A 55,297-nucleotide genomic window follows, 5' to 3' on the forward strand; every position below is an offset into this window, starting at 1 on the left:
GCCTGCACTTCGGCGCGGTGCGCCTGCCACAGTGCGAGCGCGAGCGCGGCGAGGATCGCGACGAGGAACAGCGCGCTGCTCGCGACGCCGCCGCGGTGGCGCGCGACGAACTTGCGCGCGCGATACCAGCGCGACGGCGGATGCGCCTGCACCGGCTGGCCCGCGAGATGGCGTTCGACGTCGTCGGCGAACGCGCCCGCCGACGCGTAGCGGCGCTCGGCCTCGGCCGCGGTCGCCTTCAGCACGATGTTGTCGAGATCGCCGCGCAGCTGGCGCCGCACCACGCGCGCGGGCGCCGGCAGGAGCGACTCGTCGGTGTCCTCGCCGATGCGCGACGACGGCGTGTGCGCGTCGCCGGGCGCGCGGCGCTGGCCGGTCACGAGTTCGCCGAGCAGCACGCCGAGCGCATAGACGTCGGTCGCGGTGGTGATCTGGCCGAGCGCGAACTGTTCCGGCGCCGCGTACGCGGGCGTCATCGCCTGGCGCTGCGTGCGGGTCGCGTCGTCGCCCGCATCGAGCAGCTTGGCGATGCCGAAATCGAGCAGCTTCACCTCGCCATCGCGCGTGACGAGCACGTTCGACGGCTTGAGGTCGCGGTGCACGATCAGTGCCCGATGCGCCGCTTCGACCGCGCGGCAGACCGCGACGAACAGGCGCAGGCGCGCGCGCAGGTCGAGCCGGTGCGTGCGGGCGTAGTCGGTGATCGGTTCGCCGTCGACGAGTTCGAGCGCGATGTACGGCACGCCCGCGTCGGTCACGCCGCCTTCGATGAGGCGGGCGATGCCGGGATGGCGCAGCTGCGCGAGTGCGCGCCGCTCGTCGCGGAAGCGGCGTTGCTCCTCGGGCGTGTGCAGGCCGCGATGCAGCAGTTTCAGGGCGACGGCCTGGCACACGCCGGCCTGTTCGCGTTCGGCGCGGTAGACGACGGAATAGCCGCCTTCGCCGAGGCGCTCGATCAGCGTGTAGTCGCCGACCAGCGTGCCGTGCGGCAGCGGTTGCGGTGGTGCCTCGACCTCGCCGACGCGGCCGAGCAACTGGTCGAACGGCTCGTCGAGCAGGCGTTCGCCGGTGTCGGCGTCGGCGGCGAGCAGGCGCAGCACTTCGGCGCGCTGCGCGTCGTCGCGGCAGTGCTCGGCGAGCCAGGCGCCACGCTCGGCCGGCGCGAGCGCGAGCGCGGCCTCGAACAGGTCGCGTGGATTGTCGGGTGTGGCGTTCATCGCGGTTCCCCCGGAGGCCGCTCCATCGGCCAGCGATAACGCCGTTGCGCCCGCGGCGCGGACATCATTCGAGCGCGGACAGCAGGAATGCGCGCGCGTAGCGCCAGTCGCGGTCGATCGTGCGCCGCGTCAGGCCGAGCAGCTCGGCGACCTGCTCCGGCGAGAGGCCGGCGAACCAGCGCAGTTCGACCACGCGCGCGGCGCGCGCGTCGACCTGCTCGAGCTTGGTCAACGCTTCCTCCAGCGCGAGCGCCTGCTCGGCGCTTTCGACCTGCGGATGCAGCGCCTCGCTGCCGGTGAGGCTCATGCGGATCCAGTCGCCGCCGGCCTTCTGGCGCATGCGGTCGCGCGCGCGGTCGGCGAGCAGATGGCGCATCGCGCGCGCGGCGTAGGAGAAGAACTGCGCCGGATGCTCGAACGCGAGCTCGCGCCCGGTGTTCACGCGCAGCCAGAGTTCATGCACGAGCGCGGTCGTGTCGAGCGTGCCGCGCGAGCCGCGCGCGAGCTGCCGACTCGCCATCGCCTTGAGCCGGTCGTAGACGGCGTCGAACAGCGCCCCGACGGGCTGGGCTTGCGCGGCGGTCTCGGCCGGGTTCGGTTCGCTTGCGGACATGACCACCTCGCGCGGACACCGTGCAGTGTAGCGCGCGCGTTCCGCGCAGGCGAAAGGCGCGCGCGTGGGGCCGTAGCGGGCCGCCGCGCGCGCAAGCGAAGCCTCAGTGGCCGCTGTCGGTCGCGTCCTTGACCGCGGCGGCGGCCTTGTCCTTCGCCATGTCGACGGCCTCGTCCTTCACCGCGCCGGTGGCCGCACCGCCGAGTGCCGAACCGCCGACCGCCGCGCCCGCGACGGCCGCGCCGCTGCCAGTATCGCCACCGACCAGGGTGGCGGCCTTGTCATTGGCGAGATCGACCGCCTTGTCCTTGGCCGCGTCGGTGGTGGCGTCCTGCGCGGACGCGACGACGGCGGCGCCGAGGGCCAGGCAACACACGAGCACGCGCTTCATCGCAACTCCCTGTCTCCGTTGGGGGGAGACCACGCTACGCCGCGCGCACCGCGCGATCGCCAAGTTTCGTGCGGTGATCGAGCGCGTTGCAGAAGTTCGCCATCGTCACGCGACGGGGCGGCCGCGCAGCACCCGCGCCGGCAGCAGGATGATGCCGCGCAGCAGCTCGAATACGCCCTCGACCGCGAGGCCGAGCAGACGGAACGGCAACAGCAGCAGCCACACGAGCGGGTACAGCACCAGCGCGAGCAGCGCGAGCGGCCAGCAGAACACCAGCAGCAGCAACCACAGCACGAAGGTCAACATCGACGTCTCCACGATGCCGGAACCGCTCCGGCGCAGCCATCCTCGCAGAATGGGGGCGCCGCACCAGTGTCGAAAGGGAGCCTTGAAAACCCGCGCGCCGGACCCGCGGCCCAGCGTGCGCGATCACTCGCGTTGCGGCGCAGGCTGGACGACGAGCTCGTCGGCGTCGGACACGACCGCGGGTTCGATCGTCGCGACGGCGGGCGCCGGGTACGTGACCGGCGGGAGGTGCCCGATCGTGCGCCACGCGATGATCCAGCCGAGGCCGACCATCGCCGCCGAGATCGCGAACGTGACGCCGGCCCAGGCGTCGTGCAGGTGCGCGCCGGTGACTGCGGCGAACGCGCGCGTGAAGATCGTCGGCGCGATGATGCCGGCGATGCTCGACAGGCTCGCGACCGCGCCCTGCAGCCGTCCCTGCTCGGTCGGGTCGACGTGGTGGGTCATCATCGCCTGCGCCGCGGGCGTCGCCACGCCCCACAGCGCGGCGACCGGCATGGCGGCCCAGAACCAGTAGCCGGTCGGCGCCAGTGCATACAGCATGAACCCGAGCGTGCCGCAGCCGAGGCCGAGCATGAGCGCGCGCCGTTCGCCGAGCGAGCCGACGATCTTCTTGATCAGCACGCCCTGCACGATCGCCGCGAGCACGCCGACCGCGGCGAGGGTGTAGCCGACCATCTGCGGTCCCCAGCCGAAGCGGTAGTCGGCGTACAGCACGAACGTGCTCGGATACACCATGTGCGCGAGCGCCATCAGGAACAGCACGCCGACGAGGCCGAGCACCTGCGGGTAGCGCGACAACAGGCGCAGCGAGCCGACCGGATTGGCGTGGCGCCAGTCGAAGCGCGGCGAGCGCTTTTCCGGGGGCAGCGATTCGGGCAGCACGAACAGGCCGTAGACGAAGTTCGCGAGGCAGAGCACGACCGCGACCCAGAATGGCGCGCGCTGGTTGATCTCGCCGAGGAAACCACCGATCGCCGGGGCGATCACGAAGCCGATGCCGAACGCCATGCCGATCATGCCGAACGCCTGCGCGCGCTTGTTCGGCGGCGTGACGTCGGCGACGTAGGCGTTGGCGGTGCTGAAGCTCGCCGCGGTGATGCCGGAGATGATGCGGCCGATGAACAGCAGCGGCAGCGAATGGACCATCGCCATCATGAGGAAGTCGAGGCCGAGCCCGAGATTCGAGGCGAGGATCACCTTGCGTCGGCCGAAGCGGTCCGACAGCGCGCCCTGCACGGGCGTGAACAGGAACTGCATCGCCATGAACACCGTGGCGAACCAGCCGTACCAGACCGCGGCGCGCGAGACATCGCCGCCGAGGAAGCTCTGGATCAGGTGCGGCAGCACGGGAATGATGAGGCCGAACGACAGGATGTCGATCAGCACCGTCACGAAGATGAAGATCAGCGCGGCACGACGTGGCGCGGCAGGGGCGATCGGATCCATTGCAGGGGCGGCCGGCGGGCGAAAGCACGCACGATAGCCGATCCGCGTCGCGCCCGCGCGTCGCGCATTGCTCGTTCGCGCGCGTCGCCTCGTATGGCATGTCGCCGTGGCGCCGGCCGGCGCAGGTCCGGCGCGCTCGGCAGATCGGCGCGCGTGCGGCTTGGCAGGCGACATCGCGATCGATTGATCGAGGCCGCTGCGGATTGCGCGAGCCAGACGCCGTGCGTTCGCGCGAGCGCTTCCCGCGGCCGCGATCAGGGGCGATCGCCGTCAGCCGTGCCCGTCGATGTCGATGAAGCGCAGGAATTCCGCGCGCGTGCGCGCGTCCTCGCGGAACGTGCCGAGCATCTGGCTCGTGATCATCGACACGCCGGTCTTGTGCACGCCGCGGGTGGTCATGCACTGGTGCGTCGCGTCGATGACGACGCCGACGCCGCGCGGCTTGAGCACCATGCCGATGCAGTGCGCGATCTGCGCGGTGAGCTTCTCCTGCACCTGGAACCGGCGCGCGTACGCGTCGACCACGCGCGCGAGCTTGGAGATGCCGACGACCTTGTCGGTCGGCAGGTAGCCGACGTGCGCGCGGCCGATGATCGGCGCCATGTGGTGTTCGCAGAACGACTCGAAATGGATGTCGCGCAGCACGATCATCTCGTCGTAGCCGGCGACCTCCTCGAACGTGCGGCCGAGGTACTCGGCCGGATCGATCGCGTAGCCGGAGAACCAGTCGCGATACGCTTCGGCGACGCGCTTGGGCGTGTCGATCAGTCCTTCGCGGCGCGGATCCTCGCCGGCCCAGCGCAGCAGCACGCGCACCGCGTCTTCGGCCTGCGCCTGCGTCACGGCTGGCGGCGGTGGGGTCTTCTTCGTGCGCACGGTCTTCTTCATCGGCGTCGGTCGATACAGGCGGACGCGCAGTCTAGCAGCGGTGCGCCGCGCCGGCCGCGCCGCGCCGCCGTTCAGCGTGCGCGCGGCTTGCGCGGCGCGGCCGCGCGCCGCGCGGGCTTCGCCTCGACCGGCGCGAGCACCCACGACAGCGCGACGAGCCGGCCGCGCGGGCGTTCGGTCGCGGGCTTCTGCACGAGTTCCATCAGGCGCGCGAGCAGGCGGTTGATCTCGGCGAGCTCCGCCGCGTCGACCCAGCCCTTGCCGCGCGCGGCCCACAATTCGCGCCGCGGTCCCTCGACGACGGTGTCGGGATCGGCGAGCGCGCGCGCGAAGTCGCGGCCCGCCACGCGCAGCACGCTCGCCGCGACGCGGCCGACCGCGTCGGCATTGGCGGTCGCGCCGGGCCGGTAGCGCAGGCGCAGGCGATCGCCCTTGCGCGTGCGCGAGCGGTAGCGGCGCCCGTCGGGCGCAGCCACCTCCTCGATCAGGCCGCCTTCGGCGAGCTGGCGCAGGTGGTAGTAGAGGCCGTCGGCGGGGCGGCCGACCGCGGCCGCGAGTTCGGCCACGCTGGCCGCGTCGCCGAGCGCCTCGAGCGTGTCGACGATCTCGATGCGCGTCGGCGAGGCGAGCAGGGCGATCTCGTCCGCGTCCTCGATCAGCGCCGTGCGGATCCGTGCCATCGGTTGGGTTGCCTCGTTTGAAATTCGATGCAATTATTCAAACAATGACGGCGCCGCGCAAGGGCGTGCGCCGCGATCGAGGAGAAGACGATGGGCAGGCATGCGATCGCGCTGGCGTTGCTGGCGCTCGGTTTCACCCAGGTGGTGCGCGCGGACGAGGCGGCCGACCTGCTCGCGCGCTGGAAGGCGGCGAGCGGCGGCGCGCGCTGGGACGTGGTGAAGAGCGTGCGCACCGACGGCACGCTCGGCGCGGGCGGGCTCAGCGGCGCGTTCGACGCGTTGCAGGACGTCGCCGGCGGTCGCTCGAACGACCACTACAAGCTCGGCCCGATCGAAGGCGCCGACGGTTACGACGGCACGGTCGCCTGGTCGCGCGATCCGGGTGGTGAAGTCGCCGCGCTCGACGCACCGGAAGCGAAGCGCCGCGCGCGCAGCCAGGCCTGGCTCGACGCGCGCGGCTACTGGTATCCCGCGCGCTTCGGCGCGAGCTACGCCAAGCCGGAGACGCGCGAACTCGACGGCCGCCGCTACGACGTGCTCGTCGCGACGCCCGACGGCGGCGACCCGGTCACGCTGTGGTTCGACGGCGAGACGCACCTGCTCGCGCGCACGGTGCAGAAGCAGGGCGCGGACACCGCGACCACCACCTTCGACGACTGGCGCGACGTCGACGGCGTCAAGCTGCCGTTCCATTCGACGACCTTCCTCACCGATACCGCCGGCCGTGTCGACGAGCGCAACCGCAGCGAGATCCGCGCGTCGAAGATGGCGCTGAACGTCGCCGTGGCCGATGCCGATTTCGCGATGCCGGCGATGACCGCGACCGCGCGCATCGACGCACCCGGCGGCGTCGCGCGGGTGCCGTTCGAACTCGTCAACAACCACATCTACGCGCGCGGCTCGATCGACGGCAAGCCGGCGCGCTTCCTCGTCGACACCGGCGGCGCGAACCTGCTCACGCCGGATTCGGCGAAGAAGTTCGGCCTCGCCGGCGAAGGCAAGCTCGCCGGGCGCGGCGTCGGCGACGAACTCGTCGACCTCGCCTTCGCGCACGCGAAGGAAGTGCGCCTCGGCGACGCGGTGCTGTCGCACCCGGTGTTCTACGTGATGGACCTCGGCAAGCTGCCTGCGGTCGAGGGCTACGACAGCGACGGCTTGGTCGGCTACGAGATGTTCCGCCGCTTCGGCGTGACGATCGACTACGGCAAGCGCGAACTCGTGCTGACCGAACCGGCGAAGTTCGCGCCGCCGCCCGGCGCGCACGCGGTGCCGTTCGAACTCGCCGACCGCATCCCGATCGTGCAGGGCACGCTCGACGGCCTGGCGGCGCGGATCAGCATCGACACCGGTTCGCGCGTGTCGCTGACCCTGCATGCGCCGTTCGTGCGCGAGCACGATCTCGTCGCCAAGTACCACGCGGCGCCGGACAGCGTCGTCGGCTGGGGCGTCGGCGGCCCGTCGCGCGGCCGCCCGGCTCGCTTGGGCACGTTGCAGCTCGGCGACCTCGCGGTCGCCGGCGTGGCCGGCGACCTCTACACCGGCGACAAGGGTGCGTTCGCGAGCCCGGACCTGTCGGCCAACCTCGGCGGCGGATTGCTCAAGCGCTACACGGTCGCGTTCGACTACGCCGCGAAGAAGATGTACCTCGCGCCAATCGCCGGCGCCGGCGGTACCGACGCGTTCGACCGCAGTGGCCTGTGGCTGCTCGGCGCCGACGACGCACTCGAAGTCGTCGACGTGGCGAAGGACAGCGCCGCCGCGCGCGCGGGCTTGCGCGACGGCGATCGCGTCACCGCGATCGGCGGCGAGAAGGTCGGTGCGCGTCCGCTGTCCGAGTGGCGCCAGCGCCTGCGCGAGCTGCCGGTCGGAACGAAGCTCGCGCTCGCCTACCAACGCGCCGGCAAGGCGGCGCGGGTCGACCTCGTGCTCGCCGATCGCATCGCGCCGGAGTGGAAGCCGTAGGTGGGCCCTGGCTCACCGGCATTCTTCCCGAGGGCGTATGCGTCGAGGCGGCGGGCCAGTGCCCGCCCTCCGCGCGTTCGCCTCACTCGACGCGGCAGATCGCGGCCTTGAGATAGCGCGACTCGGGCACGTGCGCCTGCCACGGATGGTCTTCGCCGGCGCCGGTCACCTTCAACACCTGCACGGTGCGACCGGCGTAGAACGCTGCGCGACGCAGCATGTCGAGGAACTGCTCCTCGCTGACGAGGCCCGTGCACGAGCAGGTCAGGAAGATGCCGCCCGGCTTGACCGCGCCGAGCGCGAGCTTGTTCATGTCGAGGTATTTCTTCAGCGCCGGGATCACCTGTTCGCGATCGCGCGTCATCTTCGCCGGGTCGAGGATGACGACGTCGTACGGATCCTTCTTGCCGTCGCGCAGCCAGTGGAAGATGTCGGCCTGCACGAAGCGCACCTTCGCCTTGTTGAGGCGCGCGTTCTTCTCGGCGATCGCGAGGATCTCCTCGTCGAGGTCGACGCCGGTCACCTCGGTCGCGCCGCCGATCGTCTTCGCGTAGATGCCGAAGCCGCCCGAATTGCAGCACAGGTCGAGCACGCGCTTGCCGTCGCAGAACGTCGACAGCAGCTTGCGGTTGTCGCGCTGGTCGGCGAAGAAGCCGGTCTTGTGCTTGGTGCCCGGCGCGGCGTGGAACTGCACGCCGTGCTCGTGGATCACGGTCGGCGTCGGCGGCGACGGGATGCCGCAGTCGAAGCTCTCCTGCTTCTGCACGTGCTCCTCGGCGAACCAGTACAGGTCGGCGTCGGGGAAGTGTTCGAGCAGGCAGCGCCGGATCAGGTCGCGCAGGCGGAACATGCCGGCCGAGAAATATTCGATCACGAGCGTGTTGGCGAAGCGGTCGACGACGAGGCCGGACAGGCCGTCGCCTTCGGAATGGATGAGGCGACAGGCGTTCGTGACCGCGTCGAGCTTCAGCACGTCGCGACGCAGCGACACCGCCTGGGCGATCTTGCGCGCGAAGAACGCCTCGTCGACCGCCTCGTCGGGATCGGCGGTGAGCACGCGCAACGCGATGCGCGAGTGGCCGTTGTAGAAGCCGCGTCCGGCGAAGCTGCCTTCGCGGTCGACGATGTCGACGACGGTGCCGGGCTTGGGCTTGTTCGCCGGCTTCTCGACCATCTTCTGGAAGATCCAGGGATGGTTCGAGCGGCGTTCGGTCTTGAGCTGGATGACGGGCAGCGCGCCCGTGTCGTGAGGGTTCATCGGCGGATTATAGGGCTGAGGGCTGAGGGCTGAGGGCTGGCAAGGCGCGCGAGCCGCGCCGGTCGGCGCGCGCACCGACGGGCTCGCCCCTGCATGAATCGCGGGTGGCCTCGCGCTTCACTCCAGCCTTCGGCCTCTCTCTCACCATTGTTGACACGCCGCGCTGCGCCCGACCTTGCAAGCGCGCCGGGCCGGCGCTAAGTTCGGCCCAGCAGAAGGGGAGTAGCTCTCCCGTCGCCGCGATCGTCATCACGGGCCGCAAGGCCCCGGTCCGGCGGGCGGTTCGCCACGGCGAGCCGCGAGCAAGACCTTCGCCGTCGACGGCGAAGGTGTGTCCCGAGCATTCGTGACCCGGCGCCATCGGTCCACCGAACCACTCTGGGGCACGACATGCACAGCATCGCGACACCGGGCATCTGGGCGGCTTTCGTCGCCATCCTCATCGCCGCACTGGCGGTCGACTTCGCGCTGCTGCGCGCCGCCGGGCCGCGCCGCGTCACGTTCCGCGCGGCGGCGCTCTGGAGCCTCGCCTGGGTCGGCCTCGCGTTCGCGTTCAACCTCGGCCTGTGGGCCTGGCTCGACGCGCACGCGGGTCGCGCGGTCGCCAACGAGATCGGCCTCGAGTTCCTCACCGGCTACCTCATCGAGAAGGCGCTCGCGGTCGACAACATCTTCGTGTTCCTGCTCGTGTTCAACACGTTCGCGGTGCCGCCGGAACTGCGCCAGCGCGCGCTCATGCTCGGCGTGCTCGGCGCGATCGTGCTGCGCGCGCTGCTCATCTTCGTCGGCGCCGCGCTGGTCGCCGAGTTCCACTGGATCCTCTACCTGTTCGGCCTGTTCCTGCTGCTCACCGGCCTGAAGATGCTGCTCGCGACGAACACCACGCCCGACCTCGAGCAGAACGCGATCCTGCGCTGGATGCGCCGCCACCTGCGCATCACGCGCGACTTCCGCGGCGAGGCGCTCGCCGTGCGCGAGGACGGCCGGCGCTGGTTCACGCCGATGTTCGTCGTGCTCGTGCTGATCGCGGTCACCGACGTGATCTTCGCGGTCGACTCGATCCCTGCGATCTTCGCGGTCACGCTCGATCCGTTCGTCGTGCTCACCTCGAACGTGTTCGCGGTGCTCGGCCTGCGCGCGCTGTTCTTCCTGCTCGCGGGCATGGCCGACCGTTTCCACCTGCTCGGCCACGGCCTCGCCGCCGTGCTGCTGTTCATCGGCGCGAAGATGCTGCTCGCGGGCGTGTGGAAGATCCCGATCGGCATCGCGCTCGGCGTCGTCGCGCTGGTGATCGCGGCGTCGATCGTCGCGAGCCTGCTGATCCCGCCGCGCAAGACGGATGCCGACTGAGCGGGCGAGGCGGCCTTATCCGTGTGCTCCGTGCTTCAATCTGCCGGATGACGGCTTCAGGCGCGGCCGCGCGAAACCTGCGACGCGACGGGTGCCGGCGCGAGCGTCGAATACGCGGCGCAACGGTTGCGACCGTTGTGCTTGGCCGCGTAGAGCGCGCGATCGGCATTGCGCAGCAGCGCGCGCAGGTCGCGCGTGCCGGCGTCGAGCGAGGCGACCCCGACCGACACGGTCAGTCGCTGTGGATGGCCGCCGATCGGCAGCAGCGCGCTGGCGACGTGCTGGCGCAGGTATTCGGCGAGCACGCACGCCTCGAGTTCGCCGATGTCGGGCAACAACACGGCGAATTCCTCGCCGCCGATGCGGCTGAGCGGCGCGTCGACCGCGAGTGATTCGCGCATGAGCCGCACCAGCCCAAGCAGCGCCTCGTCGCCGGCGTCGTGGCCGAACGCATCGTTGATGCGCTTGAAGTGGTCGACGTCGATCGCGAGCAGCGACAGCGGCCGGCCGTCGCGCATCGCGGCGTCGATCGCGTTCGCGGCGACGCGCGCGAGCGTGCGGCGGTTGTGCACGCCGGTCAGCGGGTCGGTCATCGCCAGGCGGCCGAGATCCTCGTTCATGCGGTCGCCGCACATGAGCATGAAGCCGATCGTGCCGAGCATCGGCAGGATCGAGCTGAAGATCAGCACGACGTTGAGCATGAACGGGCGGAACGACTCGAGGCCGAGCACGGGCGCGAGGAACTCGGTCAGGCCGCGCGCGAACGCGAGCACGGCGCAGGCGACGAACAGCGAACCGGTGAGGATGTCGGCCGGGCGCAGGCGGCCGCGGCCGAGCAGCACCGCGCGCGCGACGCCGAGCTGCAGCGCGACGATCGGCAGCGTGTCGAACGTGATGCGCCAGCGCGGCGACGGCCACGCCAGCGTGAACACGCACAGGATCGCGAAGGTGAGCGCGACCAGCAGCAGCGGCACGAGGCTGCGCGGGCGTTGCGCGAAATGGCTCATCGCGCGCCCCATCTCCGCGTACGACAGCGCGTACATGGTGTTGGTGAGGACGATCGGCAGCGCGTCGTCCCACGACGGGCTGCGCAGCGCCGCCGACAGCAGCGCGAGCGTCTCGATCAACAGGCCGCCGATCCAGATGCGCATGGCCGCGCGCAGGTGCGCCGGGTAGCGCGACGCGGCGAACGAAAGGCTCGCGCCGACGCACAGCGTCAGCAGCGAAGCGATCAACATGGCGGATGTGATGTCGAAGCTCATGATGGGTCGGCACGCAGACGCGAGCGACCACACGTGGCGGCTGCGCGTACTGCTGCCGGATGCACGGCGGGCCCCCTCTCCCGGTCGCGCTGCGGAATACCGAACGGCCGCGCGCCCTCACTTCGCGCGGATCTTCGGTTTAGTACGGCAAGGATTGTACCAATGGGTGTCGGCTACCATTCTGTGACGCAGTCGACTTGCGAAGCTGAATAGGGCGCCCAATCTGGCAGCTATGGACATCGCCCGCCCCGTCCCCGAACCCACGACTGTCACGGTCGCGCAGGACCGCCTGCGCATCCGCTACGCGCTGTTCGGCGCGGGTGCGCTGCTGGCTGGGATATGGGTCGTCTGGCTCGCGGCCTGGCTGCTCCGCTGGCCGATCGACGATCTCGGCATCGTGCCGCGCCATGCCGCGGGGCTCGTCGGCATCCTCACCGCGCCGTTCGCGCACGCCTCGTTCGAGCACCTCATGTCGAACACGCTGCCGCTCGGCGTGCTGGCGACCCTGACCCTGTACGTCTACCCGCGCGCGACGCGGCTCGCGTTGCCGGCGATCTGGCTGCTCTCGGGCATCGGCGTGTGGCTGTTCGCGCGCGACTCCGCCCACGTCGGCGCGAGCGGCATCGTGCACGGGCTCATGCTGTTCCTGTTCGTGATCGGCCTGCTGCGCGGCGATCGCCTCGCGGTGGTCACGTCGCTCGTCGTGTTCTTCCTCTACGGCGGCATGCTGCTCTCGGTGCTGCCGCACGAGGAGCGGATCAGCTTCGAATACCACCTCGCCGGCGCGGTCGCCGGCCTGCTCGCCGCGATCGTGTTGCGCCGGCGCGACCCGGCACCCGCGCGCAAGCGCTACAGCTGGGAAACCGAGGCGGCCAACGACGCGGTCGACGACGAACTCGAGCTGCCGCGCGCGGCCGACGTGCCCGTGCTCTGGCAGCGCAGCGCGGGCGATGGCGGCCACGGCCGCGTGATCGCGTTCCGGCCACGCGCGGTACCGCCCGCGGACGAGCGCGGAAACGACTGAGCCCACGGCGCACGCGCGGCCGCTCGCGCCACGCGCTAAGCTGTCGCGCATGAACTCCGGATCCGCGCCATGAACTCCTCCGAACCGCGCCGCATCGAACACCAGCAGACCGACAAGGGCTACGTGCCGGTGTACACCACTGCGGTGGTCGAACAGCCGTGGGCGAGCTATTCACGCACCGACCATCGTACCTGGGCGACGCTGTTCGAGCGCCAGCGCGACCTGCTCAAGGGTCGCGCCTGCCGCGAGTTCATCGAGAACCAGGAGCGCTTCGGCATGTCGCCCGACGCGATCCCGCGCTTCGACGATCTCAACGAGGTGCTCGCGAAGGCGACCGGCTGGCAGCTCGTCGGCGTCGAGGGCCTGCTGCCCGAACTCGTGTTCTTCGACCACCTCGCGAACCGGCGCTTTCCGGTCACCTGGTGGATCCGCAAGCCCGAACAGCTCGACTACCTCGCCGAACCGGACCTGTTCCACGACCTGTTCGGTCACGTGCCGCTGCTGCTCGAACCGGTGTTTGCCGACTACATGCAGGCGTACGGCCGCGGCGGCGTCAAGGCGCACGGCATCGGCGCCGAGGCGCTCGTGAACCTCACGCGCCTGTACTGGTACACGGTCGAGTTCGGCCTGATCCGCCAGGACGGCGGCCTGCGCATCTACGGCTCGGGCATCGTCAGCTCGAAGGGCGAGTCGATCTACTGCCTCGAATCGCCGGCGCCGAACCGCATCGGCTTCGACCTGCGCCGCATCATGCGCACGCGCTACCGCATCGACACGTACCAGAAGACGTACTTCGTCATCGACAGCTTCGAGCAGCTCATGGACGCGACGCGGCCGGATTTCCGCCCGCTCTACGCCGAAATCGCCGCGCAGCCGTCGATCCCGGCCGGCGACGTGCAGGGCGGCGACCTCGTGCACCACCGCGGCAGCGGCGAAGGTTGGGCGACCGACGGCGACGTCTGATGCGTCGCGCGGCCGTCGCGCTGCTGCTCGCCGCCTGCACCGCGGGCGCGCACGCCGCACGCAGCAACGCGGTCGTCGACGATCCCGCGTACGCGCACCCGACGCGCCTCGTCGACGTCGGCGGCGGCCGCCGCCTCAACCTGCATTGCAGCGGCGACGGCACTCCGACCGTCGTGTTCGACGCCGGCCTCGCCAATTGGAGCCAGATCTGGGGCCTCGTGCAGCCGGTGGTCGCGCGCACGACGCGCGCGTGCTCCTACGACCGCGCCGGCCTCGGCTTCAGCGACGCGGCGACGCGCGCGGGCACGAGCGCGACATCGCCGACGACCTGCACCGCCTGCTGCACGCGGCGGGCATCGCGCCTCCGTACGTGCTGGTCGGGCATTCCTACGGCGGCATGAACGTGCGCATGTTCGCCAACCTGTACCGCGACGAGGTCGCCGGCCTCGTGCTCGACGATCCGTCGCACGAGGAGCACTTCCTGCGCGTCGCGCGCATCTATCCGGAGGTCCGCGCGATCGCCGCGGCCGAGCGCGCGCAAGGCGACCGCGACGCGCAGGCATGCATCGACGCCGCGCGCGCCGGCTTCGTGCCGGGCACGCGCGTGTTCGCGCAATGCGTGTCCGGCGGCAGCAACCCGCGCTATCTCGACGCGATCAGCGCGGTGTATGCGCGCCTGCAGACGCAACCGTCGTTCCTCGAGGCGCGGTTGTCGGAAGAGCAGGCGTTCGACGGCGACAGCGCGGCACAACTGCGCCTGTCGCGGCGCGGCTACGGCGACCTGCCGATGATCGTGCTCACGCGCGCACTGTCCGACCTGCCGCCGGGTCTGCCCGTCGACGAACAAGGCCTGCTCGTCTACTTCCTGCACGAGGATCTCGCTGGCCTGTCGCGCCGCGGCGTGCACCGGCTCGTGCCCGAGTCGAGCCACGACATCCACTTCGACCAGCCGCAGGCGGTCATCGGCGCGATCCTCGAGGTCGTCGCCGCGGCGCGGAACCCGGCGGGCGCACGCGCGGTCGATTGAACATCGCAAGGGAGACGTTCATGCGCCGGATACTCATCACCGTCCTCGCCGCCGCGGGCGTGCAGGCCGCGCACGCCGAGGTCAGGCAGGCCGTGCCGGACGGGTTCATGCTCGCGTACGCGGCGCCGGTCAAGGGCGACGCGAAGCATGCATGGGCGTCGCTCGTCGCCGTGCCGCACTGGTGGAGCCGCGAGCACACCTGGTCCGGCAAGGCCGAGAACCTGAGCCTGAAGGCCGAGGCGGACGGCTGCTTCTGCGAGCGCTGGAGCGGCGGCAGCGCTGCGCACGGGCGCGTCCTGATGGCGTTGCCGGAGCGCATGCTGCGCCTCGACACCGCGCTCGGCCCGTTGCAGGAACTCGCGCTCGAGGGCGTGCTCACGTTCTGGATCCGCACGGCCGACGACGGCTCGACCCGGCTCGAACTCGAGTACCTCGTCAACGGCGCGTCGACGAGCGGCCTCGACGAGATCGCGCCGAAGGTCGACGACGTGCTCGGCGAACAGTTCGCGCGCCTCGTGCGCTGGATCGACAACGCCGATCCCGAACCACCGCCACCTCCGCCGCCGTCGGCGGCGGATGCCGCCGCCGCCGCGCGAAGCCGCAGCGCGATCCTCGAGGAATGGAAGCAGCACGCGCTCGAGGAGCAGGCGAAGAAGGATGCCGCAGCGAAACCACCGGCCAAGGAACCCAAGCGCTGACGGACGTCCTCGGACGCGTCGAGGTGCTGCTCGGAAAGCGAAGCAAAAGACTGAACCACGAAGCACACGAAGCACACGAAGGAAAGCAACAACGATTGAAACACGGAGCACACGGAGGAAAAGCGTTCAAGTCAAAAAGCTCTTCTCGTCCTTGCTTTCTCCGTGTGCTCCGTGTGCTCCGTGTTTCAAGCTTTTCCCTGCTTCTGCTTTCCTTCGTGTTTCAAGCTTCCGCTCTTCGGCCCGTCACGACTTCGCCGCAGCCTTGCGCGAGGCGATCCACGCATCGATGCGCTGGTCGAGCAGCGGCAGCGGCACCGAGCCCTCGGAGAGGATCGCGTCGTGGAACGCGCGCAGGTCGAACTTGTCGCCGAGCGCCTTCTCCGCGCGCGCGCGCAGCTCGACGATGCGGATCTCGCCGAGCTTGTAGCTGAGCGCCTGGCCCGGCCAGGAGATGTAGCGGTCGACCTCGGTCTCGACCTCGTGCCGGCTCAGCGCCGTGTGCGAGGCGAGGTAGTCGATCGCCTGCGCGCGCGTCCAGCCCTTGTGGTGGATGCCGGTGTCGATGACGAGGCGCGCGGCGCGCCACATCTCGTAGGTTTCGCGGCCGAATTCCTCGTACGGCGTGTGGTAGATGCCCATCTCCTTGCCGAGCTTCTCGCAGTACAGCGCCCAGCCTTCGCCGTAGGCGGAGATGTAGTTCTTGCTGCGGAACTCCGGTTGCTGCTTCTGTTCCTCGGCGAGCGCGCCTTGCAGCGAATGGCCGGGCGAGGACTCGTGCAGGGTCAGCGCGGGCAGGTTGTAGAGCGGGCGTGACGGCAGGTCGTAGGTATTGACCCAATAGGTCTGCGCGCTGCCGCGACCGGCGGTCCAGAACGGCGCGATCGACGCCGGCACCGGTTCGATGCCGAAGCGACCGCGCGGCAGAGTGCCGATGTAGCGACCGATCTTCGCGTCGACCTGCTTGGCGATCCACGCCGCGCGCATGAGCAGCTCGTCCGGCGTCTTCGCGTAGAACTGCGGATCCTTGCGCAGGAACTCGAGGAACGCGGCGAAGTCGCCCTTGAAGCCGCTCGCCCTCATCGTCGCCTGCATGTCCGCGTCGATGCGCTCGACTTCCTTGAGGCCGATCGCATGGATCGCCTCGGGGTCGAGGTCGAGCGTCGTGTACTCGCGGATCTGCTGCAGGTAATAGGCCTTGCCGTCGGGCAGCGCCTCCGCCGCGAGCGTGTCGCGCGCGTGCGGCACGTAGTCCTTGCGGAAGAACGCGAGCAGCTTCGCGTACGCGGGGATCACGTGTTCGCGGATCGCGCGCGTCGCGTCCTTGCGCAGCGCGGCCTGCTGCTCGGCGGGGATCGTCGACGGCAGCGTCTTCAGCGGCGCGTAGAACTCGCTTTCCTCGGGCGACTTCGCCTCGGCATAGCTCGCGATCGACACGTCGCGGCCGTCGAGCACCGCGCGCGGCACGCTGAAGCCGCGCTCGAGGCCGGCGCGCATGTTCGCGACCTGCTCGTCGAAATAGCGCGGCACGTCGTCGAGCTTGGCGATGTAGTTGCGCACCGCCTGCGCGTCGCCGAGCGGGCGACGCGTCATGAAGCCGAGATCGGACCAGAATTGCGAGTCGCTGTTGAACGGCATCTCGTAGCCGTGGAAGCGCACGTCCGCGGCGAGGTTCTCGACCTGTGGCCGGTACACGGCGAGGTTGACCTGGTTCTCCGCCGACAGCTCGCCGCTCGGGATCGCGGCGAGCTGCTTGAGCACATCGTCCCAGTAGGCGAGGCGCTTCGCCTGCGTCGCGGCGCCGACCGCAGGCAGGTGGTTGTCCTTCGGATCGGCCTGCTTGTCCTCGTCGTCGAGCCCGCCGAACTGCTGCTGGCGCCAGGTCCATTCCTTCGTGTAGAGCGCCTTGAAGCGGTCGTCGGCGCTTTCGGCGTGGGCGAGCGTCGCGAGGCTCGCGCAGAGCAGAAACAGGGCGGTGCGTGACATGGTGGGTCCCGGTCGGCGAAAAACGCATCTTCGCATCCCGCCGGGCCGATGGAAGTGCCCGGAAGTCATCCGGCAGCGGCCCGTGGGGCCGCTGCCGCCGACCGACGCCGGTACCTTACTTACTGCAGGCAGGTATTGCCCTGGTGATAGGTGTGCGCGACCGCGATGATCGCGGGCGTCGTGCTGCCGGGGCACGTGACCGTGGCGGTGCCGAACGAGTCGCAGGCGGTGCTGCCTTGCGAGGCCGCCGCCGAGGCGGAAGCCGTCGTCGTGCCGTGGGTCGTCGACGACTGCTGGCTCGTCACGTTGTCGTCGTTGTCGTAGGTGCCGGCGAAGGCATAGTTCGTCGTGTTGTACGCGCCATTGCTGTTGGTCGCGGTACCGGACGCGTTGACGCCGGAGTGCGACGTCGCGTTCACCGTGAGCGGCGTGCCCGTACCGCCGCATGAGCCATAACGGTACTCGTCCTTCGGCACCGGCTTGGCCATGTCCGCGATGAGGCCGTCGAGGAAGCCGATCCGGCCGGTCGGCGCGTGCGAGGTGGCGCCGCCGCGACCCGCCAGCTTCGCGCGAAGCGCGACGAGCTTGGCGAGCAATGCCTTGCGTCCGGCGGCGTTGGTCGCGACGTAGGATTCGCCGGCGCCGCCGACGTTCGCGTACAGGCCGTCGGCGAGCTGCGTCATGCCGTCCTCGACGACGAGCGCGTCCTCGAACGAGCGCTGCGGCGCGTCCTGGGCGGTTGCGGCGGTTGCCGCGGCGGCGAAGGCGAGAGCGAGCAGGGTTACATGGGATTTCATGGCAATCTCCTGGATGAGGGCGGGTGCGGCGCCGTGGCCGGCGTCGAGCACACCGAAGCTGCGGGCCGTTCACGCCCGCCCAGGGAATACGCGCACTATGTGGAAATGTCGGGCCACGGGTGGCCCGGTCGCGATCAGGAATCGCGATCGGCGTCGCCGCCGACGACCCGCAGATACGCCGCCAGCCCGCGCGCGTCGGTTTCGACGAAGGTCTCGCCGGTCGGCTCGAACGTGACGATGCGGTCCGGGCGGAACGTGCGGAAATCCACGCGCAGGCGGCACCAGCTGCCGAGCGTCCACACGCCGCCCCAGAACGCGAGGCAGAGCGGTTCGACTTCGCGCATCGAGATGCGACCCGCTTCGTCGCGATAGTCCAGGCGCAGCACGTGCTGCGCGGCGATCGCCGCATGCAGGCGGTCGATGAGACCGGTGCGCGCCTCGTTCCAGCCCGCGGGCGCGAAGATGCGAGAACGCATCGCGCGCTGCTTGAGCTCGGGCGGCAACACCGCCTCGATCTTCAGCAGCGCCGCCTGCGCGCCGCGGTGCAGGCGCGCGCCCGCGAACGCCTTGACGAAGCGCGTGCCGACGACGAGGGCCTCGAGTTCTTCGGCGCTGAACATCAGCGGCGGAATGTCCGCGCCCTTGCGCAGCACGTAGCCGACGCCGGCTTCGCCTTCGATCGGCACGCCGGACAGCTGCAGGTCGGCGACGTCGCGGTAGACCGTGCGCAGCGAGACGCCGAGCGTCTCGGCGAGCCCGCGCGCGGCGAGCGCGGTGCGCCGTCCGCGCAGGGCATGGATGATGAGGAACAGGCGATCGGCGCGGCGCATCCGACGATCATGTCGCCGAGGCGGCATCCAGGTAAAGCGCGCGTCGCGACAGCCGCGCGTATCATGCGCCGGTCCGCTGCAACGGGAGTCCGAGCATGGCGTCGTCCCTGCCCACGGCCGAACTCGCGCCGGTCTACCTGCATGTGCGCGTGCTGCTCGGCATGATCGTCGGCCTCGGCCTCACCCACCTGTTGCGCCAGTTCGCGCGCATCGTCGAGCACCCGCGCGACAAGCGCGTCTACTGGGTGCACCTGCTGTGGGTGCTGTCGGTGTTCCTGTTCCTGCTGCACTTCTGGTGGTGGGAGTTCCGCCTCGCGTCGATCGGCCAGTGGACGTTCAACCTGTTCCTGTTCGTCTCGCTGTACGCGCTGCTGCTGTACCTGCTGTGCGTGTTCATCCTGCCTGAAAGCCTGCACGACTACGCCGACTACCGCGACTACTACTATTCGCGCCGGCGCTGGTTCTTCGGCGCGCTCGCCGCGGTCTACCTGGTCGACTACATCGACACCCTGCTCAAGGGCGCCGACTACCTGCACGCGTTCGGCGCCGAGTACCCGGCGCGCAACATCGTGCACGTGCTCGCCTGCGCGGTCGCGATCGTGACGCGCCGCGCGTGGTTCCATGCGACGTTCGTGCTGCTCGCCGTGCTCTACCAGCTGTCGTGGATCGCGCGCCAGTTCGAGGTCATCTGAACGTCGGGGCGCGCGAGCCATCGTCGCCGCCTCAGAGGTGCCGCGTCTCGGCCGGCGGGTTCCACCAGTTGTTGGCGCGGCCGTCGAAATAGCGTACCGGCGCCTCGGCGAGTTCGGCCGGGTCGACGTCGTCGAGGCAGGCGATTTTCACCGAGACGTAGTCGCCGCCGATCTCCTCGATGTGGCCGCGCCCGAACGGGCGCACGCCGCAGTGGCGGCAGAACAGGTGGTGGTTGCTGTGCGTGCCGAACGTGTAGTCCGCGAGCGCATCCTCGCCCGCGAGCAGGCGGAACGCTTCGGGCTTGATCGTGATGCCCCAGTTGCGCGTCTTCGTGCAGATCGAGCAGTTGCAGCGGCCGGTGCCTTCGGCGAGATCGAGATCGGCTTCGAAGCGCACCGCGCCGCAATGACAGCTGCCGTGATAGGTCTTCATCATGTCGTGGTCCTCAGGGAATGGATGTCGCCGGCGCATCATCGCGCGCCGCGTGGTGCGAGCGAAACCGTTTGAGCGTGCGCGCTGCGCGGCGGCTCATCGCAGCAGCGACCGTGCGGTCGCAGCGAGGCGCAACGTCTGCAGTGGCACCGGCGCGATCGCCGCGAGTGCGTCGCGATGGCGGCGCCAGTGCGCGTCGTCGTCGAACGCGGCGAAGCAGGCGAGCACATGTTCGTTCTCGCGCACCGGCAGCGCCGGGAACGTATTCGGCGCATGCTCGCTGACGAAGCTCGCGAGCGGCGCCGCATCGGCGTCGGCGATCCACGCGGCGACGTCGCGCTCGAGCCGCGCGGCGACGTCGGCGTCGCCGCGCGGCACCGACCACAGCAGCGCGACGACGAGGCGCGCGCGCGTTGCCGGCGCATCCACCGGCGTGCGCGTCGCGCCGTCGAGCGCGAAGCCGCCGTCGGCGCGCAGCGGTCGCAGCAGCAGCACGTTGTCCGAATCGATCATCGTCGCGTTGGCGGCGTCACGATGCGCCTTCCATACCGGGCCGCCGTAGAACGCGCCGAGCGCGGCCGCGCGCGCGTCCATGCCGGCGAATCCGCGCAGCCAGACGAAGCGGTCGGTGTCGTCGAGGTCGCGGAACTGGCCGAACAGGCGCATGCCGCATGCTTCCTGCGTTTCGACGAACTCGCGCTCGAACAGCTCGACGAGATCGTCGCGCCGGCCCGGGTGCAGGGTGTACTGGCGCAGTTCGACGACCGGCCACGGGGTGCTTGCTGGGGTCACGCGCGGGACTCCTCGAGGGTGGTGTTCACGCCAGCCGCCGGCGAAGGCGGGGCGCGGGCGGTATGCGGCAAGCGCGTGTTCGACGCGGTGGCGTGCGTCGGTGGCAGCGAGCCCGCTCATGTGGCGTTCCGTTCGAACTCCATGATCCAGTTGGTTTCCCAGCGCTCGCCGTCGTCGGTCGAGAACGCCTGCTCCCAGCGCGCGCGGTCGGCCGAAAGGACCGTCCAGAGGAAGCGCGCGAGCACGGGTATGCCCGCATGCACGTCGCGGCCGTAGAACGTGCCGACGCCACCGTCGAAGCGGCCGCGCACCGGCGGTTGCAGCTGCACGCTGCGGTTGTCGACCCAGTAGATGCTCCACTCGCGCGCGCGCGGGTCGAACAGGCGGATCGTCATGCCGATGAAGCGGTTCGCACCGAAGGCGTCGGTGACGAGCTCGTCCTCGTTGCCGAAGCCGCCGAGGATCGGTCGGCACACCTGCACGCCGTCGAACGATTCCCACTCGGTGCAGCCGACGAGGCGCTCGCGCAGCCGGCGGTTGTGCACGAGCCAGCGGCCGTGCAGGAAATCGAAGTCGTGCGGGGGTTCGGGCAGTGCCTGCGGCGACATGGCGGGGCTCCGGTGACCGACCGCGCGCGCTGGCGCGCGCAGGTCGGACAGGGTGTAGAGGGCGGCGATGCCGAGCGCGCCGAGCATCGCGTCGCGCGCGGGACCGGCCACGATCGGCGCGGCGTTCATTGCGGCGAGAACAGGCCGACGCGGTTGCCTTCGCTGTCGCGGATCTGCGCGAAGAAGCCGATGCCGTCGGGCAGTTCGGTGCGCGGCACGAACACTTCGCCGCCGAGGTCGGCGACGCGCGCGAGCACGGGGCGGATGTCGTCGAGGCTGAGGTAGACGATGCTGCCCTGGATCGACGGTTCGCACTGCTGCATGTGGATCAGCGCGCCGGTCGCGTTCGGCTTGTCGCCGCGCGGGAATACCGCCATCGCCGGGCCGCCGAACTGCTGGCGCTGCAGGGTCGTGTCGAGCGCGGCCTCGTAGAAGCGCTGGGCGCGGTCGAGGTCGCGGGTCGGGATCTCGAACCAGGCGGGGACGTTCGGGTTAAGCATGTCGATCTCCTTGGCGGGGCCGGTCGTCGGCGTGGCGCTACGATGCCGCCCTGCCACTGCCAACGTGGTGTCAGCAGGCGTATCCCCGCCGCCGTGCCTGCGCGCGTATGGGGGGCCTTTCTCGACGCCCCGGGAGTCCGGACAATGCGCGTCCCGACCCGCCCTCCGGAGCCGCCCCGCCATGAAGTCGATTTCGCTGACCCAGTTCCTCATCGAGCAGCAACGCGAGGGTCGCATCAACGCCGACCTGCGCCTGCTCATCGAGGTGGTCGCGCGCGCGTGCAAGCGCATCTCGATCGCGGTCGGCAAGGGCGCGCTCGGCGGCGTGCTCGGCAGCGCGGGCACGGAGAACGTACAGGGCGAGACGCAGAAGAAGCTCGACGTGCTGTCGAACGAGATCCTGCTCGAGGCGAATGCCTGGGGCGGCCACCTCGCCGCGCTCGCGTCGGAGGAGATGGACGATCCGCACCCGATCCCCGACCGCTACCCGAAGGGCGAATACCTGCTGGTGTTCGACCCGCTCGACGGTTCGTCGAACATCGACGTCAACATCTCGGTCGGCACGATCTTCTCGGTGCTGCGTTGCCCCGAGGGCGTGAAGGAACCCGACGAGAAGGCGTTCCTGCAGCCGGGCACGCAGCAGGTCGCGGCCGGGTACGCGGTGTACGGTTCGAGCACGGTGCTCGTGCTCACGCTCGGCGACGGCGTCTACCAGTTCACGCTCGATCGCGAGCAGGGCAACTTCCCGCTCACCCACGCGAAGATGCGCATCCCCGAAGACACTTCGGAATTCGCGATCAACATGTCGAACATGCGCCATTGGGAGCCGCCGATGCGGCGCTACATCGACGAACTGCTCGCCGGCAAGACCGGCCCCCGCGGGCGCGACTTCAACATGCGCTGGGTCGCCTCGATGGTCGCCGACGTGCACCGCATCCTGACCCGCGGCGGCATCTTCATCTATCCGCGCGACCTCAAGGATCCCGGCAAGCCGGGCAAGCTGCGCCTCATGTACGAGGCGAACCCGATGGCGTTCATCGTCGAGCAGGCCGGCGGCGCGGCGACGACCGGGCGCGAGCGCATCCTCGCCATCGCGCCCGCGCAACTGCACCAGCGCGTGCCGGTGTTCCTCGGTTCGAAGAACGAAGTGGAGCGCGTGACCGCCTACCACCTCACGCCGGCGGATCGCGCCGACGCGTATGCGTGACCGCGCCGAGGATGCAGGCGCCGAGCAGGATCACCGCGCCGGTGCCGATCCATTGCGATGGCACATGGACGAGCCAGGCCGCGTAGGCGAGGCCGCCGATGAGCACGATCGCGCCGATGAGATAGAGTCCGAACGATGACATGGCCAACTCCCTCGAGCGGATGCTGCGCGCATCGTCCGACGCGCCAGCTGAACGCCCCATCACCGTGGCGGCCGCGAGCATGAACGACTTCATCGAGGTGTACGACGGCGCGCTCGACGCGAAGGTCTGCGCCGAACTCATCGCCGCGTTCGAGGCGAGCGACAAGGTCGTGCGTGGACGCACGACCGGCGGCGTCAACACGCGCCTCAAGGATTCCTGGGACCTGCACCTGAGCAGCCACCCGGAATGGAAGAACGCCGAGAACATGCTGAACGGCGCGATGCTGCAGGGCCTCGTCGCCTACCTGCGCAAGTACAGCCACCTCGCGCTCGCGCCGACCGCGCTGTATCGCAAGCCGGCGGGCAGCGAGGAGATGCAGATGCTCGGCGTCGACGACGTGCGCGCGATGCCGGACGCCGAGCTCAAGCAGCTTATCGTCCGCCTGTTCCGCCCCGGCGGCATCAACATCCAGCGCTACTACGCCGACCAGGGCGGCTATCCGTACTGGCACAGCGAGATCGCGCCGAAGGTCGAGACCGACGACAACCTGCACCGCGTGCTGCTCTGGACGATCTACCTCAACGACGGATTCGGCGAGGGCGAGACCGAATTCCTGTTCCAGCAGCGGCGCATCGAACCGAAGACGGGCGCGTTGCTGATCGCGCCGGCCGGTTTCACCCACACCCACCGCGGCAACATGCCCAAGGGCGGCGACAAGTACATCGCGACGTCGTGGGTGCTGTTCCAGCGCGCGCAGCAGTTGTACGCGACGCCGGACGCGCCGAAATGAGCGCGGACCTGCAACGCATGCTCGTCTATGGCGCGAACGGCTACACCGGCGCGCTGATCGCCGAGGAAGCCGTGCGGCGCGGCCTCGCGCCCGTGCTCGCCGGCCGCAATCGCGGCGAGGTCGAGGCACTCGCGCAACGGCTCGGGCTGCGCTCGCGCGTGTTCGGCCTCGACGACGCCGGCGCGGCCGCGCGCGGCCTCGACGACGTCGACGTGCTGCTCAACTGCGCCGGACCGTTCTCGCGCACGGCCGCACCGCTGCTCGACGCGTGCCTCGAACGGCGCGTGCACTACCTCGACATCACCGGCGAGATCGACGTGTTCGCCCACTGCCATCGCGCCGATGCGCGCGCCCGCGAGCGCGGCATCGTCGTCGCGCCCGGCGTCGGCTTCGACGTCGTGCCGACCGACGGCGTCGCCGCACTGCTCAAGCGCGCGCTGCCCGACGCGAACGCGCTCGTGCTCGCGTTCGAGGCGGGCGGCGGCACCAGCCCCGGCACCGCGAAGACGAGCGTCGAAGGGCTCGCGCGCGGCGGTCGCGCGCGCGTCGGCGGCGAACTCGTCGACGTACCGCTGGCGTGGAAGACGCGCACGTTCGTGCGCGAAGGCGTCGAACGCAGCGCGACGACGATCCCGTGGGGTGACCTCTATACCGCGTACGTGTCGACCGGCATTCCGGACATCGAGGTCTATCTGGCGATGCCGCCACGCGCGATCCGCTCGCTGCGCCGCCTGCGCCTGCTGCGCCCGCTGCTGCGGTTCGCGCCGCTGCGCGCCTGGCTCGAAGCGCGCGCAGGGGCGCGGCCGGGCCCCGATGCGGAGCGGCGCGCGACGACGCAGTGCTGGATCTGGGGCGAGGCGCGCAACGCGGCCGGCGCGGTCGAGCGCATGCAGCTGGTCACGCCGAACGGCTACGCGCTGACCGTGACCTGTGCGCTCGACATCGCCGCGCAGGTGATCGCGCGCGCGCCCGCGGGCGGCTATCGCACGCCGTCGCAGCTGATGGGCGCAGGCTACGTGCTCGGCGTGCCGGGCGTGCGCGTCGCGGCAAGTTCGTTCGATCTTTCCGCCACGGGCTGATCGGGTCCGCCGCGCTGCGACCCTGCGCGGATGCGCGATGCGGCCGTTTTGCGGTAGCGTGCAACGTCCTCCGATCCCGCCGGACCCCGCATGACCCAACCCAAGTCCCCGCTGTCGCCGTTGCCCTCGCTGATCTTCTCCGCGCGCTGGCTGCAGCTGCCGCTCTACCTCGGCCTCATCGTCGCCCAGGGCGTCTACGTCGTGCTGTTCGTGAAGGAGCTCTGGCACCTCATGCACGACGCGTTCCGCCTCAGCGAGCAAGCGATCATGCTGATCGTGCTCGGCCTCATCGACGTCGTCATGATCTCGAACTTGCTCATCATGGTCATCGTCGGCGGCTACGAGACGTTCGTCTCGCGCCTGCGCCTGGAAGACCACCCCGACCAGCCCGAGTGGCTCAGCCACGTCAACGCGTCGGTGCTGAAGGTCAAGCTCGCGATGGCGATCATCGGCATCAGCTCGATCCACCTGCTGAAGAGCTTCATCGAGGCCGGCGCGATCGGCGGCGGCCTGCCGTTCTGCACGCCCGACCTGCTCGCGCAGGCGACGGCGGAGATCGCCACCGGCGCCGGCCGCGGCTGCACCATGGTCACCTCGAGCGGCGTGATGTGGCAGACGATCATCCACTGCGTCTTCATCGCCTCGGCGATCGGCATCGCCTGGACCGACCGCCTCATGTCCGCGATCAACGGCTCGCGCGAGCGCGCGGAGGCGCACTGAAGCAGTGCCTTTCAGAAGCTGAAAAAACGGAAACACGAACGACACGAAGGAAGGCAATGCAGGACTGAAACACGCCGGCGCGGAATCGAGCGGCAGCCGCGTCGGCTGCGGGGCGCGCGGGAAGCAGGATCAATGGACTGAAACACGGAGCACACGGAGGAAGAGCCGTTAAATGAAAAGCTCTTCTCGCCTAGCCTTCTCCGTGATCCGTGTTTCAAGCTTTCCCTGATCCTGCTTGTCCTTCGTGTTTCAGTCTTTCGCTTCGCTCCGATCTTTCACCTCGGTCGCACGCATGATCGCGGCTCGGACGGCGGCGTCGGCGGGGGCGTCGAGGGCTGGCACGTCCGGGAATCGCGTGAGCGTGCGGTACTCGCGCCAGCGGCGTGCGAAGACGTCGGTGGCGAGCAGCGTGTCGAGGCGTTCGACGAACGCCTGCGGCGTCCAGTCGCGCGTCGGTGCGAGGCAGCAGGCGTCGAAGCGGCGCAGCGCTTCGTCGACGCCGAGGCGGCCGCCGCTCGTGCGGCGCAGTTCGAGGTCGACGGCGAGCCAGTACGCGGTGCCGCTCCAGTAAACGCGCGTGTAGCCGTGCTCGTTCTCCATGTCGAGCGACGCGTGCTCGAGCGTCGACGCGCCGTCGCGCGGCGTCGCCGCGCGGCCGCGCGCGAAGCCGTCGGCGAGTTCGGCCCACGCCTGCGCGGGCGTGAGCAGGCCCGCGCGGGCGCGCAGCACGTTCTGCAGGTAGGTCGCGAGGCCTTCGGCGAGCCAGGCGCCGCGCGCGCCGAGGTGCGGGTGGAACAGGTGCGACAACTCGTGCACGGCGATCCAGTCGCGCTCGAACGCGCGTGCGTCGCGCGAGGGATCGACGAACAGGCTGAGGCCGTTGCCCTGGCCGCGCGTCGACTGGCCGAACACGACCGCGTCGCGCTGCGCGCCCACGGGGATCACGAGTACCTGCACGTCGGCGAGCGGCAGGCGACCGTAGGCGGTCGTCGCCGCGTCGCTGACGCGGCCGAGCCAGGCGAGCAGGCGCGCACGCTGCGCGGCGTCGGGCGTGCCGCCGATCGCGACGTGCAGGCGCCCGCCCGGGCGTTCGATCGTGGTTTCGGACAGGTGGCCGATCGCGACGCGCGCGAGCCAGTCTTCCGGCGTGTGCACGATGCGGTAGCGCCGCGTCGCGTCGGGCGACGGCAGCGGCGTCCACGGCGTGGACAGGGCGATCCCCGCCGGCAGGTCGACGCGCGCCTCGGCCGCGGCGACGTCGGGCGCCGCGAGCAGCCAGCCGCCCGGGTCGGTGATCGTCTCGCTCGCGCGCAGCGGGCTGCGTCGCGCGTTCGCATCGGCGATGCGGCCGAGGTCGGCGCGCCAGCGCAGGCATTCGCCCGCGCGCCAGTCGCGCGCGCTCCAGCCGTCGCCGTCGCGCTGCAGTGGCAGCCCGCTCGAACGCGCGAGGGCGTCGACGTGCTCCGGTGCGGAGCCGTCGCCGGCGAAACGCTGCAGCGGTGCGGCGCGGTCGAGGCAGAGCGAGACCTGCATCGTGCGCGCATCGGCGTCGTAGTGCAGCACGTACTGCGCGGGCTCGGCCGCGGCGGCGAGGCCCGCGACGGCGGGCAGCAGGGCGCACAGGGTCGCGATCCGCTTCATGGTGCAGATGATCGCCGCATCGCGCGGTTCCTTGCATCGGCCGATCGGCTCGGCTCGACGTTACAATCGCACGGATGGACGTGTCACACCTGCTCGACGGACTCAACGAGGCGCAACGCGAGGCGGTCACCGCACCGCCGGGTCACTATCTCGTGCTCGCCGGCGCCGGGTCCGGCAAGACGCGCGTGCTCACGCACCGGATCGGCTGGCTGCTGCAGGTCGAGCGCGTATCGCCGTGGTCGGTGCTCGCGGTCACGTTCACGAACAAGGCCGCCGGCGAGATGCGCGCGCGCACCGAGAGCCTCATCGAGGGCGACGGCCGCGGCCTCACGATCGGCACCTTCCACGGCATCGCGCACCGCCTGCTGCGCCGCCATTGGCGCGAGGCGAAGCTGCCCGAGACGTTCCAGATCCTCGACGCCGACGACCAGCTGCGCATGGTCAAGCGCACGATGCAGGGCATGGGCCTCGATGAGGCGCGCTTCCCGCCGCGCCAGGCGTGCTGGTTCATCAACGGCGCGAAGGACGAGGGCAAGCGGCCCGACGCGCTCGATCCCGGCTTCAACCCGGTCAACCGCGTGCTCGTCGACGTCTACCGCGCCTACGAGGACGCGTGCCGGCGCGCCGGCGTGGTCGACTTCGCCGAGCTGCTGCTGCGCGCGCACGAACTGTGGCTGCAGAACGACGAGCTGCTGCGCCACTACCGCGAGCGCTTCCGCCACCTGCTCATCGACGAGTTCCAGGACACCAACACGCTGCAGTACGCCTGGGTGCGCGTGCTCGCCGGTTCGACCGCGCAGGTGTTCGTGGTCGGCGACGACGACCAGGCGATCTACGGCTGGCGCGGCGCGCGCGTGGAGAACGTGCAGCACTTCCTGCGCGACTTCCCGAGCGCGCGCACGATCCGCCTCGAGCAGAACTACCGTTCGACCGGCAACATCCTCGCCGCCGCGAACGCGGTGATCGCGCACAACCCCGACCGCCTCGGCAAGCAGCTGTGGACCGCGGGCGACGACGGCTCGCCGATCGAACTGTACGCGGCGTACAACGAGCAGGACGAGGCGCGCTACGTGGTCGAGCGCATCCGCGAGGGCCTGCGCGGCGACGCGCGGCCGTCCGACCACGCGATCCTGTACCGTTCGAACGCGCAGTCGCGCACGTTCGAAGAACAGCTCATCCAGCACGACATCGCCTACCGCGTGTACGGTGGCCTGCGCTATTTCGACCGCGCCGAAGTCAAGGACGCGCTCGCCTACCTGCGCCTCGTCGCCAACCGCCACGACGATGCCGCGTTCGAACGCGCGGTCAACACGCCGCCGCGCGGCATCGGCGACCGCACGCTCGACAGCCTGCGCCAGCGTGCCCGGCGCGACACGCTCTCGCTGTGGGAGTCCGCGCTCGCCGAGCTCGGCAGCGACGCGCTCGCCGGCCGCGCGAAGAACGCGCTGCGCGGCTTCCTGCAGCTGATCGAGCAGCTCGCGCGCGACTGCCTGGCGCCGGCGCGCGACTTCGCGCTCGCGGGCGCGCGCCTGCTCGACGCGGGCGCACCGACCGAAGCGATGGTCGGCGACGCCGAACCGGTCGACGCGGACGAACCGCTCGCGCTGTCCGAACAGGTCGAGCACGCGCTCGCGCGCTCGGGCCTGCGCGAGTTCTACGAGAAGGACAGCCGCGGCAGCGCCGAATCGCGCACCGAGAACCTCGACGAGCTCGTCAACGTCGCGGCGCGCTTCCGGCGCACGCCCGAGGACCTCGAGGCAGGCCTGTCCGAACTCGCCGCCTTCCTCTCCCACGCCGCGCTCGAGGCGGGCGAAGGGCAGGGCGAGGCGTGGCAGGACTGCGTGCAGCTGATGACCCTCCACTCGGCCAAGGGCCTGGAGTTCCCGCAGGTGTTCCTCGTCGGCCTCGAGGACGGCCTGTTCCCGAGCCAGAAGTCGACCGAGGAGCCGGGGCGCCTCGAAGAGGAACGCCGGCTCGCCTACGTCGGCATCACGCGTGCGCGCGAGCGGCTCGTGCTCACCTACGCCGAATCGCGTCGCCTGCACGGCGTCGAGTCGTATGCGCGACCGTCGCGCTTCCTCACCGAGATCCCGGCCGAACTCGTGCACGAGGTGCGACCGAAGGTGCAGGTCAGCCGACCCGCGTTCTCCGCCCGTGCGGTCGCGCAGGACTCCGCGGTGCCGTTCAAGCTCGGCCAGGGCGTGCGCCATGCGAGTTTCGGCGAAGGTGTCGTGCTCTCCTACGAAGGTGCCGGCGCGCACACGCTGGTCGAGGTGAACTTCGCGGGCGTCGGGCGCAAGCGGCTCGTGCTCGCCTACGCGAACCTGTCCGCGCTGTAGGGCGAATGTCGGATCGCGAAGGGTGGGTCGAGCCGCGCAGCGGGGCGTCCCGCCGTCGCCCGGTCCGACGCCAGCGTACCGTCGGCGCATTCGGGGCGTACCGCCCTGCGGGATGCGGTCGCAAGCCACCTCGGCGACAATCGCCCGTCCTCCCCTGGAGAGGTTCGTTCATGCAGCGTCAGACCGTGCTCGTCGTCGTCGCCGTCGTCGCTGCCGGGGCGACCGCGCTGTGGCTGTGGCCGCTGCGCCCGGCCTCGTCGCCGCCGGCCGCGGCTGCGCCCGCGCCCGTGATCGCCGCGCCATCCGCACCCGCCGCGGCACCGGCTGCCCCGGCGCGCGCTGTGCCGCCGCGCGCTGCGCCGCCGCCGGCGGTCGAGGCGCCGCCGGCCGCGGTCGAAGCGGCGAAACCCGCGCCGCCGCCGGTCGCCGCGCCGAAGCCGGAAACGGCGGTCGCGCCGCCGACGCCCGATGACGCCGCGCCGCCGTCGACCGGTGACGTCGCCGCGCCGATTCCCGCCGAAGGCGACGTAGCGGGCGCCACGGATGGAACACTCGAAACGGACGCTGGCGAAGCCGAACCGACACCAGCGATCGACGAGGACCATGCGATCGACCTGTTCGCCGAACGCATGGCCGCGCTCGAACAGGGCGGTGACGACGAAGCGGACCGCAGCGACGCCAGCCAGCAGAAGGCTTTCGACGGGCGCGGCGATGGCGGCGAGGACGCGGCGACGCGCACGCGCGAACTGCGCGGACACCTGCAGGCGTGGACCGCCGGCTTGTCGCCGGATCACCCGCACGCCGTGCTGCTCGCAGCCGTCGAGTGCCGCGACGGCGGTTGCCGCGTGCTCGTCGCCGAAGGTGGCGTCGACATGTCCGGGCAGGCGGAAAGCGCAGGCAACGCTGCCGTCAATTCACTGCAGGAGTCGTTCCTCGCGTTGCGCTCGGCCGACTGGTGGCAGCAGCTCCAGCTCGGCGAAGCGAGCCTGTCGATGCACGCGGCCGATCCGGCGGTCGCGCCAGGCTATGTGCTGTGGACGATCTACATCGACGTCGTCGGCGCGGACGGTGGCGACGCGGCAGCCTCGCCGGCTGCTTGAGCTGCGGGCGGGCCTGGGCCCGCCCGCGTTCCGTGCAGTCGTTCGCCGCGCAAGGTGGGTCCCGGCCCGCCGTTTTCCGATCTGCGGCGATCGGCGGGCCAGGGTCCGCCCTACTGCTTGCTGTATTCGATCTGCATCGTCTTGCCTTCCTTGCCCTTGTGCGTCTCGTACCACTCGAACGTGTAGTGCGTCGGGTCGACGATGTGCACGACCGCGCGCACCGCGACCTTCGTCTTCGGCGCCATCGGGTCGTCCATCGAGCCGTGGTAGGTGTAGCTGTTGCTCGCCTTGTCGTAGCTGCCGTACGACAGCCAGAAGCCGGTCGACATGCTGTCGTACCACGTGCTGAAGAACTTGCCGCCGAGATTGTCGTAGCCCATCACGCCGCGGCCACTGAACGGCTGTCCCATCATGTCGCCGTCGAACTTCGTCTCGATGTAGCGCCCGCCGAACGTCGCTTCGCTGTGCGACTTGCCCTGGCTCTCCTGCGGCGGCGCCTTCGGGTCCATCCACATCGTGTTCTTCGTCTTCCAGTCGCCGACGAAATACTCGAGCTGCTTGTGTTCGGCGCGCACCGCGCCCATGCGCTCGAACGCATCGGCCATTTCCTGTTGTTCCTTGCTCATCTTCGGCTGCGCGGCGTCTTCCGCGCCGGCCGGCCCCACGACTGCGAACGCGAACGCGAACATTGCGAAGTGCTTCGTCTTCATGGTCTACCCCAGGTTGTGCCAGCGGATGGCGCGGCCATCCTAGTCCTGCGCGATGACGGGCGCGAGCACCTCGCATCCGGGGGCGCGTTGCTGCGCCGCACCCGTCGTTCGGCTTCGCTCTTACCTCCGACGACCTGTCACGCCGCGGTCACCGCGCCGGCCGAGACTGCGCGGCTTCGCCTCCACGGGTCCCGCTCATGGCCGTCCGTTCCACGCACGTCGCGACGCTGCTCGCCGCGCTGCTGTCCTTCGTCGCCGTCCCGGCCATCGCGCAGATGCGCATCACCGAATACATGTACTCCGGCGGCAACGGCGAGTTCGTCGAATTCACCAATGTCGGCGCGACGCCGGTCGACATGAGCGGCTGGAGCTTCGACGACAGCAGCGAAGTCGCCGGCAGCCAGGACCTGTCCGCCTACGGCGTCGTGCAGCCGGGCGAATCGGTGATCCTCGCGGACGCCGGCGTCACCGCCGCCGCGTTCCGCAGTGCGTGGTCGCTGTGCGACGCGGTCAAGGTGATCGGCGGCAACACCAACAACCTCGGCCGCGATGACGAGATCAACCTCTACGATGCGAGCCATGCGCTCGTCGACCGCCTCACCTACGGCGACGACACCGCGCTCGGCGGCCCGCGCACGAACGGCGCGAGCGCATGGCCGAATGCGGCCGGCCTCGGCGCGAACCTCGTCGCCGACTGGACCCTGTCGACCGTCGGCGACGGCGAAGGATCGGTCGCTTCGACCGGCGGTGACATCGGCAGCCCGGGACGCAGCACGCGCGCGAGCGTGCCGTTCGTCGCCTGCCCGGTCGGCATCATGCGCATCAGCGAGTACATGTACGGCGGCGCGAACGGCGAGTTCGTCGAGTTCACCAACATCGGCAATGGCCCCGTCGACATGGCCGGCTGGAGCTTCGACGACAGCAGCGAAGTCGCCGGCAGCCAAGACCTGTCCGCCTACGGCGTCGTGCAGCCGGGCGAATCGGTCGTGTTCACCGAAGCGGCCGCCGCGACGTTCCGCGGCGCGTGGGGGCTGTGCGACGCGGCCAAGGTGATCGGCGGCAACACCAACAACCTCGGCCGCGACGACGAGATCAACCTCTACGACGCGAGCCACGCACTCGTCGACCGCCTCGCCTACGGCGACGACACCGCGCTCGGCGGTCCGCGCGCGAACGGCGCGAGCGCGTGGCCGAATGCCGCCGGCCTCGGCGCGAACCTCATCACCGACTGGACGTTGTCGACGCCCGGCGACGCCGAAGGCTCGCTCGCTTCGACCGGCGGCGACGTCGGCAGCCCGGGACGCAGCACGCGCACGACGGTCGCGTTCGACAGTTGCGCGAGCGCGCAACTGCCGACCATCGCGATCGACCCCGGCGCGACGTCGCCGTACCTCGATCTCGCCGATGGCGGCGGCGCGGTCGGCGCGGTCGTCGACGATCCGACCGGCCCGGCCGCGACCGCAGGCATCGGCTTCACGTTCGCGCTGCCCGGCGGCGGCGATCCGGCGAACCTGTCGATCACGGTCGCGAGCAGCAACCCGGCGGTCGTCGACGCGAGCGGCCTCTTGCTCGACGGCAGCGGCGCGACGCGCCACCTGCGTATCGTCCCGCACGGCGTCGGCTACGCGACCGTCACGATCGGCGCGACCGACGCGCAGGACCGCACCGGCACGTATGCGATCGCGTACGCCGCATCGGCACCCGCAGCGACGCCCGCCGCGACGCGCTTCCACACCGGCGCGAGCGACGCGTCGGCGACGATCGCGCTCGACGACGACACGATGCTCGTCGCCGACGACGAGACGAACGTGCTGCGCGTGTACCACCGCGCGCATTCGGGCCTGCCGTTCGGCGGCTACGACCCGAGCGCGCAGCTCGCGCTCGGCGATCCGGAGAATCCGGAGCTCGACCTCGAAGGCGCGTTCCGCCTCGGTGCGCGCAGCTACTGGACCGGTTCCTTCAGCAACTCGAAGAACTTCCACGTGCGCCCGAACCGCCATCGCGTATTCGCGATCGACCTCGCCGGTGCCGGCGTCGCGACGACGTTCGCCTATGCCGGCCGCTACGACTGGCTGCTCGAGGACCTCGTCGCCTGGGACGCGGCCGACGGCCACGGCCTCGGCGCGAACGCGCTCGGCTTCGCCGCGAGCAGCGCGGAAGGCGTCGACTCGAAGACGCCCGCGGGCTTCAACATCGAAGGCCTCGCGCTCGCGCCGGACGGCAGTACCGCCTACCTCGCGTTCCGCGCGCCGCTGCTGCCGACGACGCAGCGCCGCGAGGCGCTGCTCGTGCCGGTGCGCGACTTCGACGCGCTCGTCACCGGCGCCGCACCCGGCTCGCACGCGCAGGGCTCGGCCGTGTTCGGCACGCCGATCCTGTTCGATCTCGGCGGTCGCGGCATCCGCAGCATCGACCGCAACGCGGCCGGGCAGTACCTCATCATCGCCGGCCCGCCCGGCGACGCGACCGGCATCGCGCCGGCGGACTTCCGCCTCTACGCGTGGACCGGCCAGCCGCAGGACGCGCCGTTCGATCTCGGCCTGGACATGACCGCGCTCGACATTGCCGGCGGCAGCTTCGAATCGATCGCCGGCGTGCCCGAGCAGCTCGGCGCAGGCAGCGTCCTGCAGCTCCTGTTCGACAACGGCGACAGCGTGTTCTACGCCGACGGCGTGCTCGCCAAGGACCTCGCCGAGCCACGCTGGAAGAAGGCGGCGAGCCTGCGCGTCCGCGTCGACGTGGTGTTCCCGGCCGCGGCGCTCGCGGTCACCGGCGGCACGCCGCAGGCGACGCCGGTCGGCACGCCGTTCGCCGATCCCCTCGCGCTGCGCGTCGTCGACGCGTACGGCCATCCGGTCGCCGGCGTGACCGTCGTGTTCGTGGCGCCGAGCGATGGCGCGAGCGCGGTGCTGTCGTCGACGAGCGCGCTCACCGACGCCGACGGGCGCGCGAGCGTCGACGCGACCGCCGACGCGGTGCAGGGCGACTACGCGGTCGACGCCCACGTCGCCGGCGTCGCCGGCAGCGTGTCGTTCGCGCTCCACAACGGCATCGACGAAACCGACGTGATCTTCCGCGACGGCTTCGACGCGGCGCCGTGACGAAGCACGGCGTCGCGCCGGCAGCTGCCGGCGCGACGTTCGCGCGGACGGTCACTCCGCGTCGGGATCGAGGCCGTCGGCGAAGATGAAGTCCGGCGCGAAGCCGTCGAGTTCCATCACGCGCGGCCCGAAGAACGGGCCTTCGCCGTGCTGGACGAACTGCGCGCGGAACTCCTGCGCGAGGCGCGGCCGCAGGTTCGCGCAGCGGTGCAGGCGGTAGTCGGCGCCGACCACCGGATACGGCGTGCGTACCGGGCTGTCGTAGACGGCGACGAACTGGCCGGTGCCGATGTCGCGCGCGAAGAGCTTGAAGTCGCGGAACGCGCGCACGAATGTCGGCGGCTGGCCGGCGAATGCGGACAGCGCGAAGTGGTCGAGTTCGAACGGCGCTGCGGTGCGCCACTCGATCGAATGGCTGAAGCCGTCGGGCATGTTGTCCTGGAACAGCAGCGAGTCGACCTCGGGCGTCGCGTTCGCCGCGCCGAACAGGCCGTCGGGGATGCTCGACAGGATCCCGCTCGTCGCCGTCACCTGCGCGTGCTCGAACGCGTCGTCGTGGTGCTCGCTCGCGCAGTCGGGCTTGCACTTGCCGGCGCTGCCGGCGGCGAAGATGCCGAGGATCTCGGCGTCGGTCAGCGCGCGGTCGTACAGCGACACCTCGTCGAGGTCGCCGCGGAAACGGCCGAGGCCGCGGCCGCTGCCGATCGTGTTCCACGACGCGTAGGCGTGCGTGCGCGCGCTCTGCACGCCGGTGCGCACGAGCGTGCCGTTCACGTACAGGCGCGGCGTGCGGTCCTCCATCACGACCGCGATGTGGGTCCAGTCGGTGATCGTGGTGTCGTAGCGCAGCAGGCACGGCACGTGGAAACTCGCGTGTTCGCTCACACAGATCGCATTGGTGCCGATGACGAGGCCGACGCCGGCGTCGTCGTTGAAGTCGCCGTGCAGCGGGAAGATCGCGAAGCGTTGCGCGGAGCCGGAACAGTTGCCTTCCGCGCCCTCGGGGCAGTCGGGCGTCGCCTCGGTCGGCCGCGCCCACAGTTCCCACGTGAACGTATTCTCGAGCGCCTTCTGTTCGTCGTCGGTGACGTCGGTCGCGATGAAGTCCTCGTCGCTGTCGAAGCGCACGGCCTCGCCGACCTTGCCGGGTACGAACGGCACGTCGCCGCCGACCGTGCCGTTGTAGAAGTGCGCGCGATCGTCGACATCGCCGTCGGCGGCGAGCCAGTACACGCGCCCCGGGGGCGGGGTGACGCAGGTTTGCGCGGGCGCGATCGGCGCGAACGCGAGCAGGACGAGGGCGGGCGGCAGCAGCAGGTGCAGGCGGAACATGGGGGTCTCCCTGGCGGTCGGCGGGCCGCGGTTCGCAGCCCCTCGCATCAGGGCACGGCAAAGCGGGCCCGGTTTTGCCATTCACGCGACGATTCCGCCGCGCGGTGCGCGGCGCAGTACACTCGGCGCGGGCCCTGGGGGACCGACATGGCGATCGACGAAGACGCGCTGCGCACCGGCGGCGCGCTGCAGGGAGCCGTCGCGGCGTCGCTGCTGCGCGCGCGCGAGCGCGCGGCCGAACTCGCGCCGGGCGAGCAGGTCGGCCTGTATCGCGTCGTGCGCGAGCTCGCGCGCGGCGGCATGGCGATCGTATACCTAGCCGAGCGCGCCGACGGCGAGTACGAGCAGCAGGTCGCCCTGAAGTGGATGCTCGACGCGCACCCCGACGCGGCGAGCGCAGGGCAGTTCCGGCGCGAGCGCCAGGCGCTCGCCGACCTGCGCCATCCGAACATCGCGCGCCTGCTCGACGGCGGCCGCACCGGCGACGGCCGGCCGTGGTTCGCGATGGAACTCATCGACGGCGAGCGCATCGACGTGCACTGCGTGCGCTCGGCGCTGCCGCTCGCGCGGCGCCTCGACCTGTTCCTGCAGGTGTGCAGCGCGGTCGCGTTCGCGCATGCGCGCGGCGTCATCCATCGCGACATCAAGCCGAACAACGTGCTGGTCGACCTCGACCTCAGCGCGAAGCTGCTCGATTTCGGCATCGCGCAACTGCTCGGCGACATCGACGAGAGCGTCGCGCGCGCGTGCACGCCCGATTTCGCCAGTCCCGAGCAGTTGCGCGGCGAGACGCCGACGATCGCCTCCGACGTGTACCAGCTCGGCCGGCTGCTGGCCGTGCTCTCGAGCCACGACGAGGCGGAACGCGCGACGCTCGCGACCGCCGCGACCGAGATCCAGGCCGAAGGCGCCGCGGCGCAGGCGGCCTTGCTCGCGGACTTGCCGGTCGACCTCGCCGCGATCGTGCGCATGGCGATCGCGACCGACCCGCACGCGCGCTACGCGACCGCCGACGCGCTCGCCGAGGACGTGCGCGCGTTCCTCGAGCGGCGTCCGGTGCGTGCACGGCCGCGTCGCACGCGCTACGTCGCCGCGCGCTACCTGCAGCGCCATCCCCTCGGCGCCGCGCTCGCCGCGTGCGCGCTCGCGCTGCTCGTCGGCGGCACGGCGTACTTCACCGCGCGCCTGCGCGCCGAACGCGACCTCGCCGAACGGCAGGCGCAGGCCGCGAACGCGGTGCTCGGCTTCCTCAACGACGACGTGTTCGACGCCGCCAACCCGTCGCACCGCGCACCCGACGCGCCGGACATGACCGTGCGCGAAGCGCTGCGCATCGCCGAGGGCCACGTCGAGCGCCGCTTCGCCGCGCAGCCAGCGCTCGCCGCGCGCGTGCTGACCACGCTCGCCGACCTGCGCTACCAGTTCGGCGACTTCGACGTCGCGCTCGCGCTGCTCGACCGTGCGGCCGCATTGCCCGGCGTGGCGAAGGACGGCGCGGAAGACCTGCGCGCGCGTGCCGAGCGCGGCATGATCCTCACCACGACCAACCGCTTCGACGAGGCCGAGGCGATCCTCGGCGCGGTCGTCGCCGCGGCGGAGCGCACGCTCGGTCGCAACCATCGCGACACGCTCGAGTACACGCTGCGCCAGGTCGAGAACGCGGAACGCCGCGATCCGGACCTGTCGACCGCGCCCCGCCTCGCCGCGCTGCGCGAGCGCGCCGATGCCGCGCTCGGCCGGCCGAACGAGATCAGCGGCATCGCCGACTACCTCGTCGCGGACGACGCGCGCCTGCTCGGCACGCCGCTGCGCGCGGCCGCCGAGGCGCGCCGCGCGGTCGACGCGCTGATGGCGACGAAGGGGCCGGACGACACCGCGACGCTCAAGGCGAAGGTCACGCTCGCCTTCGTCGAACGCGCCGAAGGCCATGTCGACGACGCGCTCGCCACCCTGCGCGCGGCGCACCACGCGCAGGCCGCGCGCTACGGCGCCGACACGCTCGACGCATTGTTCATGCAGAACGAACTCGGCATGCAGCTCGCCTACGCCGGACGCGACGACGAGGCAGGCGAGCTGTTCGCCGAACTGCTCGGCCGCCGCGAACGCGTGCAGGGCGCGCATTCGCCGCAGCTGATCCCGGCGCTGGTCAACCTCGGCGCGATCCGCTTGCGCCAGAAGCGCGCGGCCGACGCGCTCGCGCAGTTCGAGCGCAGCGTCGCGATCATCGACGCCTCGCCGGACACGCCGCGCTACATGATGGCGAGCGCGCGCCGCTCGCAGGCCGACGCGCTGCGCGAACTCGGCCGGCTCGACGAGGCGATCCGTGCACTCGACGCCGGCGACGAAGCGGCCACCGGACTCGCCGCCGACGACATGCGCAGGCTCGCCCTTCGGGGTGCGCGCGCACGCGTGCTGATCGCGAAGGGCGGCGTCGCCGCCGGCCGCACGCAGCTCGACGCGGTCATCGCCGCGATGCGCGCGCACGTCGACGAAAAGCATCCGGCGCTCGCGCCGCTGATCGCCGCGCGCGCGGCGTTGCCGTAGGCCGGACGACCGCAGGTCGGTCGGCAGCTCCTCCTCGCCGTCACCGGCTGCATGGGTAGGAGCCCACCCTGTGGGCGACCGAAGACGCGGGAAAGTCGCGATACCGCGGTCGCGCACAGGGTGCGCTCCTACACGCTCACGCGACGACGCGAGTCCGCAGGCCGCACGACCGCAGGTCGGTCGGCAGCTCCTCCTCGCCGTCACCGGCTGCATGGGTAGGAGCCCACCCCGTGGGCGACCGAAGACGCGGGAAAGTCGCGATACCGCGGTCGCGCACAGGGTGCGCTCCTACAGGCTCACGCGACGACGCGAGTCCGCGGGCCGCACGACCGCAGGTCGGTCGGCAGCTCCTCCTCGCCGTCACCGGCTGCATGGGTAGGAGCCCACCCTGTGGGCGACCGAAGACGCGGGAAAGTCGCGATACCGCGGTCGCGCACAGGGTGCGCTCCTACAGGTCACGCGGCGCATCGAGACGTGCGGAGGGCGGTCCGTCGTGGGAGCGGCGCAAGCCGCGATGCTTTTGCAACCGGAACCAGGAGCATCGCGCCTTCCAGCGCTCCCACAGGAAGCAGGCGCGCTCAGGCCGGGCGCAGCGCCGCGGCGAGCCAGGCGCGCGCCTCGTCCCAGTCGCGGTGCGCGGTGCGCGGCGAGATGCCGAGCGCGCGCGCGGTCTCGTCGTCGTTGAGGCCGCCGAAGTAGCGGCACTCGAACACCTGCGCGCGCCGCGGCGCGTTCGCCGCGAGCGTGCGCAGCGCGTCGTCGATCTCGGCGATCAGCTCGAACTCGCGCTCGTCGCGCGGTTCGACGTCGTCGATCGCGAGCGCGGCCTCGCCGCCGCCGCGCTTGCGCGCGAGGCGTTCGCGCGCATGGTCGACGAGCACCTGGCGCATGATGCGCACGGCGAGCGCGAGCAGGTGGTCGTGGTCGCGCGGCAGGCCCGCTGCGCGGGCGAGGCGCAGCCAGCACTCGTGGACGAGGGCGGTGGTGCCGAGCGTCGCGTCGCGCGGCTGCGCACGCGCGCCGCGCGCGAGGCGCTTGAGGTCGGGGTAGACGAGATCGACGAGGCGGCGCCAGGCGCCGTCGTCTCCGCCTTCGGCACGTTCCAGCAATGCGCCGATGTCGTCGGTGGGCGGCATGCGCAGCGGATATCCCGCCGCGGACTGCGCCGGAGCGCAGCCCGCGGCGGTCCCTCCCCTAACCGCGACGGCCGCGCGAGCGGAACTCGGCGAGCTGCGTGTCGACCGCGTCGAGCAGCGGTTCGATCGCCTCGCGCGCCTTCTCGGCCGCATTCAGGCTCGTGAAGTTGACCTGCTCGCCGCTGCTGCGCCAGAGCACGCTGCCGTCGGACACGCGGTACGCGCGCACGCCCAGCTGCACCGTGTACAGGGTCGAACTCTGGCCGTAGTAGTTCATCTGCTGCGTGCCGACTGGACGCGCGTGCACGAACACGACCGCATCGGCCTTGCCCGCGAGCGCGCGCAGGTTCGGCGAATCGCTGTGGCCGCGACCGCCTTCGATGACGCGGAAGCCACGGCTCTGCAGCATGCCGACGAGCGCGTCCTCGGCCGGCGAGGAGATCACGTCGTCACCGCTCGCCACCACCGCGATGGTCGGCACGCGCGGACGCGGCGGCGCGGCCGGCGGTTCGCTCGGCGTCACCTTGGCGACGCGCGGGGCGGGCGCCTGCGCGGCGTCCTCGGCGGCCTTCGCCGCGGGCAGGTCGTGCAGCGCTTCCATGCCCGCCTGCGAGGCGCGCGCGGCCGGCGCGCCGGAGTCGGTGTTCGCGTCGGTCGTGCCGGCGACGGCCTCGACCGGCGGCGGCGCGGGCGGCGGCGCGATCGACGGCGTGGTCGCCGTCGTCGACGCATCGGTCGCTGCCGGCGTGCTGGTCGCGTTCGGTGCGGTCGTCGCCGCGACGCTCGTCGCGCTCGGCGGTGCCGGCGGAGGGTTCGTCGTCGGCGTCGTGGTCGCGCCGATCGTGGCGCTCGCGCTCGGCGTCGTCGCGGTCGCCGCGACCGTCGGCGCGGGCGTGCCGAACAGGTTCGCGAGCACCGGGATGCGGTCGCGCATCGCGTAGCTGCCGGCGGCGACGCCGAGCAGCAGGACCGCGGCGATCGCCCACGGCAGCGCGGAGCTGCGCGCCGTCTGGCCGCCGATCGCGGTCGGGCGGTCGAGCACGGCCTGGTGGCCGCCCTGCATCGGCGGCGGCAGCGGCTGGCCGCTCGGCGTGATGCGCGTGTTCGCCTGCGCGGCGACGTTGCGCATCGGCGTCTGCGGCGTCTGCGGCAGCGAAGCCTGGCCCGACACCGGCGTCTTCTGGCCGATCATCGTCGCCGCGGCCGGCGACAGCTTCGTCTGCACGGTGATCGGGCCGCCCTTGGACACGAGCGGATGCGTGTTGAGGTCGGCGACGAGGTCGTGGCAGTTCTGGTAACGCTCGGCCGGGTCCTTCGCGATCATCTTGGCGAGGATCTGCGCGACCTGCGGATCGACGTCGTGGTTGAGCTCGCGCACGTCGGGGATCTGCGCCTTCACCACCTCGAGCATCAGGCCGAGCGGCGATTCGTCGTTGAACGGCATCTTGCCGGTCAGCATCTCGAACAGCACGATGCCGAGCGAGAAGATGTCCGAGCGCTGGTCGACCGGCTTGCCAAGGCAGACCTCGGGCGAGAGGTAACCCGGCGTGCCGACGAACTCGCCGGTGGTGGTCAGCTTCTTCGACAGGTCCTGGTTCGACAGCGCGATGCCGAAGTCGGCGATCTTGACCGAGCCGCGGCTGGTGATCATGAGGTTGCCGGGCTTGATGTCGCGGTGTACGACGCCGCGGTCGTGCGCGGTCGCGAGGCCGAGCGCGGTCTGCTGGATCACCTTCGCCGACTGCTCCACGGTGAGGCGGTGGTCGCGCTTGAGCATCGAGCCGAGCGATTCGCCCTCGACGAACTCCATCACGAAGTAGGTCTGGCCCTCGTCCTCGCCGATGAAGTAGATCTGGATGATGTGCGGGTCGTTGAGCGCCGCCATGCTGCGCGCCTCGCGCAGGAAGCGCTCCTTGATCGCTTCGTCGTGGGCGAGCGAATCCGCCAGCACCTTGATCGCGACGTAGCGGTGCAACGAGGCCTCGTAGCCCTTGTAGACCACACCCATGCCGCCGCGGCCCAGTTCGGCGACGATGTCGTAATGGCCAAGACGCGTTCTCATGACAGCTCCCTCCGGGGAGGATTCCCCGAGTGGAAGGCATCCTAGCACCGGGTCCCGGGGTCGTTGCCCGGAGCCGCGTCGCGCTCGGCAGGCGACCCGGTCGACGCCCCGAATGTGAACCGGTCGACGAAACGGGCGCCGGTTTGAGCCCTGTCACGTCCGCCACCTAGACTAGAGCGCTTTCCGGCCCCCGCGCCGGCGGAATGGCGAGGAGCGACCCGGTTTGGCCAGCGAGCGAACGACCCCGCGGACCCTCTGGCTGCTGCTCGCGGCGCTGTGGGCGATCGGCACCCTGCGCGCGTTCGTGCTGTGGTCGCACGATCCGCTGCACGCGTACGCGAACAGCTACGACCAGACGCGCTACACCAACTGCTTCCATTTCTATCCGGACCGCCCGGCGACGATCCCGCCGCAGCAGAACAGCCCGCAAGCGCCGTTCTCCGACTACCGCTTCATCGCGACCGGCGACCCGATGTGCTACTGGTCGAGCGAACTCGCGTTCACCGGCGCCACCGCGGGCATCTGGGCGCTCGCCGAGGCGTTCGGCGGCGGCCCCGTGCACGACGTGCGCTGGGTCGGCGCGTTGCGCTGGCTCGCGCTGCTCGCGTTGTCGATCGCGCTGTCGCGCGCGTGGCTGCGCCGCGGCGACGCGCGCGCCGCGATCGCCAACGCGGCGCTGCTGCCGCTGCTGTTCGCCGATCCCGGCAATACGCTGTACCTGAACACGTTCTACGCCGAGTGGACCGCGCTGCTCGCCGCCTACGCGACGTTCGCGCTCGCGCTGCTCTGGCGCGACGAGGCGCGCAGCGCGATGCGCTTCGCGCTGCTCGCGCTCGCCGCGTGGCTGCTCGCGGCCTCGAAGATCCAGCATCTCGTGCTGCCGCTCGGCCTCGCTGCCGTCGTGTTCGTGCTCGATCGCGTGCGTCTCGGCCATGCGAGCTGGCGCGCGCTCGCGCTCGGCGCGGGCGCGCTCGCCGGCTGCTGGCTGCAGGTCGCGCAGCTGCACCGCGAAGGCGCGATGATGGACGCGATCGACCAGTACAACCGCGCCGACGTCGTCTTCACCGCACTGCTGCCGTTCGCCGACGACCCGCGCGCGCTGCTCGAGGAACTGCACGTCGACCCCGACTGCGCGATCTATAGCGGCCGCCACGCCTGGGAGTTCCCGGACCTGCCCGAACGCGTCTGCCGCGGCCTCGTCAACTTCGACCGCGGCACCGAACTGCGCACGCTCGCCGCACACCCGCGCATCGCGCTGCGCCTCGCCGGCCACGCCCCGCTCGCGCTCGACCCGTGGATCGCCAAGAACCTCGGCCAGATCGAAGGCGGCGAGTTCGCGACGATCGCCGCGCTGCCGAGCCTCGGTCGCTTGCTGCACGCGTGGCCGTCGCTGCAACTCGCGCTGCTCGCCGCGCCGCTGCTCGCGCTGCTCGTATTGCTGGTTCGCCCCGGACTGCGTCGCGGCGCGCGTGCGCTCGACTTCACCGCGCTAGTAGTTGTCACGATGCTCGGCACGCTCACCGTCACCATCCTCGGCGACGGCCTCGCCGATGCGGCGAAGCAAGGGCATCTCGTCGTGAATGCGGCGCTGGCGTGGGTGTTCGCGATGCTCGTGTCGGGCGCGATGCGCCGCTTTCGGCCGGATTGATCGCCCCTACGTGCGGGCGGCGGCACGCGCTTCGCGCGTACCGCCCTATGCGCCCCACGGCTTTCGTAGGGTGGGACGGAGCGGCGCGAGAAGGCCGGTCTTCTCCAAGCGCTCGACCGCGAGTCCCACCGACGGCCGCACGCGCTCGGGATTCCGAAGAATTGCTCCGTCCCCTTTGTTGTCGGCAGCGTGGTCGCGAGTTTGAGGTGGGACTCGCCGCTGCGCGCCTGCGTCCCACCCTACGCGCTGGTCCGCTGGTGCACGCTTTGGTGGTGGATTACGCTCGCTGCTGGCTTCACGATGTTATGCCTCATCCGCTTCGTTGCGTGGCTGATTCGCAGATTGGCGGGCGCGTAGCGCGATCGTCGTCGCCTAGGCGGTCGTTAAAGCCGAGCCCGCCGCGCGCCTCGGCAAGCCGCGTAGGATTGCGATTCCGTCTCGGCCGCTCCGATGCCCAGCTCAATGTAGGCGACAGGTCGCAGTCGTGAAATATTCCGACGGCAACGAGGCGAAGCTCGGAGATTACGTCGCCATATCGGGCACGTATCGCGGCGTAGTCGTGGCGTGCATGGACCGCGATGAATACGACGAGGAGCACCCAAGGGAGCAATGGTCCTATTTGGGCAAAGGCATCCTGGTCAACACGGACTTTGGCGGCCTCGTCCACTACGAGGACGGGAGCGACGATCACTTCGCTCTCGTTTCACGCGCCAACGAGGCCTGACCAGGTGTTCGAGCGAACCGGCGCGGGGGAGGCTATGGTAGGCCCTGTGCATGCGCCGAATCCCGTAGGTGGGGCCTCAGCGGCGCGAGATAGCTCGCGTTGCACGAGGCGCGTGGCTTCCCCTCACCCGCGCCTGCGGCGCGACCTCTCCCGCGAGCGGGAGAGGCGATGGAGCGTCGCGGCTTGCGCCGTTCCCACGGAATGAATCGGAGGACCGACACGACGCGCCGTTCCACGATCGCTGTCCCTTCTCCCGCCTGCGGAGAAGGTGCCGGAGGCGGGTGAGGGGAATCGTGCGACGCGGCCGCGGGGCTCCCCTCACCCGCGCCTGCGGCGCGACCTCTCCCGCGAGCGGGAGAGGTGGAAGAGCATCGCGGCTTCCGCCGCTCCTACAGGGGGACGCCTCCGCTAGGATCGACGCATGATCCTGCCTTGGCTTCGTCGTCTGCTCCGCCGTGCGGCGTGGGTGATCCTGTTCGCCGTGCTCGCCGGGCTCGGCCTGTTGCTCGCGCGCGCGTTCGAAGCGCGCGGCAAGCCGGTCCTCATGCCGTGGCATCGCATCGTGCTCGCGCACGAGGTGCATGCCGACGCGCTCGACGCGCGCTTCACATGGGCCGACTATCTCGCGCGCGAACGGCAAGTGTTCGACGACCTGCACGCACAGCTGGCCACCGCTGCGGTCGCCGGCGAGTTCCGCTACGAGAAGGACAGCCGCCTCGGCGCGCGCGCGGGCCAGCGCGACTGGAATCGCTCGTTCGAATCGACGCCGGCCGAGCCGCGCGGCGGCGTGCTGTTGCTGCACGGCCTCACCGATTCACCGTACAGCGTGCGCACGCTCGCCGCGACCTACGAGCGTGCCGGCTTCGCGGTGATCGCGCCGCGCCTGCCGGGCCACGGCACCGTGCCCGCGGGCCTGCTCGACGTGCGCTGGCAGGACTGGCGCGCGGTCGTGCGCATCGCGATGCGCGAACTGCGCGCGCGCGTCGGCACGGACAAGCCGATCCACATCCTCGGCTACTCGAACGGTGGCGCGCTCGCGCTCGACTACGCGCTCGATGCGCTCGGTGACGCGCGCCTGCCGGCGCCGCAGCGAATCGTGCTGGTGTCGCCGATGATCGGCCTGCGCCCGTTCGCGTCGCTGTCGCGCTGGCTGCCGCTGTTCGGAGGCTTCGCCTACTTCGAGAAATCGCGCTGGATCGACATCCTGCCCGAGTTCAATCCCTACAAGTACAACTCGTTCCCGGCGAATGGCGCGCTGCAGTCGTACCTGCTCACCGCGACCTTGCGCGCGCGCATCGCCGGCCTCGCGGCGAGCGGGAGCCTGGCGCGCATGCCGCCGGTGCTCGCGTTCCAGTCGGTGCTCGACAGCACGGTCAGCAGCGCGGACGTCGTGCATGCGCTATTCGACCGGTTGCCCGCCAACGGCAGCGAACTCGTGCTGTACGACGTCAACCGCGCGAACCTGCTCGCGCCGATGCTGCGCTCGGCCGCGGCAGGCCAGGTCGATGCGCTGCAAGGCTCGACGCCGCGCGCGTACCGGCTCGACGTCGTCGGCAACCTCGGTCCCGACACGCTCGAGGTGGGCGAGAAGCGCTACGAACCGGGTGCGAGCGCAGCGGTCGACCATGCGCTCGGGCTCGCGTTCCCGGCGGACGTCTATTCACTGTCGCACGTCGCGCTGCCGTTCCCGTGCGACGACCCGCTGTACGGGTCGGCGCCGCGCACCGACGAGGACGTCGGCATCCGCCTCGGCACGCTCGTGCTGCGCGGCGAGCGCGGTGCGCTGCAGGTCAGCGCCGAGCAGTTGCAGCGGTTGACCTGCAATCCGTTCTTCGCCGATCTCGAGGCGCGGGTCGCCGCCGTGCTGCCGTAGCCGCGTGGGCGCCCCTTCTTCTGTGGGAGCGGCGGAAGCCGCGATGCTCTTCAGCCCACCGCCCTTGGCAGCATCGCAACGGAAGTCGCTCCCGCGAAGACGCAGGCTGTTGTAGCGAAAACCGCGGTGCTCTTCGGCCCTCTGCCCTCAGCCCCTCAAAGCATCGCGGCTTCCGCCGCTCCCACGGGGAGCAGGAACGTTGTGGCGCTCAGCCGTCGACGTCGTGGTTGCGGCCGTGGAACGGCCGGTACGACGCGCGCAGCGCGGCGATGTCGGCGTCGAGGTCGGCGGTCGGCGTGAACAGCGCGCCGACGACGATCGAACGCGTCGCGTAGTCGAACGCGATCGGCAGCACCGGCACGCCGGCGGCGCGCGCGATGTGCCAGAAGCCGCTGCGCCACTGGGCGACGCGCCGGCGCGTGCCTTCGGGTGCGATGCCGAGCCAGAGGCGTGGCTGCGCGCGGAAGCGCGCGACCATCTGCTCGACCAGGCCGTGCGCGGCGGTGCGTTCGATCGGGATGCCGCCGAGATGGCGCAGCAGCCAGCCGAGCGGTCCGACGAACAGCTCGCGCTTGCCCATGAACGCGATGTCGATGCCGATCGCGACCTTGAACAGCAGGCCCCAGACGCCGTCCCACCACGAGCTGTGCGGCGCGGCGATGAGCACGAGCTGCGGCACGTCGGGGAACGCGCCGCGCAGGTTCCAGCCGCACGCGCGCAGCAGCGCCGCGCACAGGCGCCGGCGTGCGTTCTGCGGCATCTGCGGCACCGACGGCGGCAGCGCCGCCCATGCCGATGCGGTCATTCGCCGCTCCAGTCGCGGCCGCGCGAACGCTTGATCGTCGAGCGCGTCTTCTTCGCGTCGATGCGGCGTTGCTTCGCGGCGCGCGACGGCTTGGTCGCGATGCGCTTCTTCGGCACGACCAGTGCGGCGCGGATCACCTCGGCGAGGCGCTCGCGCGCGTCGTCGCGATTCTTGGCCTGGTCGCGGAACCGGTTGGCCTGGATCACCAGCACGCCGTCGTCGGTGAGGCGGCGGTCGCGGCGCGCGAGCAGGCGCTCGCGCAACGCGTCGGGCAGGCTCGGCGACGAGCGCACGTCGAAGCGCAGTTCGACCGCACTGGCGACCTTGTTGACGTTCTGCCCGCCCGGTCCGGCCGAGCGCACGAAGCGTTCGACCAGTTCGTCGTCGGGGATTTCGATCTTGCCGTCGATGTCGAGCATCGCCGCATTCTAGCAATGCGGCGACACCCGACCGCGCAACGATGCGTCGTTACGGCTTGTCCGCGGCGGCGTTCTCGCCGATCTCGCCGAGGCGCTTGGCGTCGGCGGCGAGCTTGTCGAGCTGGTCCTTGTCGTTGCGGCCGACCGCCTGCTCCATGTTCGCGCGCAGCTGCGCCACGCGGCGCACGCAGAAGTCGGCGAAGCGGCGCGCGCGCTGGTTGGCCGGCTGCGACGTCGCGAGCTGCTGCACGCGCTGGCACACGCCTTCGGTCTGCTGCAGCGTGGCGCCGGCCGCGCCGAGATCGACCGTGCCCTGCGGCCTCGGCGCAGGCGGGGTCGTGGTCAGGACTGCCGGCGGCGGCGCGCCGGTGCCACCGGCCGCGCGCGCGAGATAGAGGGCCATCACGCGCGAGACGACGGCCGGCTGGCTGATCTCCTCGAACGTGAACTTTTGTGGATTGCGCGTCGCGTCGGCGAACCACGGATCGAGCTTCTCGCGACAGGCCTTCTTGGCGGCGTCGGTCTGCACCTCGGCCGGCAGGTTCTGCGCGAGCTTCGCATCGCCCGCCCAGGTGCGCAGGCAGGTCACCGCGGTCGCTTCGATGCGTGCCTTCGCATCGTTCGCCTGCGAGCGCTCGCCGCGCAGCAGCGCGGTGAGTTGCGCGTCGTCGGGAACGCGGGGCTGGGAACAGCCGGCGAGGGCGGCGGCGCAGGCGAGGCTGGCAAGGGCGATCGTTCTCATCGATGTCTCCACGGGAATCGGTACGGGGCTAGGACTTGCGCGCGGCGAGGGCGAACGCGCCGACCGCCGCGACGCCGAGCAGCCAAGCGGCGACGCGCGCGCCGGGTGGGGATGCCGCGGGCGCGAGGAGCGCGACGCAGGCGCTGGCGACGGCCAGCGAAACGCCCGCCGACAGCCAGATCGCGACGCGCTGGCCATGGCGCAGGCGGCGCTCGATGTTCTTCAGATCGTCGGAGGCGATGCGAAGTTCCATTTCGCCCGCACTCGCGCGCGCGAGGTAGTTGTGCACGAGCTGGGGCATGTCCGGCGCGGCGGCGAGCCATTCGGGCACGCGCCGGCGCAGCGACTTGAGCAACGCGCGCGGCCCGCGGCGCCGGTACCAGATGCGTTCGAGCACGGGCTTGGCGGTCGCCCAGATGTCGATCCGCGGATGCAGCAGGCGGCCGACGCCCTCGATGTTGAGCAGGGTCTTCTGCAGCAGGATCAGCTGCGGCTGCAGCGTCAGGTCGTGCCGGCGCGCGACCTCGAACAGCTTGACCACGACCTCGGCGAGCGAGATCTCGCTGAGCGGGCGCGTGAAGTACGGCTCGCACACGGTGCGCACGGCCGCCTCGAGTTCGTCGAGGCGCGCGTTCGCGGGCATCCAGCCCGCGCGCACGTGCAGCTCGGCGATGCGCGCGTAGTCCTGGTTGAACAGCGCGAGGAAGTTCTCCGCGAGCCAGTACTGGTCGCGTTCGGACAGCGAGCCCATGATGCCGAAGTCGAGCGCGATGAAGCGCGGGTCCGCGGTGCGCGTCGCGTCGACCCAGATGTTGCCCGCGTGCGCATCGGCGTGGAAGAAGTTGTCGCGGAACACCTGCGTGTAGAACAGGCGCACGCCCTTCTCGGCGAGCGCGACGCGGTCTATGCCGGCGGCGTCGAGCGCCGCGAGGTCGTCGACCGGGATGCCGCGCACGCGTTCGAGCGTGAGCACGCCCGCGCTCGTGTGCGACCAGAAGACCTCGGGCACGTAGAGGTCGTCGGAGCCGGCGAAATTGCGCCGCAGCAGCGAGGCGTTGGCGCCTTCGCGCTGCAGGTCGAGCTCGTTGGTCAGCGTCGTCTCGATCTCGTCGACGATTTCCTGCGGGCGGATCTTGTCCGCGCTCGGGTGCGTGCGTTCGACCACGCCGGCGAGCGCGCGCAGCAGCGCGACGTCGTCGTCGATGCGCGCGTGGATGTCCGGGCGCAGCACCTTGACCACGACCTCGCGGCCGTCGGCGAACGTCGCCGCGTGCACCTGCGCGATCGACGCCGAGGCGAGCGGCACGTCGTCGAAGCTCGCGTAGCGCGCCGCGATCGTGTCGCCGAGCGCGCGTTCGATCGCCGCGCGCGCCTGCGCCGCGGGAAAGGGCGCGACGCGGTCCTGCAGCTGGGTCAGCGCGTCGGCGACGTCGGCCGGCAGCAGGTCGCGCCGGGTCGAGAGGATCTGCCCGAACTTGACGAAGATCGGGCCGAGCCCGGTCAGCGCGAGCGCGAGGCGTTCGCCGCGCGGCAGCGCGAGCAGCTCGGCGCGCGGCGCGGGCGTCAGCGCGCGCAGCCAGGCGAGCGCGCGCGGCCGCCGCGGCGCCGGCAGCAGTTCGTCGAGGCGATGGCGCGCGAACACGCTCGCGATGCGCAGCAGGCGCGGCAACTGGCGCAACGGGATCATGCGCGGCCGGTTCCGCCCGCGCGCAGGCGATGCACGCGCGCGTCGAGGCGTTCGGCCCGTTCGCGCAGCGCGTCCACCTCGTCGAGGAAGCCGTCGAGTTCGGCGCGTGCGACGAGGTCGCGGCCTTCCTCGGTGAGGAACTCGGCGGTGTCGCGTGCGAGCGCGCGCGCGGACGCGCGCGACCAGGTGAACGCGCCGCGCACCGCGCGCGCGATCGCCGTGCCGGCGACGTCGCCGAACGCTTGCGCGAACGCGGCGTCGATGTCCGGCGCGTAAGCGCGCGCGAGTTGCTCGAGGCGCCGCGCGAGGTCGGCGTCGCCGGCGATCTGCACGCGGCCGGGCGGCAGCGCGTCGTCGCGCCCGCGCGCAAGGACGAGGCCGAGCAGGCTGCCCGGCGTCGCGGCGACGCGCAGCGCACTGTCGCCTTCGAACGCGGGGCCGACCCGCAGGCGCCCGCCGTCGACGACGATGCGCAGCGCCGGCGCGCTGCGCCCGCTCGCACCGGCGAGATCGAGCGTGACGGCGCGGCCGTCGAGCGCGGCGAGGCGCGAGCGCGTGTCGGGATCGAGCCGGAGCGCGCGTTCGAGCACGCCTTCGAGCACGCGGCCGAGCGCGGCGAGCAGGGGATTGGGCGTGCGTGCACGCGACGGAGCGGCGGACATGGGCGCGGATTCTACCTGCCTGCACCGTCGCGGCGGTCGATCCGCCACCCGGGGCCGCCGCGACGCTGGTAATCCGCCGCTCAGCCAACGCCTCGTAGTGTGGCCTGCGCCGAACCGGAGGGGCGTCATCATGCGGGCCTGGCTACATCTTGCAATCGCCGTGTTCCTGCTCGTCGGCGCGGCTGCCGTGCAGGCGGCGAGCCATGTCTACAGCGGCGAGGCGCCGTCGGGCGCGTGGTACCAGTTCGAGGTGCCCGACGGTTGGCAAGCGGGCGACACGCTCGTGCTCTACCAGCACGGCTTCGACCTCAAGCCGCCGGAGAACGCGCCCGGACTCGGGCCGCTGAAGTCGGTCATGCTCGCCGAAGGCTATGCGGTCGCCGCGACGAGCTACCGCCAGCGCGGCTGGGCGCTGTTCACCGCGATCGCGGACAACCGCGAGCTGCTGCAGCTGTTCGCCGAACAGGTCGGCGAACCCGGCGAAGTGATTCCGTACGGCGGCTCGATGGGCGGGCTGGTCACGCTGCGCCTCGCCGAGACGCGCGGCCTGCCGCCGATGCGTGGCGCCTATGCGCTGTGCCCGGCCGCCGCGGGTGCGCGCCTGTGGGACAGCGCGATCGACCTGCGCCTCGCCTACGACGTCGTCTGCCACGACGCCGGCGACCTGCCGCGCGGCGACGAGCCGCTGCCGTGGGCGGTCAACCTCGACGACATCCCCGACGACATCGGCGACCTCACCGACGACGAAAGCGTGCTGCGCGCGCTCGTCGCCGTGAACCAATGCACCGGCGTCAACCTGCCGCCGTACCTGCGCAACGACGCGATGCAGCGCCGCCTCGACGAGCTGATGGCGTTCACCCACATCACCGACGAGCACTTCTTCGTGACCAATGTCGGTTACGCGACCTACGTGCTCGCCGACATCGTGCGCGCGCCGGACAAGCTCGGCGCACGCAACCCGTTCACCACCGCGGGCGTCGACTATTCGAGCGACCCGGCGATCGATGCCGGAATCGAGCGCCTCGTCGCCGATCCCGCGGCCGCGCTCGCGCTGCGCCAGGCCTCGGATTTCCGCGGCGACACCGGCGACGTCAAGGTGATCTCGATGCACACGAGCCGCGACCAGCTCGTCGTGCCGGGCAACCAGGACTTCGTGCGCGACCGCATCGCGCCGGACCGGCGCGTGATCGCGATCGTCGACGAGGACACGCCGACCCATTGTGGTTTCAGCGACGCCGAGGGCGTCGCCGGCTGGGAAGCGCTGCGCGCATGGATCGGCGGAGCGGCGCAGCCCGACGTCGCCGGCCTGCAGCAGCAGTGCGAGGCGCTCGTCGCGGGCGATCTCGTCGACGGTCCGTGCCGGTTCGATCCCGACGCCGCGATCGTGCCATTCGACGACATCGTGCGGCCGCGCCCGTCGCAGGCTGCGACCGCGCCGCGCACGCATTCGTCGCACGCGCGCCCGTCATTGCCGACGGCGGTGCCGGCACGCGTGCGCGCCAGCGAGCGCTAGGAGACCTGAAGAGACGTCATCCCTGCTTTCGCGGGGATGACGAACGTCCTGCGGCGAGGGGTCGCGCTCAGTTCTTGATCGGGAAGGTCTCGGTCGAACCGTCCGCGTTCTTCTGCTCGATCTTCATCGGCGCGCGTTCGTGTCGACCGCAGTGGTAGGCGGCCCACGGCTGCTCGCCGTCGCGCGGGTCGCCCAGCGGCTTGATCGTGTCGGCGCCGAGCGTGGCCGCTTCGTTGCGCGCGAGCACTTCGAGTTCGTCGCGCACCTTGAGGCCGTTGCGGTCCATCGGGCCGACGTGATCCATCACCGACACGGTGACCTTGCCGACGTCGCGGCAGCCTTCGACGTCGCCGTTCCAGGCGGTGCGCACCTTCTCGCCGCCGGAGTCGAGCTTGATGCCCCAGCTGCAGGCGGCGAGCGGCAGGCACAGGACGAGCAGCGGTGACCAACGCTTCATGGAATTCCTCCGATCGGGCGCGCGCATCGTAGCGCGCGCCGCCTGAACGACGCGCGCACGATCCGCTGCAGCCCGGGCTCAGCGCACCTTCTTGCCGTCGGCGTCGATGACTTCGACGTCGCCGAGCTGGAGCTTGCGCAGCGGCTGCTCGATGCGCGCGAGGTCGCCGACCACGACCCAGGTCAGCGCGCCGGGCTGCACCACCTCGTGCGCGGCGGCCTGCACCGCGGCGTCGGTCTGCGCCTCGATGCGCGGCTTGAGCGTCTGCACGTAGTCGTCCGGGCGGTCGTACAGCTTCATGCTGCTGATCGCCGCGAGCACCGAGCCGGTGGTCTGGTACTCGCCCGGCAGGCTGCGCACGTCGCCGACCTTGATCTTGTCGATCTCCTCGTGCGTGAGCGGGCGCGCGCCGACGACCTCCTTCGCTTCGCGCAGGATCTCGGCGACCGACTCGGCGGTCTTGTCGGTCTGCACCGGCGCGTACATAAGGAACGGGCGCTGGCCGATCGCGTTCGACAGGAAGCTGCCGGCGCCGTAGGCCCAGTGCTTCGCCTCGCGCAGGTTCATGTTGAGGCGCGAGGTGAAGCTGCCGCCGAACGCGCCGTTCATGGTCTGGATCTCGAGGTTGTTCTTCGCCTTCGTCGACGGCGCGACCACGCCGGCGAGGATCAGCGACTGCGGCGCGCCCGGCTTGTCGAGCAGGAACAGGCGCGCGCGCTTGGGTGGCTCGACGTTCGCGATGTTCTTCTTCGGCACCGGCGTCGCGGCCGGCTTCCAGTCGCCGAACACGGTATCGAGCTTCGCCACGATCGCCTCGAGCGTGGTGTCTCCGGCGACGAGGATGGTCGCGTTGTCGGGACGGATGAAGTCGCGCACGTAACCGTGCAGGTCCGCCGCGGCGAGCGAGGTGATCGACGCTTCCGTGCCGGAGCCGGTGAACGGGATCGCGTAGGCATGGCCGGCGCCGTACAGCAGCGGCGGCAGGCTGCGCAGCGCGAGGCCGGTCGGCTGCGTCTTCTCCTGCGCGATGCGCGCGAGCCACTGGCCGCGGATGCGCGCGATGTCGGCGTCGCGGAACGCGGCGTTGCGCACGACGTCGGCGAACAGCTTCAGCGACGGCTCGAGCTGCGAGGCGAGCGCGTTGAGGCTCGCGTTCGAGCTGTCGAGGCCGGAGCCGGCACCGATGATCGCGCCGAGGCGTTCGGCGCGGCGCGCGATCTCGAGCGAGTCGAGTTCGGCGGTGCCTTCGTCGAGCATCGCCATCGTGAACGCGGACGTGCCGAGCTTGCGCCCCTGGTCGGACGCGTAGCCGGCGTCGAACAGGAACTGCACCTGCACGACGGGGATCGTGTGGCGCTGCGCGAGCACGACCTCGATGCCGTTCTTGAGCTTGCCGCGCTCGAGCTTGGGGAAGGTGAGGTCGGGGAACGTCGCCACCTCCGGCACGCCCTTGCCGCGGTCGACCGGCGACGGCGTCGTCGTGAACGCCTGCTCCGGCTTCGCCGGCCGCTTCGCCTCGGGGCGGCCGGCGAGCGCGGCGCGACCCGCCTTCTCCATCTCGTCGGCCGGCTCGCTCTTGTCGTCCTTCGGCGCGGGCGTGATCGTCAGCGTGTAGTCGCCGCGCGCGATCCACTTCTTCGCCGCGGCGAGCACGCTCGCCGGCGTCGCCGCATCCATGCGCGCGAGGTCCTGCTTGTAGGCGGCCGGATCGGCGCGATAGACCTGGCCCTCGGCGAGCACGCTCGCCTTCGAGTTGACCTTCTCGAGCGCGCGGATGAAGTGCGCGCGGTTGTCGACCTTGACGCGCGCGAGTTCGTCGTCGGTCGGCCCGTGTTCGAGGAAGGTCTTCCACTCGTCGGCGATCGCGGCTTCGACCTTGGCGGGATCGACGCCGCTCTTGACGTCGGCGGTGAGCTGCAGCATCGAGGCGAGCGCGAACGCCTGCACCGACACCGAGACGTCGTCGACGAGCTTGTCCTTGTAGACGAGGCGCTCGTACAGGCGCGAGGTCTTGCCGCCGCCGAGCACGTCGGCGGCGAGCTCGAGCAGGCCTTCGTCCGCGTCGGCGAGGCCGGGCACGTTCCACTCGCGCACGATGCGCGTCTGCGCGACGTGGTCGGTCATCGCGTCGCGCGTCGACTCCGTGCGCGGCGCGGTCCACGGCTGCTGGCGCGGCACCGGCGCGCCGGCCGGGATGTCGCCGAAGTACTTCAGCATCTTTTCCTTCGCGACCTCGGGCGTGATGTCGCCGACGATCGCGACGGTCACGTTGGCCGCGCCGTACCAGGACTGGAACCACTGCTTGACGTCGGCGAGCGAGGCCGCGTCGAGGTCCTTCATCGAGCCGATCGTGTCGTGGTGGTACGGATGGTTCGCCGGGAACGCGTTCGCCGCGACGCGCTCGTCGACGCGGCCGTACGGCTGGTTCTCGCCCTGGCGCTTCTCGTTCTGCACGACGCCGCGCTGCTCGTCGAGTTCGGGCTGGCCGATCGCGCCGAGCAGATGGCCCATGCGGTCCGATTCCATCCACAGCGCCATGTCGAGCGCGGTGGTCGGCACGGTCTCGTAGTAGTTGGTGCGGTCGAACCAGGTCGTGCCGTTCTGGTCGGTCGCGCCGGCGAGCTCGAACGGGCGGAAGAACTCGTCCTTGTGGTTCTCCGAGCCCTGGAACATGAGGTGCTCGAACAGGTGCGCGAAGCCGGTCTTGCCGGCCGGCTCGTCGGCCGAGCCGACGTGGTACCAGACGCTGACCGCGACCACGGGCGCCTTGTGGTCCTCGCTGACGACGACGGTGAGCCCGTTCGGCAGCGTGAAGCGCGTGAACGGGATGTCGATCGCGTCGCTGCCGGCCGCGTGCGCCGCGGTGATGCCGGTGCAGGCGAAAGCCGCGGCGGCGGCGAGGGAAGCTAGGGGCTTGCGCATGGGATCTCCTTGCACGGCGCGGATCAGGGGAAACACGCAGGGTACGCGGGCGCCGACGGCGGCCGCAACGGACGTTGGTCACGGCGGGTGCATTGCCGGGCGCCCGCACGCGGCCCGGGTCCTTTAGACTCCGGACCAGCGGCAGGGTTCGCCGCGTCGCAGGAGATGCGCATGCCGCATGCCCTCGTCACCGGCGCGAACCGTGGCATCGGCCTCGAG

General features: G+C 71.0%; 50 protein-coding genes (2 of these 50 running past the window's edge). 21 read left to right on the forward strand and 29 right to left on the reverse strand.

Features of this window, described 5'->3' with window-relative positions:
* From FHW12_RS09090 to FHW12_RS09120, 7 genes are all read right to left on the reverse strand, one after another.
* A protein-coding gene (locus tag FHW12_RS09090) for a serine/threonine-protein kinase (protein ID WP_182530682.1) crosses the window boundary here: on the reverse strand, positions 1-1,217 show its 5' portion. It extends 1,732 nt beyond the left edge of the window; 1,217 of the gene's 2,949 nt are visible here — the first part of the coding sequence; its start codon is at positions 1,215-1,217; its stop codon lies off the left edge, out of view.
* Between the two features lie 64 nt (positions 1,218-1,281).
* On the reverse strand, positions 1,282-1,830 hold the full coding sequence (locus tag FHW12_RS09095; protein ID WP_182530683.1) for an ECF-type sigma factor: 549 nt from the start codon (positions 1,828-1,830) through the stop codon (positions 1,282-1,284).
* A gap of 103 nt (positions 1,831-1,933) precedes the next feature.
* On the reverse strand, positions 1,934-2,221 hold the full coding sequence (locus FHW12_RS09100; RefSeq protein WP_182530684.1) for a hypothetical protein: 288 nt from the start codon (positions 2,219-2,221) through the stop codon (positions 1,934-1,936).
* 105 nt (positions 2,222-2,326) lie between these two features.
* On the reverse strand, positions 2,327-2,527 hold the full coding sequence (locus FHW12_RS09105) for a hypothetical protein (RefSeq protein WP_182530685.1): 201 nt from the start codon (positions 2,525-2,527) through the stop codon (positions 2,327-2,329).
* Between the two features lie 123 nt (positions 2,528-2,650).
* Positions 2,651-3,976 (reverse strand): TCR/Tet family MFS transporter, encoded by a 1,326-nt coding sequence (locus FHW12_RS09110; RefSeq protein ID WP_182530686.1) that lies wholly within the window; start codon positions 3,974-3,976, stop codon positions 2,651-2,653.
* 270 nt (positions 3,977-4,246) lie between these two features.
* A complete protein-coding gene (gene folE, locus FHW12_RS09115) occupies positions 4,247-4,864 on the reverse strand; it encodes a GTP cyclohydrolase I FolE (RefSeq protein ID WP_182530687.1) in 618 nt (205 codons plus the stop codon).
* Between the two features lie 71 nt (positions 4,865-4,935).
* The gene (locus tag FHW12_RS09120; protein ID WP_182530688.1) at positions 4,936-5,544 is read right to left on the reverse strand and encodes a helix-turn-helix domain-containing protein; all 609 of its coding nucleotides are present in this window, start codon (positions 5,542-5,544) and stop codon (positions 4,936-4,938) included.
* Positions 5,545-5,634: 90 nt separating this feature from the next.
* On the opposite strand from FHW12_RS09120, the gene FHW12_RS09125 reads away from it, so the two are divergent.
* Entirely contained in the window at positions 5,635-7,506 is a 1,872-nt protein-coding gene (locus tag FHW12_RS09125; protein WP_182530689.1) for an aspartyl protease family protein, read from the forward strand.
* 82 nt (positions 7,507-7,588) lie between these two features.
* Here FHW12_RS09125 and FHW12_RS09130 read toward each other — a convergent pair whose 3' ends face one another.
* Positions 7,589-8,764, reverse strand: a complete 1,176-nt coding sequence (locus FHW12_RS09130) for a class I SAM-dependent rRNA methyltransferase (protein WP_182530690.1) — start codon at positions 8,762-8,764, stop codon at positions 7,589-7,591.
* Between the two features lie 390 nt (positions 8,765-9,154).
* Between FHW12_RS09130 and FHW12_RS09135 the strand changes: the two genes are divergently transcribed.
* Complete coding sequence (locus FHW12_RS09135) at positions 9,155-10,114, forward strand: TerC/Alx family metal homeostasis membrane protein (RefSeq protein ID WP_182530691.1); 960 nt, start codon at positions 9,155-9,157, stop codon at positions 10,112-10,114.
* 56 nt (positions 10,115-10,170) lie between these two features.
* Here FHW12_RS09135 and FHW12_RS09140 read toward each other — a convergent pair whose 3' ends face one another.
* The gene (locus FHW12_RS09140) at positions 10,171-11,376 is read right to left on the reverse strand and encodes a GGDEF domain-containing protein (protein WP_182530692.1); all 1,206 of its coding nucleotides are present in this window, start codon (positions 11,374-11,376) and stop codon (positions 10,171-10,173) included.
* A gap of 232 nt (positions 11,377-11,608) precedes the next feature.
* Here FHW12_RS09140 and FHW12_RS09145 point away from each other — a divergent pair, with 232 nt between their 5' ends.
* From FHW12_RS09145 to FHW12_RS09160, 5 genes are all read left to right on the forward strand, one after another.
* Positions 11,609-12,400 (forward strand): rhomboid family intramembrane serine protease, encoded by a 792-nt coding sequence (locus FHW12_RS09145; RefSeq protein ID WP_182530693.1) that lies wholly within the window; start codon positions 11,609-11,611, stop codon positions 12,398-12,400.
* A 69-nt stretch (positions 12,401-12,469) separates the two neighbouring features.
* Entirely contained in the window at positions 12,470-13,363 is an 894-nt protein-coding gene (gene phhA, locus FHW12_RS09150) for a phenylalanine 4-monooxygenase (protein ID WP_182530694.1), read from the forward strand.
* Positions 13,363-13,764 carry an alpha/beta fold hydrolase gene (locus FHW12_RS21245; RefSeq protein WP_259392942.1) on the forward strand — a complete coding sequence of 134 codons (402 nt, stop codon included), beginning with the start codon at positions 13,363-13,365 and terminating at the stop codon, positions 13,762-13,764. Before phhA ends, FHW12_RS21245 begins: the two co-directional genes overlap by 1 nt.
* Positions 13,719-14,390, forward strand: coding sequence for an alpha/beta hydrolase (locus FHW12_RS09155; protein ID WP_343203829.1), 672 nt, complete (start codon positions 13,719-13,721; stop codon positions 14,388-14,390). Before FHW12_RS21245 ends, FHW12_RS09155 begins: the two co-directional genes overlap by 46 nt.
* Positions 14,391-14,410: 20 nt before the next feature.
* The gene (locus tag FHW12_RS09160) at positions 14,411-15,088 is read left to right on the forward strand and encodes an ATPase (protein ID WP_182530696.1); all 678 of its coding nucleotides are present in this window, start codon (positions 14,411-14,413) and stop codon (positions 15,086-15,088) included.
* 243 nt (positions 15,089-15,331) lie between these two features.
* On the opposite strand, the gene FHW12_RS09165 is transcribed toward FHW12_RS09160, so the two are convergent.
* From FHW12_RS09165 to FHW12_RS09175, 3 genes are all read right to left on the reverse strand, one after another.
* Positions 15,332-17,071 (reverse strand): DUF885 domain-containing protein, encoded by a 1,740-nt coding sequence (locus FHW12_RS09165; RefSeq protein ID WP_182530697.1) that lies wholly within the window; start codon positions 17,069-17,071, stop codon positions 15,332-15,334.
* A 119-nt stretch (positions 17,072-17,190) separates the two neighbouring features.
* Positions 17,191-17,868 (reverse strand): hypothetical protein, encoded by a 678-nt coding sequence (locus FHW12_RS09170; protein ID WP_182530698.1) that lies wholly within the window; start codon positions 17,866-17,868, stop codon positions 17,191-17,193.
* 134 nt (positions 17,869-18,002) lie between these two features.
* Positions 18,003-18,698 (reverse strand): helix-turn-helix transcriptional regulator, encoded by a 696-nt coding sequence (locus FHW12_RS09175; RefSeq protein WP_182530699.1) that lies wholly within the window; start codon positions 18,696-18,698, stop codon positions 18,003-18,005.
* Between the two features lie 95 nt (positions 18,699-18,793).
* Here FHW12_RS09175 and FHW12_RS09180 point away from each other — a divergent pair, with 95 nt between their 5' ends.
* Complete coding sequence (locus FHW12_RS09180) at positions 18,794-19,390, forward strand: hypothetical protein (RefSeq protein WP_182530700.1); 597 nt, start codon at positions 18,794-18,796, stop codon at positions 19,388-19,390.
* A 31-nt stretch (positions 19,391-19,421) separates the two neighbouring features.
* Here the strand turns inward: FHW12_RS09180 and FHW12_RS09185 are convergent, their stop codons facing one another.
* From FHW12_RS09185 to FHW12_RS09200, 4 genes are all read right to left on the reverse strand, one after another.
* Positions 19,422-19,826, reverse strand: a complete 405-nt coding sequence (locus tag FHW12_RS09185; RefSeq protein WP_182530701.1) for a GFA family protein — start codon at positions 19,824-19,826, stop codon at positions 19,422-19,424.
* A 93-nt stretch (positions 19,827-19,919) separates the two neighbouring features.
* The gene (locus FHW12_RS09190) at positions 19,920-20,615 is read right to left on the reverse strand and encodes an NIPSNAP family protein (protein ID WP_220484379.1); all 696 of its coding nucleotides are present in this window, start codon (positions 20,613-20,615) and stop codon (positions 19,920-19,922) included.
* Between the two features lie 116 nt (positions 20,616-20,731).
* Positions 20,732-21,352 (reverse strand): hypothetical protein, encoded by a 621-nt coding sequence (locus FHW12_RS09195; RefSeq protein WP_220484380.1) that lies wholly within the window; start codon positions 21,350-21,352, stop codon positions 20,732-20,734.
* A complete protein-coding gene (locus FHW12_RS09200; protein WP_182530703.1) occupies positions 21,349-21,723 on the reverse strand; it encodes a VOC family protein in 375 nt (124 codons plus the stop codon). Before FHW12_RS09200 ends, FHW12_RS09195 begins: the two co-directional genes overlap by 4 nt.
* 181 nt (positions 21,724-21,904) lie before the next feature.
* Here FHW12_RS09200 and FHW12_RS09205 point away from each other — a divergent pair, with 181 nt between their 5' ends.
* Positions 21,905-22,930 carry a class 1 fructose-bisphosphatase gene (locus FHW12_RS09205; protein ID WP_182530704.1) on the forward strand — a complete coding sequence of 342 codons (1,026 nt, stop codon included), beginning with the start codon at positions 21,905-21,907 and terminating at the stop codon, positions 22,928-22,930.
* Here FHW12_RS09205 and FHW12_RS09210 read toward each other — a convergent pair.
* On the reverse strand, positions 22,896-23,072 hold the full coding sequence (locus FHW12_RS09210; RefSeq protein ID WP_182530705.1) for a hypothetical protein: 177 nt from the start codon (positions 23,070-23,072) through the stop codon (positions 22,896-22,898). The two genes, FHW12_RS09205 and FHW12_RS09210, sit on opposite strands and share 35 nt — an antisense overlap.
* On the opposite strand from FHW12_RS09210, the gene FHW12_RS09215 reads away from it, so the two are divergent.
* The 3 genes from FHW12_RS09215 (at position 23,071) to FHW12_RS09225 (ending at position 25,661) form a co-directional block, all read left to right on the forward strand.
* Positions 23,071-23,862 (forward strand): 2OG-Fe(II) oxygenase, encoded by a 792-nt coding sequence (locus tag FHW12_RS09215; RefSeq protein WP_259392943.1) that lies wholly within the window; start codon positions 23,071-23,073, stop codon positions 23,860-23,862. The genes FHW12_RS09210 and FHW12_RS09215 overlap by 2 nt on opposite strands.
* Entirely contained in the window at positions 23,859-24,941 is a 1,083-nt protein-coding gene (locus tag FHW12_RS09220; RefSeq protein WP_182530706.1) for a saccharopine dehydrogenase family protein, read from the forward strand. Before FHW12_RS09215 ends, FHW12_RS09220 begins: the two co-directional genes overlap by 4 nt.
* 90 nt (positions 24,942-25,031) lie before the next feature.
* A complete protein-coding gene (locus FHW12_RS09225) occupies positions 25,032-25,661 on the forward strand; it encodes a TIGR00645 family protein (RefSeq protein WP_182530707.1) in 630 nt (209 codons plus the stop codon).
* A 249-nt stretch (positions 25,662-25,910) separates the two neighbouring features.
* Here FHW12_RS09225 and FHW12_RS09230 read toward each other — a convergent pair whose 3' ends face one another.
* A complete protein-coding gene (locus tag FHW12_RS09230; protein WP_182530708.1) occupies positions 25,911-27,302 on the reverse strand; it encodes a hypothetical protein in 1,392 nt (463 codons plus the stop codon).
* A gap of 74 nt (positions 27,303-27,376) precedes the next feature.
* Here FHW12_RS09230 and FHW12_RS09235 point away from each other — a divergent pair, with 74 nt between their 5' ends.
* Both FHW12_RS09235 and FHW12_RS09240 read left to right on the forward strand, forming a co-directional pair.
* The gene (locus FHW12_RS09235; protein ID WP_182530709.1) at positions 27,377-29,641 is read left to right on the forward strand and encodes a UvrD-helicase domain-containing protein; all 2,265 of its coding nucleotides are present in this window, start codon (positions 27,377-27,379) and stop codon (positions 29,639-29,641) included.
* A gap of 170 nt (positions 29,642-29,811) precedes the next feature.
* Entirely contained in the window at positions 29,812-30,741 is a 930-nt protein-coding gene (locus FHW12_RS09240) for a hypothetical protein (protein WP_182530710.1), read from the forward strand.
* 110 nt (positions 30,742-30,851) lie between these two features.
* On the opposite strand, the gene FHW12_RS09245 is transcribed toward FHW12_RS09240, so the two are convergent.
* Positions 30,852-31,451, reverse strand: coding sequence for a DUF1579 domain-containing protein (locus tag FHW12_RS09245; protein WP_182530711.1), 600 nt, complete (start codon positions 31,449-31,451; stop codon positions 30,852-30,854).
* A gap of 197 nt (positions 31,452-31,648) precedes the next feature.
* Between FHW12_RS09245 and FHW12_RS09250 the strand changes: the two genes are divergently transcribed.
* On the forward strand, positions 31,649-34,552 hold the full coding sequence (locus FHW12_RS09250) for a lamin tail domain-containing protein (RefSeq protein WP_182530712.1): 2,904 nt from the start codon (positions 31,649-31,651) through the stop codon (positions 34,550-34,552).
* A gap of 51 nt (positions 34,553-34,603) precedes the next feature.
* Here FHW12_RS09250 and FHW12_RS09255 read toward each other — a convergent pair whose 3' ends face one another.
* Positions 34,604-35,884: a LamG domain-containing protein gene (locus FHW12_RS09255; protein ID WP_182530713.1), complete on the reverse strand. Its 1,281-nt coding sequence runs from the start codon at positions 35,882-35,884 to the stop codon at positions 34,604-34,606.
* A gap of 147 nt (positions 35,885-36,031) precedes the next feature.
* Here FHW12_RS09255 and FHW12_RS09260 point away from each other — a divergent pair, with 147 nt between their 5' ends.
* Positions 36,032-38,428, forward strand: a complete 2,397-nt coding sequence (locus FHW12_RS09260; protein ID WP_182530714.1) for a serine/threonine-protein kinase — start codon at positions 36,032-36,034, stop codon at positions 38,426-38,428.
* 578 nt (positions 38,429-39,006) lie between these two features.
* On the opposite strand, the gene FHW12_RS09265 is transcribed toward FHW12_RS09260, so the two are convergent.
* On the reverse strand, positions 39,007-39,564 hold the full coding sequence (locus FHW12_RS09265) for an ECF-type sigma factor (RefSeq protein ID WP_182530715.1): 558 nt from the start codon (positions 39,562-39,564) through the stop codon (positions 39,007-39,009).
* A 58-nt stretch (positions 39,565-39,622) separates the two neighbouring features.
* Positions 39,623-41,626 (reverse strand): serine/threonine-protein kinase, encoded by a 2,004-nt coding sequence (locus FHW12_RS09270; protein ID WP_182530716.1) that lies wholly within the window; start codon positions 41,624-41,626, stop codon positions 39,623-39,625.
* A gap of 223 nt (positions 41,627-41,849) precedes the next feature.
* Here FHW12_RS09270 and FHW12_RS09275 point away from each other — a divergent pair, with 223 nt between their 5' ends.
* The 3 genes from FHW12_RS09275 to FHW12_RS09285 all read left to right on the forward strand — a co-directional run bounded on the left by FHW12_RS09275 (position 41,850) and on the right by FHW12_RS09285 (position 45,871).
* A complete protein-coding gene (locus FHW12_RS09275; protein ID WP_182530717.1) occupies positions 41,850-43,274 on the forward strand; it encodes a hypothetical protein in 1,425 nt (474 codons plus the stop codon).
* Between the two features lie 484 nt (positions 43,275-43,758).
* The gene (locus FHW12_RS09280) at positions 43,759-43,998 is read left to right on the forward strand and encodes a hypothetical protein (RefSeq protein ID WP_182530718.1); all 240 of its coding nucleotides are present in this window, start codon (positions 43,759-43,761) and stop codon (positions 43,996-43,998) included.
* A 421-nt stretch (positions 43,999-44,419) separates the two neighbouring features.
* A complete protein-coding gene (locus FHW12_RS09285; protein ID WP_182530719.1) occupies positions 44,420-45,871 on the forward strand; it encodes an alpha/beta hydrolase in 1,452 nt (483 codons plus the stop codon).
* Between the two features lie 208 nt (positions 45,872-46,079).
* On the opposite strand, the gene FHW12_RS09290 is transcribed toward FHW12_RS09285, so the two are convergent.
* The 5 genes from FHW12_RS09290 to FHW12_RS09310 are packed head-to-tail and all read right to left on the reverse strand — an operon-like array spanning position 46,080 to position 50,186.
* The gene (locus FHW12_RS09290; RefSeq protein ID WP_182530720.1) at positions 46,080-46,676 is read right to left on the reverse strand and encodes a lysophospholipid acyltransferase family protein; all 597 of its coding nucleotides are present in this window, start codon (positions 46,674-46,676) and stop codon (positions 46,080-46,082) included.
* Complete coding sequence (gene arfB / locus FHW12_RS09295) at positions 46,673-47,095, reverse strand: alternative ribosome rescue aminoacyl-tRNA hydrolase ArfB (protein ID WP_182530721.1); 423 nt, start codon at positions 47,093-47,095, stop codon at positions 46,673-46,675. The genes FHW12_RS09290 and arfB overlap by 4 nt, the downstream gene beginning before the upstream one ends.
* 49 nt (positions 47,096-47,144) lie before the next feature.
* Entirely contained in the window at positions 47,145-47,837 is a 693-nt protein-coding gene (locus tag FHW12_RS09300) for a hypothetical protein (RefSeq protein WP_182530722.1), read from the reverse strand.
* Between the two features lie 28 nt (positions 47,838-47,865).
* Entirely contained in the window at positions 47,866-49,524 is a 1,659-nt protein-coding gene (gene ubiB, locus FHW12_RS09305; protein ID WP_182530723.1) for a ubiquinone biosynthesis regulatory protein kinase UbiB, read from the reverse strand.
* Complete coding sequence (locus tag FHW12_RS09310) at positions 49,521-50,186, reverse strand: ubiquinone biosynthesis accessory factor UbiJ (protein WP_182530724.1); 666 nt, start codon at positions 50,184-50,186, stop codon at positions 49,521-49,523. Before FHW12_RS09310 ends, ubiB begins: the two co-directional genes overlap by 4 nt.
* 130 nt (positions 50,187-50,316) lie before the next feature.
* Between FHW12_RS09310 and FHW12_RS09315 the strand changes: the two genes are divergently transcribed.
* Positions 50,317-51,699, forward strand: coding sequence for a hypothetical protein (locus tag FHW12_RS09315; protein ID WP_182530725.1), 1,383 nt, complete (start codon positions 50,317-50,319; stop codon positions 51,697-51,699).
* Positions 51,700-51,766: 67 nt separating this feature from the next.
* On the opposite strand, the gene FHW12_RS09320 is transcribed toward FHW12_RS09315, so the two are convergent.
* Positions 51,767-52,156 carry a DUF4156 domain-containing protein gene (locus FHW12_RS09320; protein WP_182530726.1) on the reverse strand — a complete coding sequence of 130 codons (390 nt, stop codon included), beginning with the start codon at positions 52,154-52,156 and terminating at the stop codon, positions 51,767-51,769.
* Between the two features lie 78 nt (positions 52,157-52,234).
* Positions 52,235-55,078: a M16 family metallopeptidase gene (locus FHW12_RS09325; RefSeq protein ID WP_182530727.1), complete on the reverse strand. Its 2,844-nt coding sequence runs from the start codon at positions 55,076-55,078 to the stop codon at positions 52,235-52,237.
* 171 nt (positions 55,079-55,249) lie between these two features.
* On the opposite strand from FHW12_RS09325, the gene FHW12_RS09330 reads away from it, so the two are divergent.
* Positions 55,250-55,297, forward strand: the 5' portion of a protein-coding gene (locus tag FHW12_RS09330; protein WP_182530728.1) for an SDR family oxidoreductase. 645 nt of this gene lie beyond the right edge of the window; only the first 48 of its 693 coding nucleotides appear in the window; its start codon is at positions 55,250-55,252; the stop codon falls past the right edge of the window.

This window comes from Dokdonella fugitiva (assembly GCF_014138265.1).
In the GTDB taxonomy this organism is placed as follows: Bacteria; Pseudomonadota; Gammaproteobacteria; order Xanthomonadales; family Rhodanobacteraceae; genus Dokdonella_A; species Dokdonella_A fugitiva_A.

What these genes read in the sequence shown, in the direction of transcription:
- phhA (WP_182530694.1), top strand. Translation starts at nt 12,470, where the DNA reads ATGAACTCCTCCGAACCGCGCCGCATCGAACACCAGCAGACCGACAAG.
- FHW12_RS09135 (WP_182530691.1), top strand. Translation starts at nt 9,155, where the DNA reads ATGCACAGCATCGCGACACCGGGCATCTGGGCGGCTTTCGTCGCCATC.
- FHW12_RS09145 (WP_182530693.1), top strand. Translation starts at nt 11,609, where the DNA reads ATGGACATCGCCCGCCCCGTCCCCGAACCCACGACTGTCACGGTCGCG.
- FHW12_RS09105 (WP_182530685.1), bottom strand. Translation starts at nt 2,527, where the DNA reads ATGTTGACCTTCGTGCTGTGGTTGCTGCTGCTGGTGTTCTGCTGGCCG.
- ubiB (WP_182530723.1), bottom strand. Translation starts at nt 49,524, where the DNA reads ATGATCCCGTTGCGCCAGTTGCCGCGCCTGCTGCGCATCGCGAGCGTG.
- FHW12_RS09285 (WP_182530719.1), top strand. Translation starts at nt 44,420, where the DNA reads ATGATCCTGCCTTGGCTTCGTCGTCTGCTCCGCCGTGCGGCGTGGGTG.
- FHW12_RS09310 (WP_182530724.1), bottom strand. Translation starts at nt 50,186, where the DNA reads ATGTCCGCCGCTCCGTCGCGTGCACGCACGCCCAATCCCCTGCTCGCC.
- FHW12_RS09270 (WP_182530716.1), bottom strand. Translation starts at nt 41,626, where the DNA reads ATGAGAACGCGTCTTGGCCATTACGACATCGTCGCCGAACTGGGCCGC.
- folE (WP_182530687.1), bottom strand. Translation starts at nt 4,864, where the DNA reads ATGAAGAAGACCGTGCGCACGAAGAAGACCCCACCGCCGCCAGCCGTG.
- FHW12_RS09170 (WP_182530698.1), bottom strand. Translation starts at nt 17,868, where the DNA reads ATGAAATCCCATGTAACCCTGCTCGCTCTCGCCTTCGCCGCCGCGGCA.
- arfB (WP_182530721.1), bottom strand. Translation starts at nt 47,095, where the DNA reads ATGCTCGACATCGACGGCAAGATCGAAATCCCCGACGACGAACTGGTC.
- FHW12_RS09325 (WP_182530727.1), bottom strand. Translation starts at nt 55,078, where the DNA reads ATGCGCAAGCCCCTAGCTTCCCTCGCCGCCGCCGCGGCTTTCGCCTGC.
- FHW12_RS09130 (WP_182530690.1), bottom strand. Translation starts at nt 8,764, where the DNA reads ATGAACCCTCACGACACGGGCGCGCTGCCCGTCATCCAGCTCAAGACC.
- FHW12_RS09235 (WP_182530709.1), top strand. Translation starts at nt 27,377, where the DNA reads ATGGACGTGTCACACCTGCTCGACGGACTCAACGAGGCGCAACGCGAG.
- FHW12_RS09160 (WP_182530696.1), top strand. Translation starts at nt 14,411, where the DNA reads ATGCGCCGGATACTCATCACCGTCCTCGCCGCCGCGGGCGTGCAGGCC.
- FHW12_RS09290 (WP_182530720.1), bottom strand. Translation starts at nt 46,676, where the DNA reads ATGACCGCATCGGCATGGGCGGCGCTGCCGCCGTCGGTGCCGCAGATG.
- FHW12_RS09180 (WP_182530700.1), top strand. Translation starts at nt 18,794, where the DNA reads ATGGCGTCGTCCCTGCCCACGGCCGAACTCGCGCCGGTCTACCTGCAT.
- FHW12_RS09320 (WP_182530726.1), bottom strand. Translation starts at nt 52,156, where the DNA reads ATGAAGCGTTGGTCACCGCTGCTCGTCCTGTGCCTGCCGCTCGCCGCC.
- FHW12_RS09220 (WP_182530706.1), top strand. Translation starts at nt 23,859, where the DNA reads ATGAGCGCGGACCTGCAACGCATGCTCGTCTATGGCGCGAACGGCTAC.
- FHW12_RS09210 (WP_182530705.1), bottom strand. Translation starts at nt 23,072, where the DNA reads ATGTCATCGTTCGGACTCTATCTCATCGGCGCGATCGTGCTCATCGGC.
- FHW12_RS09255 (WP_182530713.1), bottom strand. Translation starts at nt 35,884, where the DNA reads ATGTTCCGCCTGCACCTGCTGCTGCCGCCCGCCCTCGTCCTGCTCGCG.
- FHW12_RS09215 (WP_259392943.1), top strand. Translation starts at nt 23,071, where the DNA reads ATGGCCAACTCCCTCGAGCGGATGCTGCGCGCATCGTCCGACGCGCCA.
- FHW12_RS09245 (WP_182530711.1), bottom strand. Translation starts at nt 31,451, where the DNA reads ATGAAGACGAAGCACTTCGCAATGTTCGCGTTCGCGTTCGCAGTCGTG.
- FHW12_RS09230 (WP_182530708.1), bottom strand. Translation starts at nt 27,302, where the DNA reads ATGAAGCGGATCGCGACCCTGTGCGCCCTGCTGCCCGCCGTCGCGGGC.
- FHW12_RS09205 (WP_182530704.1), top strand. Translation starts at nt 21,905, where the DNA reads ATGAAGTCGATTTCGCTGACCCAGTTCCTCATCGAGCAGCAACGCGAG.
- FHW12_RS09250 (WP_182530712.1), top strand. Translation starts at nt 31,649, where the DNA reads ATGGCCGTCCGTTCCACGCACGTCGCGACGCTGCTCGCCGCGCTGCTG.
- FHW12_RS09110 (WP_182530686.1), bottom strand. Translation starts at nt 3,976, where the DNA reads ATGGATCCGATCGCCCCTGCCGCGCCACGTCGTGCCGCGCTGATCTTC.
- FHW12_RS09200 (WP_182530703.1), bottom strand. Translation starts at nt 21,723, where the DNA reads ATGCTTAACCCGAACGTCCCCGCCTGGTTCGAGATCCCGACCCGCGAC.
- FHW12_RS09315 (WP_182530725.1), top strand. Translation starts at nt 50,317, where the DNA reads ATGCGGGCCTGGCTACATCTTGCAATCGCCGTGTTCCTGCTCGTCGGC.
- FHW12_RS09125 (WP_182530689.1), top strand. Translation starts at nt 5,635, where the DNA reads ATGGGCAGGCATGCGATCGCGCTGGCGTTGCTGGCGCTCGGTTTCACC.
- FHW12_RS09195 (WP_220484380.1), bottom strand. Translation starts at nt 21,352, where the DNA reads ATGAACGCCGCGCCGATCGTGGCCGGTCCCGCGCGCGACGCGATGCTC.
- FHW12_RS09100 (WP_182530684.1), bottom strand. Translation starts at nt 2,221, where the DNA reads ATGAAGCGCGTGCTCGTGTGTTGCCTGGCCCTCGGCGCCGCCGTCGTC.
- FHW12_RS21245 (WP_259392942.1), top strand. Translation starts at nt 13,363, where the DNA reads ATGCGTCGCGCGGCCGTCGCGCTGCTGCTCGCCGCCTGCACCGCGGGC.
- FHW12_RS09260 (WP_182530714.1), top strand. Translation starts at nt 36,032, where the DNA reads ATGGCGATCGACGAAGACGCGCTGCGCACCGGCGGCGCGCTGCAGGGA.
- FHW12_RS09185 (WP_182530701.1), bottom strand. Translation starts at nt 19,826, where the DNA reads ATGATGAAGACCTATCACGGCAGCTGTCATTGCGGCGCGGTGCGCTTC.
- FHW12_RS09165 (WP_182530697.1), bottom strand. Translation starts at nt 17,071, where the DNA reads ATGTCACGCACCGCCCTGTTTCTGCTCTGCGCGAGCCTCGCGACGCTC.
- FHW12_RS09225 (WP_182530707.1), top strand. Translation starts at nt 25,032, where the DNA reads ATGACCCAACCCAAGTCCCCGCTGTCGCCGTTGCCCTCGCTGATCTTC.
- FHW12_RS09300 (WP_182530722.1), bottom strand. Translation starts at nt 47,837, where the DNA reads ATGAGAACGATCGCCCTTGCCAGCCTCGCCTGCGCCGCCGCCCTCGCC.
- FHW12_RS09175 (WP_182530699.1), bottom strand. Translation starts at nt 18,698, where the DNA reads ATGCGCCGCGCCGATCGCCTGTTCCTCATCATCCATGCCCTGCGCGGA.
- FHW12_RS09240 (WP_182530710.1), top strand. Translation starts at nt 29,812, where the DNA reads ATGCAGCGTCAGACCGTGCTCGTCGTCGTCGCCGTCGTCGCTGCCGGG.
- FHW12_RS09140 (WP_182530692.1), bottom strand. Translation starts at nt 11,376, where the DNA reads ATGAGCTTCGACATCACATCCGCCATGTTGATCGCTTCGCTGCTGACG.
- FHW12_RS09095 (WP_182530683.1), bottom strand. Translation starts at nt 1,830, where the DNA reads ATGTCCGCAAGCGAACCGAACCCGGCCGAGACCGCCGCGCAAGCCCAG.
- FHW12_RS09120 (WP_182530688.1), bottom strand. Translation starts at nt 5,544, where the DNA reads ATGGCACGGATCCGCACGGCGCTGATCGAGGACGCGGACGAGATCGCC.
- FHW12_RS09265 (WP_182530715.1), bottom strand. Translation starts at nt 39,564, where the DNA reads ATGCCGCCCACCGACGACATCGGCGCATTGCTGGAACGTGCCGAAGGC.